Genomic DNA, 57671 nt, shown 5'->3' with positions numbered 1-57671 from the left:
TTCGGTCACCGCAATCCGGAGATCACCGCCGTGGCCCACGCACAGCTGGACAGCCTGACACTGGTGAGCCGCGCGTTCCACTCCGACCGGCTCGGCCCCTTCTGCCAGGCGCTCGCCGAACTCTGCGGCAAGGACATGGTCCTGCCGATGAACAGCGGCGCGGAAGCGGTGGAGAGCGGTATCAAGGTCGCCCGAAAGTGGGGCACTGACGTCAAAGGCGTACCCGCGGGTCAGAGCAATATCGTAGTGGCGCACAACAACTTCCATGGCCGCACCACCACGATCATCAGCTTCTCCGACGACGAGACCGCCCGACGCGGATTCGGACCGTACACCCCCGGATTCCGCTCGGTGGCCTTCGGCGACGCCGACGCACTGGCGGCCGCGATCGACGAGAACACCGTTGCCGTGCTGCTCGAGCCGATCCAAGGTGAGGCAGGGATCGTCGTTCCGCCCCGCGACTTCCTGCCCCGGGTCCGTGCACTGTGCACCGAACGCAACGTGCTCATGATCGCCGACGAGATTCAGTCAGGCCTGGCGCGCACCGGTCGCACCTTCGCATGCGACCACTTCGGGGTGGTCCCCGACATCTATCTGCTCGGCAAAGCCCTCGGCGGCGGTGTGGTGCCGTTGTCCGCCGTGGTGGCCGACCGCGATGTGCTCGGGGTGCTGCATCCCGGCGAGCACGGCTCCACGTTCGGCGGCAATCCACTTGCGGCGGCCATCGGGACGACGGTTGTGGCAATGCTGCAACGCGGTGAATTCCAATCGCGCTCAGCAGAACTCGGAGATCGTCTGCATGCGCGGCTACGCGCGCTCATCGGGTCCGGGGTGGTCGCGGTTCGGGGAATGGGGCTGTGGGCCGGCGTGGACATCGATCCGGCGCTCGGCACGGGAAAGCAGATCACCCTGAAGCTCGCCGAACGTGGTGTCCTGGTTAAGGACACGCACAGTTCGACATTCCGCTTTGCGCCACCGCTGGTGATCACCGCTACGGAGATCGACTGGGCGATTGACCAATTCGCCCAAGTTTTGGCCGATTCGGGTTCACACTTGTCCGATACTGCGTTATAGCTCATAGGAGGCACAATGACCGCCCCTTCGCCAAGCCTCTCCGCCCAGATGTTGCGACGCCGGCCGGTGATCGGCGCCCCGGTCGCACATGGCGCCTCCGACCATCTCAAACGAAGTATCGGCACGTTCCAGCTGACCATGTTCGGCGTCGGCGCGACCGTCGGCACCGGTATCTTCATCGTGCTGCAGCAGGCCGTGCCGAAGGCCGGTCCGGCGGTGCTCGTCTCCTTTGTGATCGCAGGTATCGCCGCAGGCCTGTCGGCAATCTGTTACGCCGAAATGGCCTCCGCGGTACCAGTTTCCGGATCAACGTATTCATACGCCTACACGACCATGGGCGAAGTGGTGGCAATGGGAGTGGCCGCGTGTCTGCTGCTCGAGTACGGCGTCTCCATGTCCGCTACCGCGATCGGCTGGAGTGGCTATCTGAACAAACTCCTGGACAACCTGTTCGGGGTTCAGATACCGCATGCGCTCACCGCAGCGCCGTGGGGTGAGACCCCGGGCATCGTCAACCTGCCCGCGATGTTGCTCATCACGATGTGTGCGCTGCTGCTGATCCGTGGCGCCAGCGAGTCCGCCACGGTCAACACCATCATGGTGATCATCAAGTTGGGTGTGCTGGCGCTGTTCGTCGCGATCGCGTTCACCGCGTTCACCACCGACCACTTCGCCGGATTCTGGAATGCCGGTTTCGCCGGAATCACCGCCGGAGCGGCCACCATCTTCTTCACGTTCATCGGACTCGACGCCGTCTCCACCGCGGGTGACGAGGTCAAGAATCCACAGCGGACCATGCCGCGCGCGATCATCGCCGCACTGATCGCCGTCACCACCATCTACATCCTGGTGGCGTTCGCCGGTCTCGGCACGCAGTCAGCCGAGGCGTTCGGCTCCGAGGAACAGGCCGAGGCGGGGCTATCGGTCATCCTCGAGAACGTTCTGAGCGGTTCGACATGGGCCAGCACCGTTCTCGCTGTCGGCGCGGTGATCTCGATCTTCTCGGTCACGCTCGTGGTGATGTACGGCCAGACCCGCATCCTGTTCGCGATGGGTCGCGACGGACTGCTCCCGTCGCTGTTCGCCAAGGTCAACCCGCGCAGCATGACACCCGTGAACAACACGATCATCGTGGCCGCCGTCACGGGGATTCTTGCCGGCTTCGTGCCACTCGACTACCTGTGGGACCTGGTGTCGATCGGCACTCTCGTCGCGTTCATCACGGTCGCGGTCGGCGTGATCATCCTGCGGCGCCGCGAACCGGATCTGCCTCGTGGCTTCAAGGTTCCGGGCTATCCCGTGACACCTATCCTGTCCATCGCCGCCTGCCTGTGGGTGCTGTGGGGGCTGCCCCCGAACACCTGGCTGTGGTTCGGCATCTGGGTGGCGGTGGTTCTGTCCTTCTACTTCCTGTGGAGTCGCCGCCACAGCGCGCTGAACGACGGCGGTGACGGTCTCATCCCCGCCGCCGCGGCGCAGGAGGACGAGGTGTTACTTCCGCCGAAGGATCCTCAATGAGCGTCGCAGTCGGCTACCTGGCCGGTAAGAGCGGCCGGTCGCCGCTCTACCTTGCGGCAGAAGCCGCGAGAACGCTGCAGACATCGCTGACCGTGGTGACCGTGGTGCCACGGCCGTGGATGACGCCCTCGATAGCCCGCATCGATGCCGAATACGCCCAGTACGCCGACCAGTTGGCCGCGGACTCGGCGAAAGAGGCGCAGGAGTGCCTGGCGTCGATCGGCAAAGGAATCAAGGTGGACTTCCACAAGGTCGCGCATCGGTCGGCTTCCGGTGGCCTACTCGAAGCCGTCGACGAGCTCGAATCCGAAGCGCTGGTGCTGGGTTCGGCGGCCGATGGAAAGCTCGGGCAGGTCGTCATCGGTTCGACGGCGGATCGGCTGCTGCACTCGTCATCGGTGCCGCTGTCCATCAGCCCGCGCGGCTACCGCGGCACGAAGGCCGGCGGATTGACCCGCATCACGTGCGCCTATCCGGGCACACCGGAGTGTGTGTTCGTGGTCGAACGCGTTGCGGCGCTTGCACAACGACTGGGTGTCCCGATGCGGGTCATCACCTTCGCCGTCAGGGGTCGCACCATGTATCCGCCCGAGGTCGGGTTGCACGCCGAGGACTCGTTGCTCGAGGCGTGGGCAGCTCAGGCCCGAGAGACGTTGGCCGAGTTGCACTCCAAGGGCGTGGTCGGCGACGACGTCGAGCTGCAGGTCGCCACCGGCAACGGCTGGGATCAGGCGATCGATGCCGTTGACTGGCAAGACGGCGATCTGCTCGCCATCGGCACGAAACCGTCGGGCGGAATCGCCCGGGTGTTTCTCGGCTCCCGAGGGTCAAAGATCCTGCGGCACAGCCCGGTACCGGTCCTGGTATTGCCGGGCTAGTGTGCAGTCAGATCGCAAATCCAGCCCAACTGGGGCGTTTTCGCGATCTGCGTGCACACCAGACGGCTGGTAGCTAGTACTTCATCGTGCCGCGGTCGACGTTGATCTGGCTGCCCGAGATCGTCATCGACCCGTCGCCGGCCAACCACGCCACCACGTCGGAAACCTCTTCAGCGCTCATGAAGTCCTGCAGACTCGATGCGCCTTCCTGACTCACAGCGCGGTACGGGAAGGGCTTGAAGCTGTGGATGAAGCTCGGGAACTTTCCGAAGAGCTCCATCATCGCTTCCTTCTCCACCATCGGCGTGTCGATGGAGTACGGATGGATCGAGTTGACCCGAATCCCGTACTCGCCCAACTCCAATGCCAGTGAGTTGGTCAAGGACGTCAGACCGTGCTTGGACGCCGCGTAGTGGCCGTTGCCCGGGGTGGCCTTCAGTCCCGCCGACGAGCTCACGATGATGATCGAGCCGCCGTTGCCCGCCTCGATCATTGCCGGAACGGCGGCACGGATCGTCTTCCACGTGCCGCTCAGGTTCACGTCGATGACGGCGTTCCACTGCTCCTCGGACATCTCGAAGAGACGCCCCCAGCTCAGCACGCCCGCGTTGGCCACCAGGATGTCCAGCCGACCGAACTGCTCGATCCCGTCGGCGACCACCTGCTGCAGTGCAGCCAGATCTCGGATGTCGACCTCACGGGACAGCACCTTGCGGCCGGTGGCCTCCACCGCCCGTACGGTCTCGGCGAGTTCCTCCGAGCTACCCAGCGGGTAGGTGATGGTGTCGGAGATCGGTCCGCAGACGTCGATGGCGATGATGTCGGCGCCCTCGCCGGCCAACCGGATCGCGTGCGCCCGACCCTGGCCGCGCGCGGCCCCCGTTACGAATGCCACTCGCCCTTCCAGGGGCCCGTCAGTCGCCGTCACCGCTGCTCCTTTCGTGAAGCTGCGGACCAGGCTAACAGCCGAACTGGAACGTGTTCTAGTAACCGGTCAGTCGAGGCCGTCGCGGATGATCGGACAGGTCATACAGTGCCCGCCGCCGCGGCCGCGGCCCAGCTCGGCGCCGACGATGGTGATCACCTCGATACCCGCCCTGCGCAGCAGGGTGTTGGTGTGGGTATTGCGGTCGTAGGCGAACACCACCCCGGGCTCGACGGCGACCAGGTTGTTGCCGCTGTCCCACTGCTGGCGTTCCGAGTCGTACTTCGTGCCACCGGTTTCCACGACCCGCAGGGCGCCGAGTCCGAGCGCGTCGGCGACCACTTCGACGAATGGCTTGTGCGCCTCCTCCACCTCGACGCCCGGGTCGGCGTCGCTGGGATGCAGGATGAATGTCTGTATCGAGTCGACGATGTCGGGATACAAGGTCACGACATCGCGGTCGGCGAACGTGAACACCGTGTCCAGGTGCATGGCCGCCCGTAGCTTCGGCATGCCGGCGACGATCACCTTGGTGGCCGCCTTCTCGGCGAACAGCTTGGCAGCCACCTGCGTGATCGCCTGACGTGAGGTGCGCTCGCTCATCCCGATGATGACGACACCGTTGCCGGGCACCAGGACGTCGCCACCCTCGATCGTCGACATCCCCCACGACTCCTCCGGATCGCCCCACCACACCGTGGAGCCGACGAAGTCGGGATGGAACTCGTAAATGGCCTTCATCAACAATGTTTCGTCATGTCGCGCGGGCCAGAACAACGGATTGAGCGTCAGGCCTTGGTAGATCCAACAGGTCGTGTCGCGCGTGTAGAGCGTGTTCGGCAGTGGCGGCATCAGGTACTCGGTCACGCCGGCCGCCTCACGGGCCAGGGAGCGGTACCCGGATTGGATCTCAGACGGCAGGTCGCGGGTCGACATGCCGCCGATCAGCAACTCCGTCAGTCGCTGCGGTTTCAACGAATCCAGGAAGCCACGCGTGTCGTCGACGAGTCCCAGGCCGACTTCGTTCGGCACGATCTTGCGGTCCAGCAGCCAGTCTTTGGCCTCGGGGATTTCCATCGTCTCGGCGAGGAGGTCGTGCAGTTCGACCACCTCGACATCGCGGTCGCGCATTTTGTCGATGAAGTCGAAGTGGTCGCGACGAGCGTTCTGCACCCACAGCACGTCGTCGAACAGCAGGTCGTCGCAGTTGGTCGGCGTGAGGCGCTCGTGGGCCAGACCAGGCGAGCACACCAGCACCTTGCGCAGCTTGCCGACCTCGGAGTGAACGCCGTAGTTCGCAGAAGGATTCGTCACTTCAGTTCCTCTCAAACGCCTGCCCGCTAGATTTCGATCGCTCCAGTTGCCAAGGACACCACAGCTGCGACGGCGCCGAGGAGAATCACCCCGAACAGCACCGCCTCGGCAGGCTGGAAGACGCGAAGACCTCGCTCGCGTCGCGCTTTGAAGTACAGCGCCGCCGCTGGTGCGTACAGGATGCAAGACAGCAGGAGCTTGTCGACGCCCGCCGCGTAGATCAGGAACAGGGTGTAGACCGTCGCCAGGCCGGCGACCACCATGTCCGGAACCAACGATTTGCCGTCCCCGTACGTCTCGCGGGTCGCCGTGAGTTTCAGTGCGTAGGCCGCCGCGAGGAGATAGGGAATCAGAGATAGCGCGGCAGTCAGATCCAGCATGAAATCGAGTGCGTCGGCGGCGAACAGCAGCGCCACCAGAAGCAGCGAGATCAACCCGGCGGCCATGAGCAGCGCGGTGACGGGTGCACCGTGACTGTTGGTGCGCGCCAGGAATTTCGGCATGTCCTCGGACTTGGCCGGAATGTAGAGGACTTCCGCGGCCATCAACGTCCACGCCAGATACGCACCCAGCACCGAGATGATCACGCCGACACGGATGAAGATCGATCCCCAGTGTCCGACAACCGATTCCAGCACCGCCGCCATGGAAGGCTGAGTGACGCCGGCGAGCTCTTCCTGGGGCATCACGCCGTACGAGACCAGCGTGACCAAGGCGAAAACGCTCAGCACACCGAGGAACCCGACGACCGTGGCGCGACCCACGTCCTCACGTTTGCGCGCCATCCGCGAATAGACGCTTGCGCCCTCGATACCCAGGAACACGAACACGGTGATCAGCATGGTGCCGGTGGCTTGGTCCCAGATCGCCGAGAACGAATATCCCTCCTCGCCGCCCCAGAAGTTGTCGGCGAACACATCGGCCTGGAACGCGATACCCACGATCACGATGAACATCAGAATCGGCACCACTTTGGCGATGGTCACGATGTAGTTGATGACGGCCGCGTCCTTGACTCCGCGCATCACCAGGGCCGCGAACAACCACACACAGATCGCGGACACCACCACCGCGAGCACCGTGTCCCCCGCGCCGAACGCGGGTACCAGCGCGCTCAACGTCGCCGTGATCAGCACCCAGTACGACGTGTTGCCCGCGCAGGCCGATGCCCAGTAGCCAATTGCCGAGTTGAACCCGACGTAGTCGCCGAAACCTGCCTTGGCATAGGCGAAGATGCCTGCGTCGAGGTCCGGCTTGCGCATCGCGAGGCGTTGAAAAACGAACGCCAGCATCAGCATTCCGAAGCCGGCGATCGTCCACGCGATGAGGGCCCCGAGCACTCCGGTCTCAGTGCCGAACCGACGTGGCAGCAGGAAGACCCCGGCCCCGATCATCGAGCCGACCACCATCGCGGTCAGCGTCGGGAGGCTGACCTTCGGATCTCTCTGCGTTGTGGCCGTCTCGATATCGGTCATCGCGATCCGCTCCTGACGGTTGACTACAAGTCGGCCAAGATCTGCTGACGCTTGGCCGTGTATTCGTCGTCTGAGATCGCACCGGTCGCGCGCAGGGTTTCCAACTCCTGCAGCCGCTGCGCGGTCGAGGGTTCGGGTGGCGCGGAGGCGAACTGGGCCGCTGCAGGGGGCGCGGCCGCCTGCGCAGGAGCTGCGGGGGCTTGTGTCGCCGCAGCCCGCCGTACCACCGCCTGCACCTGTTGGCGGGCAGCCGGATTCGTGCGTAGATCGATCATGTTGTTCAGGCCGATGTTGTTGGCCTTGAGAATCTGCAGGATCTCCATCAGCGGCCCGACCTGTCCGGACAGATCGTAAGTTCTGTTGTCCTCGGCGATGGTGAAAGTGGCAGGCATCATGCCGCTGACCAAACTGCTTCTCTCCCAGTCGATTTGGTACTCGTTCGTGATGGGGTCCACGAGTGCGACGAGTTTGCGGCTGGTGATCATCGGCAGTCGCGAAATCGACGCGATCACCCGATCCTGGCTGGCGAACGGCGCGATACCGGGTCCAGAGATCTGCAGGTCGATCTTCACCAGGGGCTGCTCGTTGATCCGCGTCCCGGTCTCGTGAATCCCGACGACCTGCGCCAGCGCCAGCACACCGGCCTGTTCCAGCGCCTGCGTCTTGGCGGCCTTGTTAGCGCCCATGCTGGTGATACCCAGGGCGATCAGGACGTCGAGCACGGTGATCGCCAGGCCCGCCCAGAACATCCACTTCATGATCGGCTGTGCCCCGGAAGCGAAATATATCGCCAGGAAGATCGGGCCGACGATGCCGCACAGCAACACGAAGGCCTGAATCTTGACGTACCGCCAGAAAGTGGACATAAGGCCAAGCTCCTATGGAAAGTGGTCGTCGCGTCGCGTGTCAGATTAGCCCGAATTCTGCGGATGCGAGTCGTATCGTCGGGCGGTGGTCTCGGGGTCGGAGTCGGCGGAACCGGTGAAAGGCCGGTGGGTCCTGGCGGCCGTCTCGATGGCACTGTTCTGCGTGCAAATCGACTACTTCGCGGCCAATCTCGCGCTGCCGCGGATGGCGTCCGACCTCAACAGCACACCGTCGGACCTGCAATGGGTGATCAGCGTCTACATGCTCACGTTGGGCGCCTTCATGGTTCCGGCGGGACGGATCGGCGATATCTTCGGGCGCCGCAAGGCCTTGATGGCCGGCATCGCCTTGTTCGGTCTGGCGTCGGCCCTGTGCGCGGTCGCCCCGTCCGTGCCGCTGATCGTGGCCTTCCGCGCGCTACAGGGACTCGGTGCCGCACTGATCTTCCCGGTTTCGGTGAGCGTGCTCACCAACGCCTTTCCCGCGGTCAAGGCCAGCCATGCCATCGGGTTGGCTTACGGCATAGCGGGTTTGGGCAATGCCGCGGGCCCGCTGATCGGCGGCCTGCTGACCGACACCGTTGGCTGGCGGTGGATCTTCTGGCTCAACGTTCCGCTGACGGTGGTCTCACTCGCGCTCGGCGCGTGGAGCATCGGTGAGTCCTCTGATGAAACCGCCCCGCGTCGTCTCGACATCACCGGGCTGGCGCTGATCACCGTCGGAATCGGCTTGTTCACGTTGACATTTGACCGAGCACCACACTGGGGGTGGGTCTCGGTGCCCACCGTCGTCGCATTCGCGGGATCGCTGGCCGCGCTCTCACTTTTCGTCGTCGTCGAGAACCGGGCGCCATGGCCGTTGGTCAATCTGTCGCTGGTGCGCGACGCCCGCTTCGCGGTGCTCGTGATCGTCGGCGCCACCGCGAACATCGCCTACGCGGTGGCGATCTTCCTGTCGACGCTGAACCTGCAGCAGGTACGGGCCCTGGACCCCCTGATGGCGGGTCTCGTCTTCCTCGGCCCTTCGGCCGGCGCCGCGCTGGGCGGCGTGCTGTCGGGACGCCTCACCGCCGACCGGTCGCCATTGCTCGTGATGGGGCTGACAAGTGGAGCGGCCGCAATCTCGCTGGCTGCCCTGGCGGCGTCGGGCGAATGGATTGTCTATCTGCCCGCGTTGTCGGCGTGCGGGTTCACATTGGGGTTGTTGTACGCGTTCACCACCGTCGCCACCCAGGCCGTCGTACGTCCCGAACGGGCCGGCGAGGCGGCGGGCGTCACGCTGACGGCGTTGGTGACACTCGCCGGAGTCGGTGTCGCCGTGTCGGGAACGGTGCTGGAGATGCTCGAGCGCGGCGGTCAGTCGACGGCGAGCGCGATCGACACCATCCTCGGGGTGCTGGCGGCGCAGCTGTTGATCGCCAGTGCGCTGGTCCTGTGGATCGCCCGCACGCCTATGGCGTCGGTGCGCTCGCGCTGAGCGGGACGATCGGCTGGGCCTCGGGCGTCTGCGGCGCGGGGGCCTGAGCGTCGGGACCGCCGAGCAGGAAGTACAGCGGCGCCGTCCAGTCCAGGCCCGCCGTCGTGGCGTAACTGGTGTGAATCGCCACACCGCGTGCGTATGACACCGAGGTCTCTTCGTCGTCGGGGTTGTAATCGCAGACGGCATCGCCGAGATCACAAACACTGATCGTGCGCGCGCCGATGGCCGGCGACATCGGGCCGGGTGCATGCGCCAGGATCGGCCAATCCTGTGCGGCCCCCTTACCGCGCTCGGGAATGCCGCTGGCCGTCCCCAGGTTCAGGGTCGGATCCTCGGGCAGGCGGTCACCGTCGGCGACCAGCAGCACCGCGGCGAGATTCGGGCTGGCTTCGAGCGCCTGCAGATTGCGGTGCACGACCATCGCACCCTGCGAATAACCGGCGAGCACCACCTTGGTTGCCGGACAGCGCTGGACAAACCCCTCGTATTGCTTTCCCAGCGCCGCTGCTCCGGCATCCACACTTCCGATGAAACCCAGCCACTCACCGGCACCGCCGTCTTCACCCGGTGCCTCGACGGCGGGGTACTCGACTGCTTCGGCGGTCATGGTGCGACCGTCCTGCTGCACCTGGGCCGACAACTCCTGCAGGGACTGGTAGACCACGCGGCCCATCCCGTCGTTCTGCGCCACCTCGGCGGGCGTGCGCTCGCCTGAGCCTGCGGCGCCGATCCAGTGCACATCGGGGCAGACGGTCTGCGCTGAGGCGGTACCTAGGGAGAGCCCTGACAGACCGACGAGTGCGGCACCGGCGAAGGCGGCACACGCGAGTGTGGCGACGCGACGGAACATGAAATCCATACCCTTCTTGAGCCCCGACCAGGGCATACGCGAAGTACATCGCCTCGTCCGCCGCGGGTGTTACAGGGTTTCCATCCGAGAGGTACAACCGCATCGCCCGAGGTAATGTCCGCGACGTGGCCACGATGAAGATCGCCCGCATCCCCGCGGCGAATGCGAAGTTCGAAATCACCGACGTCGAGATCCCAGAACCAGGTCCGCGGCAAGTCCGCGTGAAGGTCCACGCCTGCGGCGTCTGCCACTCCGACGTGCTGACCGTGATCGGCATGATGGGCAATTCGTTCCCGCGCGCGCCGGGGCACGAGGTCGCAGGCGTCGTCGATGCGGTCGGGGACGACGTCACGTCCTGGGCGGTCGGAGACCGCGTCGGCGTCGGCTGGTTCGGCGGGTGCGATTTCACCTGCGAGGCCTGTCGGCGCGGCGACTTCATCTCATGCGATAACGCGGAGATCCCCGGCATCTCCTACGACGGCGGTTACGCCGAGTACATGGTGGCGCCCGCCGAAGCCCTGGCTCGCGTCCCCGACGACCTCGCCGACGTGGATGCCGCGCCGCTGCTGTGCGCGGGCATCACCACGTTCAACGCGCTGCGCGAATCGGTGGCGCGACCGGGCGACCTAGTCGCGGTGCTCGGCGTCGGCGGTCTCGGGCACCTCGGTATCCAGTTCGCGGCGAAGATGGGCTTCGAGGTGGCTGCCATTGCGCGCGGTACCGACAAGGAGCCGCTGGCCAAAGAGCTTGGCGCACATCATTACATCGACTCCAAAGCCGTCGATGTCGCCGAGGAACTGAACAAACTCGGTGGCGCGCAGGTCATCCTCGCCACGGTCACCGTGGCCGACGCGATGGCGGCGACGATCGGCGGCCTCAAGGCCCGCGGTCAGCTGGTCGTCGTCGGCGCACCGTCCGAACCGATGGAGACGCCCTTGGCGCCGTTGATCTTCAAATCCGCGGCAGTGCAGGGCCATGCCTCCGGGACATCGCAGGATTCAGAAGACACGCTGCGCTTTTCGGCGATCACCGGCGTGCGACCGATGATCGAGACCATGCCGCTGTCCGATGCTCAGGCTGCCTTCGACAAGATGATGAGCGGCGATGCCCGGTTCCGCATGGTGCTCACCATGACCTGACGCGGCCGAACAGACGCGAAAACCCCCCAAATCCTTGGGATTTAGGGGGTTTTGCGTCTTCTCGCGAAGGACTACTTGTGGATCTTGGTGACCCGGCCGGCGCCGACGGTGCGGCCACCCTCACGGATCGCGAATCGCAGGCCCTCGTCCATGGCGACGGGCTGGATCAGCTTGACGGAGATGTCGGTGTTGTCACCGGGCATCACCATCTCGGTGCCCTCGGGGAGGGTCACCACGCCGGTCACGTCCGTGGTCCGGAAGTAGAACTGCGGCCGGTAGTTGTTGAAGAACGGCGTGTGACGGCCGCCCTCGTCCTTCGACAGGATGTAGACGCTGCCGTCGAACTCGGTGTGCGGGGTGGTCGTGCCGGGCTTGACCACAACCTGGCCACGCTCGACGTCCTCGCGCTTGATGCCACGGACCAGCAGACCGACGTTGTCGCCCGCCATACCCTGATCCAGCAGCTTGCGGAACATCTCGACACCGGTGACGGTGGTCTTGGTGACGTTCGGGCGGATGCCGACGATCTCGACTTCCTCGTTCACGTTGATCACGCCACGCTCGACGCGACCGGTGACGACGGTGCCACGACCGGTGATCGTGAAGACGTCCTCAACGGGCATCAGGAACGGCTTGTCGGTCTCGCGGACCGGGTCCGGGATCGACTCGTCAACGGCGTCCATCAGGTCCTCAACGGACTTGACCCACTCGGGGTCGCCCTCGAGTGCCTTGAGCGCCGACACCTTGATGACCGGGGCATCCTCGTCGAACTCCTGGGCGGCCAGCAGTTCGCGGACCTCCATCTCGACGAGCTCGATGAGCTCCTCGTCGTCGACCATGTCGGCCTTGTTCAGCGCGACCAGGATGTAGGGCACGCCGACCTGACGGGCGAGCAGCACGTGCTCACGCGTCTGCGGCATCGGGCCGTCGGTCGCTGCGACCACCAGAATCGCGCCGTCCATCTGGGCGGCACCGGTGATCATGTTCTTGATGTAGTCCGCGTGGCCGGGTGCGTCGACGTGCGCGTAGTGACGCTTCTCGGTCTGGTACTCCACGTGGGAGATGTTGATCGTGATGCCGCGCTGACGCTCTTCAGGCGCATTGTCGATCTGGTCGAATGCGCGCGACTCGTTCAACTCGGGATACTTGTCGTGCAGAACCTTGGTGATTGCTGCGGTAAGCGTGGTTTTGCCGTGGTCAACGTGACCGATGGTCCCGATGTTGACGTGCGGCTTCGTCCGCTCGAACTTCGCCTTCGCCACTTCTGTGTCCTCCTGGACTTGTTGGTGCTTGTTTAAAGCAGTGTTGATCTTTGCAGTTGTGTGGTCCCGCGAAACCAACGGGTCGAGTTACTGACCCGTCGCCTTCGCGATGATCTCCTTCGACACGTTCGCCGGAACTTCAGCGTACGAGTCGAAAACCATGGAGTAGTTCGCCCGGCCCTGAGTCTTCGACCGGAGGTCTCCGACGTAACCGAACATCTCCGACAGCGGCACGTGCGCCTTGACGACGCGTGCACCTGCCCGCTCCTCCATGGCCTGAATCTGGCCACGGCGGGAGTTCAGGTCGCCGATCACTTCACCCATGTAGTCCTCGGGTGTGGTGACCTCGACGGCCATGATCGGCTCCAGGATCACCGGTTGTGCTTGGCCTGCAGCCTTTTTCAGCACCTGTGATCCTGCGACCTTGAACGCCATCTCCGAGGAGTCGACCTCGTGGTAGGCGCCGTCGAGCAGGGTGACCTTCACGTTCACCAGCGGGTAGCCGGCCAGCACGCCGTACTGCATGGCGTCCTGCGCTCCGGCATCCACCGACGGAATGTACTCGCGGGGGATGCGGCCACCGGTGACCTTGTTCTCGAACTCGTAGGTCGCCCCGTCCTCGCCGCTGAACGGCTCCAGGTCGATGAGCACCTTCGCGAACTGGCCCGAGCCACCCGTCTGCTTCTTGTGGGTGAACTCGACCTTCTCGACCTTGCGGCGGATGGTCTCCTTGTACGCCACCTGCGGCTTGCCGACGTTGGCCTCGACCTTGAACTCGCGCTTCATCCGGTCCACCAGGATGTCCAGGTGCAGCTCGCCCATACCGCCAATGACGGTCTGGCCGGTCTCCTGGTCCAGGTGCACCTTGAAGGTCGGATCCTCTTCGGCCAGCTTCTGGATCGCCGTGCCGAGCTTCTCCTGGTCGCTCTTGGTCTTGGGCTCGATGGCCACCTCGATCACCGGATCGGGGAACGTCATCGACTCCAGCACGACCTGCTGGTTGGGATCCGACAGCGTGTCACCGGTGGTGGTGTCCTTGAGCCCGATGACGGCGTAGATGTGCCCCGCGGAGGCCCGTTCGACCGGGTTCTCCTTGTTGGAGTGCATCTGGAACAGCTTGCCCAGCCGCTCCTTCTTGCCCTTGGTGGCGTTGATGACCTGGCTGCCGGACTCGACAGTGCCCGAGTACACGCGGACGTAGGTCAGCTTGCCGAAGAACGGGTGCGTGGCGACCTTGAACGCCAGCGCCGAGAACGGCTCGTCGGTCGACGGCTTGCGGCTGATCAGCTCGTCTTCCTTGCCGGGCACGTGGCCTTCGGCAGGCGGCACGTCCAACGGCGACGGCAGGTAGTCGATCACCGCGTCGAGCATGGGCTGCACACCCTTGTTCTTGAACGCGCTGCCGCACAGCACCAGATAGGCATCGGAGTTGATGGTGAGCTTGCGCAGCGCACCCTTGATCTCCTCGATCGACAGCTCCTCGCCGCCGAAGTACTTCTCGAGCAGGGCCTCGTCGGTCTCGGCGACCGCTTCGAGCAGCTTGGTGCGATACTCGTCGGCCTTCTCAGCCAAATCAGCTGGGATGTCGACGGTTTCGTAGGTCTCACCGAGCTTGGTCTCGCCGCGCCACACCTTGGCCTTCATCTCGACCAGGTCGACGATGCCCTCGAAGTCACCTTCGGAACCGACCGGCAGCTGGATCGGGATGACGTTGGCGCCCAGGCGCTCTTCCATCGTGCGCACCGAGAAGTAGAAGTCCGCGCCGACCTTGTCCATCTTGTTGACGAAACAGATGCGGGGAACGTCGTACTTGTCGGCCTGGCGCCAAACCTGCTCGGACTGCGGCTCGACACCTTCCTTGCCGTCGAACACGGCAACGGCACCATCGAGAACGCGCAGGCTGCGCTCCACCTCGACGGTGAAGTCGACGTGCCCGGGGGTGTCGATGATGTTGATCTGGTTGTCGTTCCAGAAGCAGGTGGTGGCGGCGGAGGTGATGGTGATACCCCGCTCTTGCTCCTGCTCCATCCAGTCCATGGTGGCGGCGCCGTCGTGCACCTCACCGATCTTGTAGCTGATACCGGTGTAGTAGAGGATGCGCTCGGTCGTCGTCGTCTTACCGGCATCGATGTGGGCCATGATGCCGATGTTGCGGACCTTGGTCAGGTCGGTCAGCACGTCCTTCTGTGCCACAGAAGTCTTCTCTCTCGCTTGTTAGTTGCTGTTTTCACGCCTGCCGCAGCGCTGCCGCGGGCGTCCCGGGATTTGTACTCGGGGTCACCAGCGGTAGTGCGCGAAGGCGCGGTTGGCCTCAGCCATCTTGTGGGTGTCCTCACGTCGCTTGACGGCGGCACCCAGACCATTGCTGGCATCGAGGATCTCGTTCGCCAGGCGCTCGATCATGGTCTTTTCGCGGCGGGCCTTGGAGAAGCTGACCAGCCAGCGCAGAGCCAGCGTGACCGAACGATCCGGTCGGACCTCGACGGGAACCTGGTAGGTGGCGCCACCGACGCGTCGGCTGCGGACCTCGAGGGCCGGCTTGACGTTGTCGAGAGCGCGCTTCAGGGTGACCACCGGATCGGTGCCCGTCTTGTCGCGGGCCTGCTCGAGCGCACCATAAACAATGCGTTCGGCCAGCGATTTCTTCCCGTCCAGCAGAACCTTGTTGACCAACTGGGTGACCAGCTGCGACCCGTAGACCGGATCGTTGACCAACGGACGCTTGGGTGCAGGCCCCTTGCGCGGCATTAGCTCTTCTCCTTCTTGGCGCCGTAGCGGCTGCGCGCTTGCTTGCGGTTCTTCACGCCCTGGGTGTCGAGCGAGCCGCGGATGATCTTGTAGCGCACACCCGGCAGGTCCTTCACACGACCGCCACGCACGAGCACCATCGAGTGCTCCTGCAGGTTGTGGCCTTCACCGGGGATGTAGGCGGTGACCTCAACCGCGCTCGTCAGCTTGACGCGCGCCACCTTCCGAAGCGCCGAGTTCGGCTTCTTCGGGGTGGTGGTGTACACGCGGGTGCACACGCCGCGGCGCTGCGGGCTGCCCTTAAGGGCCGCGGTCTTGACCTTGGCGATCTTGTCGCGGCGACCCTTGCGGACCAGCTGCTGAATGGTTGGCATCTACCGGCTTTCTGTGTTGCTTGTGTATCTCTGGGTCGAGCTCTAAGTCTTGCAAAGTCCCTGTACTGCAGTTATGTCCCGTTCACGTACCCCGCGATCGGGTGTGTCGCATGCGCCCGCCGCGAGGATTTCCTCTAGGCTTCGTGGACACGCGAATTGGCCCGGCGTGCAGGCATGCTTGCTGACTTTTCCCGAAGGCCCGGTCCGCAATGCGCCTTATCTGCCAGGCACGATCGTCCACAATACCAGGGCGGCGCGTACCGTCCAAACCTGCTCCGAGCCGCCTAACCGCAGGTCAGCGCTAGCGGTCACGCATATGCGGTCAGCGCCGCTCCATTCCGGACGCCAGGCGCACGACCATGTCGCTGTACACCGCGTCCGCGTCGATGCCGTTCATCGCGCCCGTCATCTCCAGGAGCACGAAACCGTGCATTGCCGACCAGAATTCCAGCGCGGCGTAGAACGCGTTCTCACCGTCGAGTCCGTAGGAGCCCAGAACCGAGATCACCGGCGCGGCGGCGGCGCGGGTCGCCTCGGTGAACTCCGGGTCGTCACCGCCGAGCGGCATCCGCGTGAACGCCGAATACCGCCCCGGATGATGGTGGGCATAGCTGCGGTAAGCCGACGCCATCGCCGTCACCGCGTCGTCTCGGGTGCGCCCCTGGCCGACGGTGTTGAGCATCCCGATGATGTCCCCCACCACCCGCATTCGCACTGTTCGGCGCAGGTCTTCGAGGCTGTGCACGTGGTTGTAGAGCGACGGCCCCTTGGTGCCGAGCTGGGTCGCCAACGCGTTGATCGTGAGTGCGTCCCAGCCCTCGCGGTCCAGGAACGTCAGGGCGGCGTTGACGATGGAGTCGCGACTCAACCTCGCCGGGCGCCGGCCGGAGGTACTCGTCGGCTGGGCTGCCATGTGCGTCGCCTCCTCCGGTGTGAATTTTCGCGCTTCGGACCGGGCAAAACTAACACCTCTAGTTTGTCCTGGTCAGTTCCCTGTCCGTGGGAGCCCGTTGACGTCAGTTGACCCGATCCTGACTCAGCTGAGCGAGCTGTTCGGTGACGGCACACAGATCGGGCAGCATCGCTGGGTTCAACGTCTGGATCGACCAAGTGATGACATCGCCACCTTTGGCCACGTAGATGCTGCAGGCGTTGCCGTCGTAGGCCTTGAAGCCCTTGTTGCCGTCCAGCGACAGTTCGGTCAGCGTGCGTCCGGCCGTTTGTTCCAGCGACCGCTCGGTGTCCATATCGCTGCCGCGGTACCACCACGTCGAGATCCCCATGCCCGCGCCGACGGTGCCGAAGACCGAATTCTCCTGCCAGAAGCAGCCGGCGTCACTGACGACGGACTTGGTGAACTTGCCCTGCCCGACGGCGGCTGTGATGTCGGCGTCGGTGACGCCGTTGCAGTCGCCGCTGCGAAAGCCCGCGCCGGGGGCGCCCGCGGCCGGGGCCGACGGCGCCGCACTCCGCTCCGACGAGTCCGACGGGCCGCAGCCGGACAATGCCATCGCCACCGCGATCGCCGCCACCGCCCACCGAACCGCTTGCCTCGCAGTCATCACATATCCGATCGCAGGGTCGCCGAGAGCAACTTCTCGGCATCCGGGCACGGATCGGACCCACGGGTGTCGCCGCGGAACTGCACCCACCAGCTCAACACCCCGGTGCCTGCCGCGGCCGTGGCCGAGCACGCCGCACCGGTGGTGTTGCGCGTTGCCAGGAAGGCCTCGTGCCGTTCGATGTCTGCATCGGTGATCGTCGCGCCCCGTTCCGTGGCCAGCTCCCGCTCACGCTCGAGGCTGCCGGATTCGAACCAGGAAAACGTCACGTCGATCGTCATGTCGCCGCGCGCCAGCACGTACTGACACACCGCACCGCTGTAGGGACGAACCACATGATCCGCGGCCAGCGCTTCTTGAACGGTGCCGTCGAGCAACAGTCCGCAGCGGTCGTCGGCATAGCCATAGCTACGGGTGGGATCGGGTACGGCGGGATACGCCCGTAGCGCGGTACCGCCGACGGTCGAAGAACATCCCACAACGATCGCCGCCACTGTGACCGCCGTGACAGCAACCTGATTGACACGCCAACGCATCGCACATGACACGCTACCCAGCGACGTCGCGGTTGGCGACTTGGACGAACCTTGCCTGGACCTGGACTCCAGCCCGTAGTCTCTCCACATGATCTGGAGTCTTGTGGTCCGGGCCGTGCCGGCATGTCTCATTGCCCTGCCCGTAGCGATGACTGTCGGAGTTCCCGGCGCGAACGCTCAACCGCCCGGCGTCTGCAATCCATACCTGCGTCAGTGCGCAGGCAACGTCGTCGTAGGTGACGACGTCCAGGGCGACACCCACATCATTGGTAGCGGCAACAAACAGACGATCGACTGCAACAACCGCACCCTGCTGGTGAACGGCGGCGGCAACGAGATCACCGCGCTGGGCACCTGCTGGGCGGTGACCGTGCAGGGCAACGGGAACCTCATCGTCGCTGACAACATCATCAACGACGTGACGGTCTACGGCTGGGATCAGACCGTTCTGTACAAGAACGGCGCACCGAAAATCTGGGATCGCGGCCGCGAATTGGGCATGACGAACAACGTGAACAGGTTGGTCGGATGAGGCGCGCATCGGCCCTGGCCGTCGCCGTTGTTGCGACCGCCGTGGTGCTCGCGGGCTGCGGCTCGGAGAGCTCGGACACCACGACACCGTCGGCGACCGCCGGCAGTTCCGGTGCACAGGTCGAGGTCGGCAACACCATCAACTACGGGTCGTTCGGCACCACCGCCGACATCGACTGCGCAGATGGCAAGTCGCTCAACATCGGTGGTTCGAACAACACATTGACCGTCAAGGGCACTTGCGCCAACGTGAACATCGGCGGCGCCGACAACAAGGTCACCTTCGACCGCATCGACAAAGAGATCAGCGTCGTCGGCCTGAACAACACCGTGACCTACAAGGACGGTGAGCCGAAGATCAACGACACCGGGTCGAACAACAAGATCGGCAAGGGGTAGCGCTCTCCCGCTAGGCGCTCGCGCCGTGCCTGCCCGCTCCCGCCGCGAATCGTGCGGCGCCCTCCAGTGATTCGGCGGCCACCTTCGACATGCTGCCGAACTCGAAGTCCATCGCGTCGGCTTCCGCCTCGCCCCACTGATGGAGCATCGACAGGCGATCCGCGCGCATGCACTGCTGAGGTAGTGCGGCGAGTTCGGCCGCGAGCTCCTCGGCCCGTTGGCGCGCTTCGCCTTTCGGCACGACGCGGTTCGCCAGGCCAATGGCGAAGGCCTCGTCGGCGGCGACCGCGCGTCCGGTGAGTATGAGATCCATGGCCCGGCTGTGACCGACAATCCGCGGCAGTCGCACGGTGCCGCCGTCGATCAGTGGCACACCCCAGCGGCGGCAGAAGACACCCATGATGGCGTCCTGTTCGACCACTCGCATGTCGCACCACAGCGCCAGTTCCAGACCACCCGCGACGGCGTGGCCACTGACCGCGGCAATCACGGGCTTCGAAAGCACCATCCGGCTCGGCCCCATCGGCCCGGGGCCGCTGCGGTGCACGGGGTTGGCGTCCGGGGTTCCGAACGCCTTGAGATCGGCTCCGGCACAGAAGGTTCCGTTGTCACCCCAGAGCACGGCGACGGCGGCCGAGTCGTCCTTGTCGAATTCGTCGAATGCAGCATACAGTCCGGCGGCCGCAGGCCCGTTGACCGCGTTGCGCGCCTCCGGCCGATTCATGATCACCGTCGTCACCGGACCGTTCTTCTCGACCCGCACGCCACCTGTCATGTCGCCTCCATCAATTCGTTGTCGCGCCGCGAAATCAGCTCCGCGGCGAATTCGTGGTACGCGTCACGCAAGGCCGCGCCCGGCCACCCATCGGGCAGCAGCTCGGGCGGCAGCACCGGATCGGTGAGCAAGTGCCGGACCATGGCCGCCGCGGCGACGAAACGGCCGGGAACATCAGCGGCCGCGCCCATTTCGTCAAGCAACTCGTGGCCAACCCGTGCCCACCCGGGCAGATCCCACAGCCGGGTGGCGAGTTCGACGGGGTGGTCGTCGCGGCAGCGTAGCTCCCTCCCCTTTTGTCGGACCTCGCCCGGAAGGACGGTGTCGAGGTTGTCGGGTCGCAACCACACTCCCTCGCGAAGCTCTCCGAACCTGTTGTGCTGCAGGGTGGTTCGCAGCGCAGCCCGAGTCCGGGCATCGGTGCCGACACTGGTGATCACCAGGGTCGTCCAGGTGCCGTCCCACGTTCGCAGCGCTGGGTTGATCGCGTCGTCTTGGCGACGCTGCCTGACCAGCAGCCGGTCGGACAGCCGGTAACCGTCTTCGGATCGCACCAGGTCACCGGCGCTCACCATCCTGGTCAGCGCCACCCGCACGGTGGGTTCTTTGATGTCGAAATCGGCGGTGAGCCTGATGAGTTCACTCGCGGTGGCCCACGCCGGATGCGCCCCGAGAAGCACGCTCAGCACGACCGAGCGGGCCGTCATCCGCGAGGGCAGTGGCATCGTCAGACCCCGGACGCCTTCCGACCATGATCGCCGAACGGCTCGTCGCGCTGGCGCACCGCCTCCCGGAAACCGTGTTCGCGGGACTGAGCGACGAACGCATGTCCCTCCGGGGTGTGCCGCGCGATGCCGTCGAAGATCGTCGAAACCATCGCGCTGTTGGCGGTGCCCTGGTTGAGCAACGCGGAGTTCATCGCGAGCTTCACCATGATCAGCTGGTTGATCGGGACTGCGGCGATACGTTCGACCAGCCGTTCCGTGCGTTCGTCGAGATCCTCCGGTGCGGGTGCCTCGACCGCGAGTCCCCATTCGGCGGCTTGGGCTCCGGTGATGGAATCACCGGTCAGCAGAAGGCGTTTGGCGCGCTGATCGCCGAGGCGGTGGGCCCACATGCCGGCGGCGGGGACACCCCAGACCCGGGTGGGCGGATAACCGATCTTGGCATCCGCGGCTGCGATCACCTGATCGGCGTGCAGCGCGATGTCGGTGCCGCCCGCGACGCAGTAACCGTGGATCTTGGCGACCGTCGGCTTGTCCGCGTGCAGCAGGCTGGAGAAGCCGCGAACGAAGCGGCTCATCATCTGGTAGTCGATCATCGGATCCCACGGCTGATCGGGCAGATGATTGACGGCCTGCGTCTTACCCGACAGCACGGTGTCTTTGTAGGGACTGCCGCCGCCCGCCGACGAGGAGCCCTCGGCGTATGCGGACAGGTCGAAACCTGCGCAAAACCCTTCGCCGCGACCGGAAACCAGGATCACGTGCACGTTGGGGTCGAGATCCGCGCGCTCGACGAGGGCGGACAGCTCCAGCGGTGTGTCCGCAACGATCGCGTTGCCCTTCTCGGGCCGGTTGAACGTGATGCGGGCAACCCGATCGGTGACCTCATAGGTCATCGTCTTCAGGTTGTCGAAATCCACCGGCCGAATCGCGTGTGTCATCCCTTCACCAAAGCACGCTCGAGGATCGGCGCGAGATCCAGTCCGGTGGGCATGGTCCCGAAGGCGCCGCCCCACTGCCCGCCGAGCCGCGTCGCCAGGAATGCTTCGGCGACGGCGGGATGGCCGTGGCGCACCAGCAGCGCTCCCTGCAGCGCCAGGCTGATGTCCTCGGCGACCTTGCGGGCGCGGTACTGGATTGTCTCGAGATCCCCCAGCTCGGGCCGTAGCCGGTCGACGTGGGCATCCAGGCGTCGATCCTGGCCCGCCGTGCGGGACAGCTCGTCGAACAGCACGTCGACGCACTCCGGTCGGGTTGCCATGGCGCGCAACGTGTCCAGCGCGCTGACGTTGCCCGACCCCTCCCAGATTCCCATCAGCGGGGCCTCGCGGTACAGCCTGGGCATCCCGGACTCCTCGACGTAGCCGTTGCCGCCAAGGCATTCCATCGCTTCGGCGGCGTGCGGGGTGGCCCGCTTGCACACCCAGTACTTGCCCGCCGCCAGGCCGATGCGGCGCAGCAGCGTCTCCCGCTCGTCACCGCGCACCGCGGCATCGGTGGCACCGGCCATGCGCATCGCAAGGATGGTCGCCGCCTCGGCCTCGACCGCAAGGTCGGCCAGCACGTTGCGCATCAGCGGCTGGTCGATCAGGTACTCGCCGAACGCCTTTCGGTGCTGAGCATGGTGTATTGCGCGGGCCAGGCCACTGCGCATACTCGTCGCGCTGCCCAGTGTGCAGTCCAGCCGGGTGAGGTTCACCATCTCGATGATGGTGGGCACGCCGCGGCCTTCCTCGCCGACAAGCCATGCGGTGGCGCCGTCGTATTCGACTTCACTCGAGGCGTTTGCGTGGTTGCCGAGCTTGTCCTTGAGGCGCTGCAGCAACATCCGGTTGCGGCTGCCGTCGGGCAGAATGCGCGGCAGGAAGAAGCAGGACAGACCCTTCGGCGCTTGCGCGAGAACGAGGAAGACGTCGCACATCGGCGCCGAGGTGAACCACTTGTGGCCCGTCAGGCTGTAGCTTCCGTCGGCGTTCCGGGTTGCCTGCGTCGTGCCCGCGCGCACATCGGAACCGCCCTGCTTCTCGGTCATCGACATGCCTGCGGTGATACCGGCTTTCGTCGTCGGCACCTTCAGCTCGGGGTCGTAATGGCGGCTGGTCAGCAGCGGCTCGTAGAGCTTGGCGAGTTCGGCGTTGTTGCGCAGCGCGGGCACGACGGCGTACGTCATCGAGATCGGGCAGATGTGGCCGGGTTCGGGCGTCCACACCGACGTCTTGGCGGCGCGCACGACGTGGGCACCGGCGCGCTCGTCGGCCCAGGGCGCGGCATGCAGACCGTGGCCGATCGCCGTCGTCATCAGCTCGTGGTAGGCGGGGTCGTACTCGACCTCGTCGATCCGGTGGCCGAACCGGTCGTGCGTGCGCAGGATCGGCTGGTTGCGGTCCGCGAGCTCACCGGCGCGCTGCGCCTGCTTCGAACCCGAGAGCGCACCGAGATCGGTCACCTCGTCGAGGCCCCACTCGCCCCCCTCGCGGATCAGCGCCTCGGTGAGCACCGGGGAGGTGGCCGGGTTGTAGTCCTCCAGCGGCGGAACCTGATTGGTGACGACGTGCGTGTCTGACATGCCGCCGATATTACACTTTTCCGACAGTCGAACAAGAGTCGTAATATCTACTGTTCAGCGATTGAGGCGCGATGCGACAACCTTGAGCGCCTGCTCGGCGGACGAGAAGAACGACCCGAGGTGCCCCTGACCGGCGATCACGTCGACGCTCGCATGAAGAGCCTCTGCGTCAGCACGCACGTGCGGCACGATCCAGTCCTCGGATCCCACGTAATACGTGGCAGGGCAGCCAACCGTCACGGGGTTGATGTACCGCGTGGGACGCAGAGAGCCCTCGATCGCGGCCGCCACCGCGTACGGGTCGTTGCCTGCCTCGAACATCTTCTGGAGGCCGAGATCGGTGACACCGAGCGCGCGCCACAAGGCCGACCAATCGCCGCGCCGCAAGAAATTCGCCAGCGGGCGCAACAGCCTGTCGGCTTCCTCTTCGTGGGCATGCATCGCGTAGGCGGCGACCACAACGTGGTTCACCCGGTCGGGGTGGCGGCTGGCGAGGTTGCAGGCCAGCCATCCGCCGCGCGAATACCCCCAGGCGGTGACGCGGTCGATCCCCTCGGCATCGAGAACCGCGACAAGGTCGGCCGTCACCCCCGCGGCGTCGTAGGCGTCCGCGTCGCGCGGGGTGTCGCTGGCCCCATGCCCGAGCGGATCGACATTGATGACACGCCATTCCCGCGCGAGAGCCGCGGCGTATCCGAAGTCGCGCCAGTGCCGTGCCGCGCACAACGTCCCGGCGATCAGCAGCAGAGGGGGTCCGTCGCCGTCCACGGTGTAGTCGATCCGGAAGCCGCGCGACTCGACAGCCATGCACGGATCAGATCACGGATCGGGCACCGGGCTCGAAAGATTCTCCTCAGCCGGCCGTCGGCGCGCCCGCCGCGCCTCGTGGCGGTTGAGCAGAAGGATCATCACCACGGCCAGCACCCAGCCCAGCAGGATGTCGATCACGTAGTGCTCGGCGGTGTACACCAGCGTGAACGCCATGATCAGCGGATAGATCACCAGCACCGGCCGCCACCCGCGGTGCACCCGGTTCCACAGGAACATCGCCACCGCCGCGGTCATGCCCGCGTGCAGGGACGGAATGGCCGCGACGAGGTTGACGCTGGCCTGACCTTGGTCGAGCAGCGCCGTCGCCGAGTGCAGGTTCAGGTTGCCCCACCCGCGCCCGACGATCCTTTCGATCCAGTTGTTCGCGCCATCCTGCGTGGACTGCATTGCCCCGAGCACACCACCGTCGGGCACACCGCGCGCCGATCTGAACATGCACCGCGGGTTGGCGGGGCCGCCGGTGACGTCGGCCGCGGTGCAGCGGGCGGCTGCCCACGGCGGTGCGGCCGGCAGCGTCGCGTAAATCGCCAGCCCAACGACATTGAGCCCGACGAACAGCTTGACGAATGACTTCCATTCCTCGCGATCCCGCAGCCAGAGCACCGCGGCGACCACGTAGGGAAGGATGAAGAAGGACATGTAGACGCTGCTGATTACCACTTCCCACCAGGGCGGCTCGGGGAGCTTCAGCTGCTCCTGCAGCCACACCGTCGGCATCGTCCCGGCGAACAGCCAGCGGTCGACGTCGGCGGGCCATTCCCATAGCGTCGGCCGGCCGATCATGTCGGCCGCTCCCCTGCTCAGGTCGTAGGCGATGAGCACCAAGGCGAACGGCAGCCAGTCCCGGATGATGTAGAGCATGCGGCGGCCCTGACCGATGCTGGCGGCCGCCAGGCCCGTGCACACGTAAAGCAGCACCAGTTCGCGGTTGAACGCGAAGCCGTCGGTTGCGGTGCGATAGATGACGGCCGCCGCCCAGATCGCGACGGCGACCCAGCGCGTGATCCGCAGCCATCGGGATCGATCCGGCCCCGGAGTGGGCTCGATCGTGTCCAAGGCGCGCGGCGGCGCAATTGACGACTCGTCAATGGCGGACACAAACAGCCCCTCGCATGCCGGTCGGCGATCGGTACCGCCTGTTTCGTCGAGAGCCTAGTTAACCGGCCGTCCACCCGAAATTTGAATCACGTTTTCGTTATGCCACCGTGGCGCCCGGACCACTCCCGTTGGGCCTTACGGCGCTGGTCAGCCCAGGTGTTCGCGCAGGAACGCGATGTCGTCCTTGCGCCCCGCGTCGGCAGTCTCACAGATGACCGGGGCGTCGGCGGCGCCGACCACCGCGACAAGCAACTGCGGGTCGATCTGACCGGTGCCGAAATTGGCGTGCCGGTCGGCGCCCGACCCTGCGGCGTCACGGGAGTCGTTGCAATGCACCAGGTCGATGCGGCCGGTGAGCGCCTTGATGCGGGCGACGGCGTCGATCAGCTCTTCACCCGCCGCCCAGGCGTGGCAGGTGTCCAGACAGAACCCGATGCCGGTATCGCCGATGCGGTCCCACAGCCGCCCGATGACGTCGAAGTGCCGGGCCATCGCGTGCTCACCCCCCGCGGTGTTCTCCAGGTAGACCGGCACATCGGTCTCGAGGTAGTCCAGCGCCTTGACCCAGCGTTCGAAGCCGGCCTCGTAGTCTTTGTCGTCGGCGTGGCCACCGTGCACGATCACCGCCGTCGCATTGATCTCCGATGCGGCATCGCAGGTGTCCTGCAGGATCTTGCGCGACGGGATGCGCACCCGATTGTTGGCCGAAGCCACGTTGATCAAGTACGGCGCGTGGACGTACAGCGGCATGCTGGCCGCCTTGAGCACGTCGGCGTCCTCACGGGGTTTGGGCTTCTTCCAGCTCTGCGGATTGCCGAGGAAGAACTGCACCACGTCGGCACCGTCGGCCGCCGCGTCGGCCAGGGGGTCGTCTCCGTGAACATGCGAACCAATAAGCACGCCACGAGTTTAGGCGCGTGGGCCGACAGCGCGACTCACCCCCACGTCTGGCGGATCGCTTGCCGATCGACCGCCTGCGCCAACCGCCTGAGCCGCTCGCGCGCACCCCACCAATTGATCAACAACCAGATCGCCAAGAGCTCGCACAGCGAGGCGATCACCCAGTGATATCCATTTCGGCCGGTCACGATCGCCGCGATCCCGAGCACGATGAGGAAGGCGGCGAGTACCGCCCTGACCCAGTTCTCCCTGCGTGAACTCGTGAGCCGCCTGCGCCACAATTCAGGCTCGATCGCGGCGGGCATCTCGCTGGTCCTCAGCGTCCGGTGGTATTCGACGTACTGGTCGTACGACGCGAAGTTGCGGCGCAGGTCGCGGTCCTCGCCGAGCAGTGCCCACGCCAGGCCGACCAGCGCCGCGACACCGGCGGCGATCGGAAGGGGCATGATCCACGGCCCGCCGAAGACGAGGGTGCCGAGGTCGACGATCAGCATCACCAGAAACGCCCCGGCGAACCACATGAGAAAGCCCGAGGTCAGTCGGCCGGCCGGCGAGGACTCGAACACGCCCTCCGTCATCAACGTCCTGGGGGCGGCGGCGGCCGGTGGGGTGGTCGGCTCGCCGCGGCGTTCGATGGCGGCGCTCAGTTGTTTGATCCCCGCGCCCCGACGCACCACCACGACGACGCCCCATCCCAAAGTCAGGGCGAACAGCGCGACGGGAAGCCAGCGGTACGGCGACTCGCTGCCCATGCCGGTGAACAAGCCGAGCACCACGAATGGCAGGACGCACAGCGCCGCCGCGCCGTTGGCCATCTCGCTGCCGTGCAGCCAGCGCGCCCACTCGTCGACGTCGGCGCCCTTGGGGAGCTTGCCGGTCCGAAGCGCGCGGCGGTACTCCGTGATGCATTCGACGGTGCCGAACTTGCTGTGGATGCGGTGATCCGCGACCGCGGTGACGACCGATCCCAAGACGCACGCCACACCGACGGGCACGGACATCCGAACGCTGTCAGCCGGGAGGAGACGCAGGATGAGGCCGAAGTAAGCGAGCCAGCCGACGCCGATGGCCGCGGCGCGCGCAATCAGCGGCAGCCGGAACCAAGTCGTCATCCATCGAGTGTGGCCGATGAGTTCCGTCCGCGCCCCTGGTCTACCCGGTTATGCGCAATGACGTCTGGCCGCTGGTGCATGCCGAGCGTGCGGCCATGATCGACGATCTCGCTCGCCTCGACGACACCGCGTGGGAGCAGCCCTCCCTCTGCGCCGGGTGGACGGTGCACGACGTGGCGGCCCATCTGGTTGACGTCGCGCGCTCGACCCGGCTCGGCTTCGCCGTCGACATGGTTCGCGCGGGGTTCGACTTCGACCGGCAGAACACCCGCGGCATCCAGCGCGCACGCGGCGGTACACCCGCGGAGACATTGCAGCGGTTGCGCGCGGTGGCGACGCGGACGTCGATCCCGATCGCGCCGCTGGACACCCGGCTCGTCGAAGAGGTCGTGCACGGCGAGGACATCCGTCGGCCGCTGGGCATCACCCACACCTATGCGCAGGACGCGGTTGTCCGGTCGCTGCGCCAACAGGTCCGTACCTCAACGGCTTTCGGTGGCGCCAAAGAACTCGTCGCCGGTGTGCGGCTGGTCGCGACAGATGCGGACGTCATCATCGGCGACGGTCCCGAGGTGGCCGGATCCGCGCTGGCGCTCCTGCTGACGGTCTCCGGCAGACGGGTGGCTGCGCGCGAGCTCGACGGTCCGGGTATCGCGACGCTCACTTCAGCGTCATAGGAACACCGCGTCGAGTGTGGGCTTGTGTCACGCGAAATGGGCGCAAACCGTGCGGGTAACCCACGTTCGCGCGGAGGAGTCGCACGAAAAAGCCCCCGCACATGGCGGGGGCTTTTCCGTAGTGACTTAGCGGTAGTCGCTGTACCCGTAGTCGTCCAACGGCACTGCGGCACCGGTCGCCTGACCGAAGTCCGGGCTGTAGTACTGATCCTCGTAGGACGGGATCGTGTACGCCGCGGCCCGAGCTTCCTCGGTCGGCTGCACCTGGATGTTGCGGTACCGGTTGATGCCGGTACCGGCCGGGATCAGCTTGCCGATGATCACGTTTTCCTTCAGACCCTGCAGCTTGTCGCTGCGGCAGTTGATCGCCGCATCGGTGAGCACGCGAGTGGTCTCCTGGAACGACGCCGCCGACAGCCACGAATCCGTGGCCAGCGATGCCTTCGTGATACCCATCAGCACCGGACGACCCGCCGCGGGCTCGCCGCCCTCGGCGACCACCCGACGGTTCTCGGTCTCGAACTCGCCACGCTCGGTCAGCGAGCCGGGCAGGAACTCCGTCGCACCCGAATCGATGATCGTGACGCGACGCAGCATCTGCCGGACGATGACCTCGATGTGCTTGTCGTGGATCGACACGCCCTGAGCGCGGTAGACCTCCTGGACCTCCTTGACGAGGTGGATCTGCACCTCGCGGGGGCCCTGGACACGAAGCACCTCGTGCGGGTCAGCGGAGCCTTCCATCAGCTGCTGGCCCACCTCGACGTGGTCGCCGTCGGACAGCAACCGCTCGGTGCCGTCGTCGTGCTTGAAGACCTTCAGGCGCTGACGACGAGACAGCTTGTCGTACACCACTTCTTCGCCACCGTCATCCGGGATGATGGTGATCTTGTAGAAGCGCTCGCCCTCTTCGAGTTGCACGCGCCCGGTGACGTCGGCAATAGGCGCCTTGTCACGCGGGATGCGGGCCTCGAACAGCTCCTGCACACGAGGCAGACCACCGACGATGTCGCTGCCGCCGGAGACGCCGCCCTGGTGGAACGTACGCATGGTCAGCTGCGTTCCGGGCTCACCGATGGACTGAGCGGCCACGATGCCGACCGCCTCGCCGATGTCGACCAGCTTGCCCGTCGCCATCGAGCGGCCGTAGCACATCGCACACACGCCGGTGCCCGTCGCACAGGTCAGCACGGAGCGGACCTTCACCTCGGTGACACCCGCGGCCAGCAGAGCCTCGATCGCCGGGTCGCCCAGGTCGTGACCGCGCTCGACGATCACGTTGCCCTTGGCGTCGACGGCGTCGGTGGCCAGCGTCCGCGCGTAGGCGGACGTCTCGATGTGCTGATCACGGACCAGCGTCTTGTCCTGCATCTCGGCCAGCGTGATGTTGACGCCACGCTCGGTCTCGCAGTCCGTCTCGCGAACGATGACGTCCTGCGACACGTCGACCAGACGACGGGTCAGGTAACCCGAGTCGGCGGTACGAAGAGCGGTGTCCGCCAGACCCTTTCGGGCGCCGTGGGTGTTGATGAAGTACTCCAGCACCGTCAGGCCCTCACGGAACGAGGACTTGATCGGCCGCGGGATGAACTCACCCTTCGGGTTGGTCACCAGACCCTTCATGCCCGCAAGCGTGCGGGTCTGGGTCAGGTTGCCCGTGGCGCCGGACTTCACGATCGTGATGATCGGGTTGTCCTCGGGGTAGTAGGCCTCCAGAGCCTTACCGACCTCTTCGGTGGCGTCCTGCCAGATCTTCACCAACGCTTCGTTGCGCTCGTCGTGGTTGAGCGCGCCGCGCTGGTACTGCTTCTCGATCCGGTCGGCCTCGAGCTCGTGACGCTCCAGGATCTCCTGCTTCTGCGGCGGCACCAGCACGTCGGCCATTGACACGGTGACACCCGAACGGGTGGCCCAGTAGAAGCCGGCGTCCTTGAGCTTGTCCACCGTCTGCGCGACGACGATCATCGGGTAGCGCTCGGCCAGATCGTTGACGATCCGCGCCTGCACCTTCTTGTGCATCTGCTCGTTGACGAACGGATACGCAGTCGGGAGCAATTCGTTGAACAGCACCCGGCCCAGCGTGGTGTCGGCCGTCCAGGCGTCGCCCGGCTTCCAGCCGTCCTCGAAGAGTTCGGCTTCGATATCGGCCGGCGGACGCAGCTGGGTCAGCCGCACGCGGATGTTGGCGCGGACCGACAGTGAGCCGCGGTCCATCGCCATGATGGCCTCGGCCGGTGAGCTGTACACACCGAACTCGGCCTTGTCCTTTGCCGACGACTGATGCTCGCCGGTGTCGCCCTCGATCATGGTGGTCAGGAAGTACAGACCCGTCACCATGTCCAGTCGCGGCATGGCCAGGGGGCGGCCCGACGCCGGCGACAGGATGTTGTTCGACGACAGCATCAGGATGCGCGCCTCGGCCTGCGCCTCCGCGGACAGCGGAAGGTGCACGGCCATCTGGTCACCGTCGAAGTCTGCGTTGAACGCCTCACACACCAGCGGGTGCAGCTGAATTGCCTTGCCCTCCACCAGCTGCGGCTCGAAAGCCTGGATGCCGAGACGGTGCAGCGTCGGTGCGCGGTTCAGCAGCACCGGGTGCTCACCGATGACCTCTTCGAGGACATCCCACACCTGGGGACGCTGACGCTCGACCATGCGCTTGGCGCTCTTGATGTTCTGCGCGTGGTTCAGGTCGACCAGACGCTTCATCACGAACGGCTTGAACAGCTCGAGTGCCATCAGCTTCGGCAGACCACACTGGTGCAGCTTCAGCTGCGGGCCCACCACGATGACCGAACGGCCCGAGTAGTCGACGCGCTTGCCGAGCAGGTTCTGACGGAACCGGCCCTGCTTGCCCTTGAGCAGATCGGACAGCGACTTGAGCGGACGGTTGCCCGGTCCGGTGACCGGACGGCCGCGGCGGCCGTTGTCGAACAGCGCGTCCACCGACTCCTGAAGCATGCGCTTCTCGTTGTTGACGATGATCTCGGGTGCGCCGAGATCGATGAGTCGCTTCAACCGGTTGTTGCGGTTGATGACGCGGCGGTACAGGTCATTGAGGTCCGACGTCGCGAAGCGGCCACCGTCGAGCTGCACCATGGGGCGCAGCTCCGGCGGGATCACCGGAACCGCGTCGAGCACCATGCCCAGCGGCGAGTTGCTGTTGGACTGGAACGCCGCGACGACCTTGAGACGCTTCAGCGCGCGAAGCTTCTTCTGGCCCTTGCCACTACGGATGACCTCGCGCAGCTCCTCGGCCTCGGCGTCGATGTCGAAGGTCTCGATGAGCTTCTTGATCGCCTCCGCGCCCATGGCGCCGGTGAAGTACTCGCCGTAGCGATCGATGAGCTCGCGGTAGAGCACCTCGTCGACGATGAGCTGCTTGGGAGCCAGCTTGGTGAAGGTGGTCCAGATCTCGTCGAGCCGGTCCAGCTCACGCTGGGCGCGGTCACGGAGCTGACGCATTTCGCGCTCGCCACCGTCACGCACCTTGCGCTTGACGTCGGACTTGGCGCCCTCGTCCTCGAGCTCCTTCATGTCGGCCTCGAGCTTCTGCGCCCGGGCCTCCAGGTCGGCGTCGCGCTGATCCTCGACGGCCTTCTTCTCGACGACCATCTCGGCCTCGAGCGTGGACAGCTCGTTGTGCCGCATCTCGTCGTCGACGGCCGTGATCACGTAGGCCGCGAAGTAGATGATCTTCTCGAGATCCTTGGGCGCCAGGTCGAGCAGGTACCCGAGCCGGCTCGGCACACCCTTGAAGTACCAGATGTGCGTGACGGGCGCGGCCAGCTCGATGTGGCCCATCCGCTCACGGCGCACCTTGGCGCGAGTGACCTCGACGCCGCAGCGCTCGCAGATGATGCCCTTGAAGCGGACACGCTTGTACTTGCCGCAGTAGCACTCCCAGTCGCGAGTCGGTCCGAAGATCTTCTCGCAGAACAGGCCGTCCTTCTCTGGCTTGAGCGTGCGGTAGTTGATGGTCTCCGGCTTCTTGACCTCGCCGAAGGACCAGTTACGGATGTCGTCCGCGGTGGCAAGACCGATGCGGAGTTCATCGAAGAAGTTGACGTCTAGCACGTAACTCCCTTTCCCCTTGCGGGATTTGTAGCCAATAACACTTAGTGCCCGCGGCGGTGCCGCGAATCAGGCTAGATCTTCTACGGACGCGGATTCGTTGCGCGACAGGTTGATTCCCAGGTTCGCAGCTGCGCGCTCCAGGTCCTCGTCGTCACCGTCACGCATCTCGATCGCCGCACCGTCAGAAGACAACACCTCGACGTTGAGGCACAGCGACTGCAGTTCCTTGAGAAGCACCTTGAACGACTCGGGGATGCCCGGCTCGGGGATGTTCTCGCCCTTGACGATCGCCTCGTAGACCTTGACGCGGCCGACGGTGTCGTCGGACTTGATCGTCAAGAGCTCCTGAAGCGTGTACGCCGCGCCGTAGGCCTGCATGGCCCAGCACTCCATCTCGCCGAACCGCTGACCACCGAACTGCGCCTTACCGCCCAGCGGCTGCTGGGTGATCATCGAGTACGGACCGGTGGAGCGGGCGTGGATCTTGTCGTCCACCAAGTGGTGCAGCTTCAGGATGTACATGTAGCCGACCGTCACCGGGTACGGGAACGGTTCACCACTGCGGCCGTCGAACAACTCGGCCTTGCCGTCCTGATCGACGAGCGTGACGCCGTCGCGGTTGGGCAGCGTCGAGCTCAGCAGACCCTGCAGCTCGCCTTCCTGAGCGCCGTCGAACACCGGCGTCGAGACGATGCTGCCCGGCTCGGCCTCCAACAGCTCCTTGGGCAGGCTGGCCGCCCAGTCCGGTGACCCGTTGATCTTCCAGCCGGCCTTGGCCACCCACCCGAGGTGGGTTTCCAGGATCTGGCCGATGTTCATCCGTCGCGGCACACCGTGTGTGTTCAGGATGATGTCGACGGGAGTGCCGTCGGGCAGGAAGGGCATGTCCTCGACGGCCAGGATCTTGCCGATGACGCCCTTGTTGCCGTGGCGTCCGGCCAGCTTGTCGCCGTCGGAGATCTTGCGCTTCTGCGCGACGTACACGCGGACCAACTCGTTGACGCCGGCGGGCAGCTCGTCGTCATCCTCGCGGGAGAACACGCGGATGCCGATGACCTTGCCGGACTCACCGTGCGGCACCTTGAGCGACGTGTCGCGGACCTCGCGCGCCTTCTCACCGAAGATCGCGCGAAGCAGTCGCTCTTCCGGGGTCAGCTCGGTCTCGCCCTTCGGCGTGACCTTGCCGACCAGGATGTCGCCGTCGCGGACCTCGGCGCCGATGCGGACGATCCCGCGCTCGTCGAGGTCGGCCAGCACCTCATCGGAGACGTTCGGGATGTCCCGGGTGATCTCCTCGGCGCCCAGCTTGGTGTCGCGGGCATCGATCTCGTGCTCCTCGATGTGGATCGAGGTGAGCACGTCCTCTTCGACCAGGCGGTTGGAGAGGATGATCGCGTCCTCGTAGTTGTGGCCTTCCCACGGCATGACCGCAACGAGCAGGTTCTTGCCGAGTGCCATCTCGCCGTTCTCGGTGCAGGGACCGTCGGCGATCACCTGGCCGCTCTCGACCCGGTCGCCGGCATCGACGATCGGGCGCTGGTTGGCGCAGGTGCCGTGGTTGGACCGCGCGAACTTGCGCATCCGGTAGGTGTGCCGGGTGCCGTCGTCGGCCATCACGGTGATGTAGTCGGCGGAGACCTCCTCGATGAGGCCCGCCTTGTCGGCGACGACGACGTCACCGGCGTCGATCGCGGCACGCAACTCCATGCCGGTACCGACCAGCGGCGCCTCGCTGCGCACCAGCGGAACCGCCTGGCGCTGCATGTTGGCACCCATCAGGGCGCGGTTGGCGTCGTCGTGCTCGAGGAACGGGATCATGGCCGTCGCGACCGACACCATCTGGCGCGGCGAGACGTCCATGTAGTCGACCTCGCTGGCCGACACGAACTCGACCTCGCCGCCCTTCCGGCGAACCAGGACGCGATCCTCCTCGAAGCGGCCCTTCGCGTCGGTCGGCGAGTTGGCCTGCGCCACGACGTGGCGGTCCTCTTCGTCGGCGGTCAGGTACTCGATGTCGTCGCTGACCACACCGTCGTTGACCTTGCGGTACGGCGTCTCGATGAAGCCGAACGGGTTCACCCGCGCGTACACCGACAGCGAACCGATCAGGCCGATGTTCGGGCCTTCCGGTGTCTCGATCGGGCACATGCGGCCGTAGTGGCTCGAGTGCACGTCGCGAACCTCGAGGCCGGCGCGCTCACGGGACAGACCGCCGGGGCCCAGCGCCGACAGGCGGCGCTTGTGGGTCAGACCCGACAACGGGTTGTTCTGGTCCATGAACTGGGAGAGCTGGCTGGTGCCGAAGAACTCCTTGATGGCCGCCACGACGGGACGGATGTTGATCAGGGTCTGCGGCGTGATCGCCTCGACGTCCTGAGTCGTCATCCGCTCGCGAACGACACGCTCCATGCGGGACAGGCCCACCCGGATCTGGTTCTGGATCAGCTCGCCGACGGTGCGCAGGCGACGGTTGCCGAAGTGGTCGATGTCGTCGACCTCGACCGGCACCTCGGAGCCGCCGGGCGCCGTCATCGTCTGGTCACCCTGATGCAGGCGGACCAGGTACTCGATGGTGGCGACGACGTCCTCTTCGGTCAGCGTCGAGCTGGTGATCGGCTGGCCGACATTGAGGCCCAGCTTCTTGTTCACCTTGTAGCGGCCGACGCGGGCCAGGTCGTAGCGCTTCTCCTTGAAGAACAGGTTCTCCAGCAGGGTCTGCGCGGACTCCTTGGTCGGCGGCTCGCCCGGGCGCAGCTTGCGGTAGATGTCCAACAGGGCCTCGTCGGTGCCCGCGGTGTTGTCCTTCTCCAGCGTGCCCATCATGATCTCGGAGAAGCCGAAGCGCTCCACGATCTGCTCGTTGGTCCAGCCGAGCGCCTTGAGCAGCACGGTGACCGGCTGACGGCGCTTGCGGTCGATGCGCACACCGACGGTGTCGCGCTTGTCGACATCGAACTCGAGCCAGGCGCCACGGCCCGGGATCACCTTGACGCTGTGCAGCGTCTTCTCGGTGGACTTGTCGATGCTCTCGTCGAAGTACACACCCGGCGACCGGACGAGCTGGGACACCACGACACGCTCGGTGCCGTTGATGATGAAGGTGCCCTTTTCGGTCATCATCGGGAAGTCACCCATGAAGACCGTCTGGCTCTTGATCTCACCGGTGTTGTTGTTGATGAACTCGGCCGTGACGAACAGCGGGGCCGCGTACGTCATGTCCTTGTCTTTGCACTCGTCGACCGGCGCCTTGACTTCGTCGAAGCGCGGGTCCGAGAAGGACAGCGACATGGAGCCCGAGAAGTCCTCGATCGGCGAGAGCTCGGTGAGCACCTCTTCGAGGCCACCGACCGGATCGACGGCGTCGCCGCGGAGCTTGGCGTTTTCCTTCCAACGCTCCGAGCCGATCAGCCACTCGAAAGAATCGGTCTGTACGTCAAGTAGCCCCGGAACCTCGAGCGGTTCACGGAGCTTTGCAAAGGAAATTCTGTTTGGTGCTCCTGGTACGGAGTTGGTTTCTACTGCTGACTTGGATTGGCGGGACCCTGCCAAGATGCATCCTTCCAGCACCTCATGCGACTGTCCGGAGGGCCTCAAAGGGGCTTGAGCGCCGCTTCCTTCGTAATCGCGATATCTGCGTCGGTTCGGCTGGCTTTCTCAAGCCCAAAGCCACCGGACGCACGACACACGACTAGGTCACTGAGCGGACTCAGGCTAGGAGGCGTCAAGAGCCAGGTTTAGGAGGGCAGGATGCAGCCAGCGCAACGTCCAACAGTACCGCAGGACGGCGTATTCCTCAACATCTGCATGCAAAAGCCACTGGGCGCTGGCTGGCGTCCTGAACCCTCACACACATTCTGCCCAACAGATTGACCCCTCGGAGCGTTTCCGTCAAGAGATAACGCGGTGTTTGGTGTGGAGTTTTGCGTTGAGACGCAGTTTGCGGCGCATCGAAATCAACCTCAGGCGGCGACGGATCCCGCGCAGCCGGCGGCCGTCGAGGTCGGCTCGCGCAGGCATCCCGGCTGGAGAGTGAAGAGACCACCGCTCATCGCCATCAACGGCTCGAGGAAGTTGAGCAGGTACGGCCTACGCAGCGAATTCGGCAGGTCGACGAGGGTGGCCTGGCCCGCCGGCGTGTCGATCGTACGGGTTTCACCGCTGTCGAGGTAGATGCCTTCGGCCCGATCGCCGTCGAACATGTCGTTGACCCACCCGACCATCAAAATCTCGGCCGCCGAGACGTTCTGCGGCGTCGAGAAGCCCGCCACGAGTTGCTGCGAGAATTGGATGAGGAAGTTGCCGCCCCGCATCGTGTCCACGTGGGAGCCGCCGGCCAACGTCACGCCGTAGAACGGGGCGTCGGGTCGCGCCGCAATCAACGCATCGGTGCCGCTGCCGAACATGTTCCACATGTACTTCGGCGCAGCCAGCTGATAGATCGGGATGCCCGAGTCGACCTTCTGGAGGTCGCTGACCATCTGGCCGTTCAACCCCACGCCGTCCAACAACACCACGCCGGCCAATCGATCATCGATTTCGGCATCGGTCATGTAGCCGGCGATACCGGACACCGCGCCGCCGCCGAGCGAATGGCCCATCAGGACCACCTTCTTCCACTTGAGCTCCCCCTCGTAAGGGGTCGCCCCAAGACTCTCCTCGAGCGCCGTGTTGTTCGGATCGAACAGGCCGGCCATGGCCTGGTGCATGGGCGCCCCGCCGAGCCAGCACTGGTCGTACGCCAGGAAGTTCGACGTGATCGACGGTGCGACGACGATGCTGTTCGTCTGTTCTGCCAGCGTCGCGGCGGTGTAGCTGTACCACGGACCGGCGGCCAGGAACCCGTGCTGCAGGTAGATGATTCGGTCCGGATCGGGGTTCTCCGGGATGTACCAGTCGACGGGGACTTCCTCCCCTTCGCCGGGTGCGCATCCGCAGTCGATCCGCAGCCTCGAGCTGTACACCGTCACGGTGCTGTTGGGCGGAAGAACCGGCGGGCCGCCGATCAACCGGGTGACGAACCCGTACAGACCGAAGACGATCGTGCCGATCACGTCCAACACGATGTTCAACGGTCTCGCGGCGGCGATGGAGTTGATCTCCGCGGCGGCAGGGGCCGAGAACGCCACCGGAGCGAACTCGGGGATCTCCGTCTGCTTGGTCAGTTCTTCGAACTCGGTTGTCAACGGGACAAGTGCGTGTTCCTCGCCCGACTGGGATTTGGTACCGAACAGGGCGTTTCTCTCGACATCGTCGAGTTCGGAGTTCAACGAGACGTCAAGATCGTCGACCAACGTCTGGTCCAGGTTCGCCGATTGTGATTCGTCTTGGCCGTCGTTCGAACGCCCGGCGTCGCCGAGATCGGGCTGCTCGACGGTGTCGACGATTTCGCCGGCGTCTCCGTCTGCGTCAGGGATGCTCTCGTCGATCAGCTCGTCCTTGACGTCCTCGTCCTTGACGTCCTCGTCTTTGAGTTCCTCGTCCTTGAGGTCATCCGTGAGCTCGTCCGTGATGTTGTCGTCGGTCTCAACGTCGCCGACGTTCGGCTGCTGGCCCGCAGGGACGTCGCCTTTCTGGTCCCCGTCGTCCTTCAGACCGATCCCCGGGGTCACTCCCGCGCCCGGGTCGTTCTTGTTTCCGCCAGGATCCGATGATTCTGAAGTTTTCGTGCCGCCGCCGTCTGCGGAGTCGCCTTCGGTTGCCGTTGCCACACCCGCCCCAGCCAGCAACGCCGCTGAGATACCTGCGGTGACGACACCCGTGCCCAACCACACCCAGAACCGGTCGACCATGACTTCTCCTGTTCGCTGATCGCGTGAAAGATAGCGCGCATAGTCAGCTTGCACGGCAGATTCCACGATCCCGTCAATATATAGGTGTTTGCTCTGCTCCTGAAAATCGTGCTACGAGGAGGCCCGCTCGACGCGGATCGGCACGCCGGTCAGGCGTGCCATTCCGGCCAGCGCCTCGATGTCCTCGGGGTTGCTGGACATCAGTTCGTTGACGTTCGCTCCGCCGGCACGGTTGGCCAACCGCCAACCGGCGGTGCCCTTGTGTCCCCACCCGTGCGGCACCGCCACGACCCCGGCGACGATGTCCTTGGTGACGATGACGGGCACCTCGATCTCGCCGTGCTGCGACGCGATGCGCACGACGTCGCCGTCGGCGATGTCGGCCGCCGCCGCGTCGTCGACGTGAATGCGGGCATGCTGGATTCGTTCGCCGCGCATCAGCAGCGGGGCGTTGTGCAGCCACGAGTTCTCGGAGCGGGCCTCACGCATGCCGATCAGCCGCATCGGATAAGCCTCGGGGGCTTCGCGGCGCGCGAGCTTGGCGACCTCGGCGGCGATCTCGTCGTGCCGCAGCCTCACCCGTCTGCCGCGGTACACGACGGTGTCCCCGAGCACGCCCTCACGCAGGTTCGGCGCCAGCACGAAGCCGTGGGGATGTTCTGCGGTCAGCCGGGCGAAGGACAGTCCACCGCGTCGCAGCCCGAACCGGTCACCGGCCTCCCCCAGCCGGATGACGGCGTCGACCAGCGCGCGCGGAGTCAGTCGAACCCCGAACAGCGACAACATCTTTCGAGTAGCGGCCAGCATCGCAAACCCGGCCGTTCGGCGCCCTAGCCGCGAAGAGAGATCGTCGATGATCTCCCACTCTGGGCGCGCCTGGCCCATCGGGGCGATCACGGGCTCGGTGGCCTGACGGAACGGTGTCGGCTGCAACGTCTGGAACGGCAGCGGAAAGTCGTCGCGCTCGTACATCGACGCGGCGGGCAGCACGTAGTCGCAGTGCGCGAGCGTCTCGTTGACGTACAGATCGATGCCCACCATCAGGTCCAGGGACTCCAGCGCTGCTTCCAACTCGTCGCCGTTGGGCACCGATAGCACCGGGTTGCCCGCGCTGACGAGCAACGCCTTCACCTGACCGCGTCCCGGCGTGGTGATCTCCTTGGCCATCACGCCGGCGGGCTCTGATCCGAGCACCGAGGGGAATCCGCCGATGCGCGAGCGCCTGCGGGAGTAGACCGTGCGCAACAGCGCACCGCCCGCCATGCCCAGCCACCGCTCGCCGGGCAGCCCGATGCGGCCGAACATGCTACCGCCCGCGACGTCGAGATTGCCCGCCACCAAGTTGACCGCATCGAGCAAATACGTTGTGAGCGTGCCGTTTTCGCCGATGCTTGTGCCGACCCGTCCGTACACCGCAGCGCGTTCGGTGCGGACCAGGTCGCGGGCCAGCGTCCGCACGGTATCGGGGTCGATGCCGGTGCGCACCGCGGTCGCCTCCGGGCTGAACGGCCGGGCGAGCTGCTCGAGCCAGCCGTCGCCGTCGGCTTGGCGGGCCAGCCGGGTCCGGTCTACGAGGTTCTCGCCGAACATCACCTGCAGCAGTGACAGGAGCAGGTACGCGTCGCCGTCGGGAATGATGCCCAGCCATTCGAACTGTGCGGCGGTTTCGGTCTTGCGTGGGTCGACGACGACGACGCGGCCGCCGCGCTTGACGATGTCGTGCATGCGGTCCTTGATCCGCGGCAGGGTGAGCACACTGCCGTGCGACACAACGGGATTGGCGCCGATCACGACGAGCAGATCGGCGCGAAGGACGTCGGGCACCGGCAGCGCCAGCGGCGTGCCGTACAGCAGCTGGCTCGCCACGAACCGGTTGTTGACGTCCTGGCTGCCCGCGGTGAACACGTGCATTTTCGGACCGAATCCGAACATGAGGCTGGCCAGGCTCAACGTGTGGCTGTAGCTGAACGCGCCCGGGTTGCCGTAGTACCAGCCGACGGCGCCGGATCCGTGCCTGCGATGAATGTCGGTCAGCCGGGAGGCGATGTCGGACATCGCCTCGTCCCAGCTGACGGGTTCCCATCCGCCGCTGCCCGTGCGACGCAGCGGTTCGGTGACTCGGTCGGGATCGTTGACGATCTCGGTGAACGCGACACCCTTCTGGCACGCGAAACCCGCCGAAACCGGATGGTCCTTGTCGGGACGCAACGCGGTGAGGCGGCCATCCTCGACGGTCGCGATCATGCCGCACAGCGGCTCGCAGATCCGGCAGAACGTGACTTTTTGAACGTGAGCCTTTCGCTCGGTGGTCATGCTCCCCCTAACCTTCGGCTGGGGGGACCCCCACTTCGCGCAAGCGCTCATCGACGGCCACCGGCTTGCTACCTCTCGACGGTCCTGGTCTCGACCGTCGGGCTGTCGACGGTCGGGATGACACCCGTCGGAGCGTCGTCATCGTGGCGACCCCGCGGCGAGGCTTCCTGAGTCGCGAACTCGTGCGCCTGGTACTTGTGGGTGCCTTCGAGATCGTCGCGGATGGCCTCCTGCGCTGCCGGTGGCAGCGTGTGCAGGATTTCGCGGACGCGGGCCTGGCGACGGGCCACGGCCTGACGTTCCGGCATACCCGGGGTTGCCTGGATCTGCGGCGGCACACCCTCGATCTCCTCGACGCCACCGTCGTGGTGGCCGGCGTCGAACATGGCCTGCTCCTCGGCCATCGTCGACTCGTCCTTCTCCTCCGACATACCGATCGGCCCGATACGGCGGCCGTTGAGGAACTGGCGCACCACCGGCTCGTCGGAGGTCAGCAGCACCTCGCGCGGACCAAACATCACCAGCTTCTTGCGGAAGAGCATGCCCATGTTGTCCGGCACGGTCCGCGCGATGTTGATGTTGTGCGTCACGATCAGGATCGTGCAGTCGATCTGCGCGTTGATGTCGATGAGCAGCTGGGACAGGTACGCGGTACGAACGGGGTCCAGACCGGAGTCCGGCTCGTCGCAGAGGATGATCTGCGGGTCGAGCACCAGCGAGCGCGCCAGGCCGGCACGCTTGCGCATACCACCGGAGATCTCACCGGGGAACTTGTTCTCGTCACCGCCCAGACCGACGAGGTCGAGCTTCTCCATGACGATGTTGCGGATTTCGCTTTCCTTCTTCTTGGTGTGCTCACGCAAGGGGAAAGCGGTGTTGTCGTACAGGCTCATCGAGCCGAAGAGGGCACCGTCCTGGAACATGACACCGAACAGGGTGCGGATCTCGTAGAGCTCCTTGGCCGTGCACTCGATGATGTTCGTGCCGTCGACGATGATCTTGCCGCGCTCGGGTCGCAGCAGCCCGATCAGCGACTTCAGGAACACCGACTTGCCGGTACCGGACGGGCCCAGCAGAACGCTGACCTCGCCTGCCGGAACCTCTAGCGTGACGTCTTCCCAGATTCGCTGGGGCCCGAAGGACTTGGTAAGCCCCTCGACCTGAATTCCAATGCCCACGCGGGGATCCTTCCGCCAATGTCGCAGGCCACAGGGCTCCCGCCTGTGGCTTGAGTCACTGTAGCGTACGCCGTTAGCGAGCACTGGCGATGTGTCACGTCCGATACCGCGGATGCTCCCGATTGGAATTAACTTGCACGTCAAACTGGGTGCGGCCGGGGGGCGCGACGGACCCCTCCGAAGGCGCGGGCAACCATCTTCGCGACGTTTGCGGAATCGGTGTCATCTTGCTTGTTTCCTGGCGCGGCGTGGCGATGGCGAATAGCTCGGCGCCGGGTCGAGGGAGTCACCCGCCTAGTCGATGATCCGCCAGTTGTCCTTGCCGATTTCGACTGCCGTCACTTCGACGGTCTTTTCGACGGAATTCTCGTCGACCGCCGTACAGGTGAAACTGTCGCCGATGGGGACGATTTTGACACCGCTACCGCATTGCACCGTGACCGGGAAGCCCATCTTCGATTCGATGTCCTCGCCAAGCAGCCGCCCTGTGCGAGCCATGTCGTAGACCACGTCCAGCGTGGTGAAGTCGACGTTTCCGTCGTCGTCGGCCACCTTGACCTCGACCCGGACCGGTTCGCCTTCCACTTCTGCGGTGCAGATGAAGGTGTCACCCTTCTCGGGGTCCGGCTGGTCTCGTGGGCATGTCACTTTCGGAGCATTCGGAGTGATCTCCGAATAGGTGCCCTTGAGCTCGTCGGAGATGGACTTCTCCAGCTTGTCGTAATCGGGACCGCCGGCGGAAAAAGAGAAATTGCACGCCGTCAGGAACAACATCGGTGCTGCGATGGCGGCAACTGCGACACGTGGCACGGCGACAATCACGAATTCACGATAGGCGTAACTGACGCGTGCGACAGGCGTACGACCGGGTTCGCGCACGTGTCCGGCAACTCCACATACGACAAACCGCCCGGGATCGTGCTGATCCCGGGCGGCTCGTACGGTTCGAACTACTTGACGGTGACCGTCGCGCCGGCAGCCTCGAGCTTGGTCTTGGCTTCCTCGGCGGCCTCCTTGGCGACCTTCTCGAGCAGCGGCTTGGGAGCGCTGTCGACGAGGTCCTTGGCCTCCTTGAGGCCCAGGCCCGAGACGATCTCGCGGACGACCTTGATGACGCCGATCTTCTTGTCGCCGGCACCCTCGAGGATGACGTCGAACTCCGACTGCTCCTCGGCGGCCTCGGCCGGTGCACCACCGGCGGCGGGGCCGGCAGCCGCGACGGCGACCGGAGCGGCGGCGGTGACCTCGAAGGTCTCCTCGAACTTCTTGACGAACTCAGAGAGCTCGAGCAGCGTCAGTTCCTTGAACGCGTCGAGCAGGTCGTCGGTGGACAGCTTGGCCATGATGGTCCCTTTCTTACTTACCTAGGTACTGGATTGGTGGTGGGTTATTCAGCGGCGTCGTCGGACGCTGCCGGGCTTTCGGATGGCGCCTCGGCGGGCGCCTCGGCGGCCTTCTTCTCTTGCAGCGCCGCGAACAACCGGGCTGCCTGCGACTGCTGTGCGGTGAACAGGCCAGCGGCCTTGGACAGATTCGCCTTCATCGCGCCGGCCAGCTTGGCCAGCAGAATCTCGCGCGATTCCAGGTCGGCGATCTTCTCGACCTCGGAAACGCTCAGGGCGCGGCCGTCCATGTAGCCGCCCTTGATCACGAGCGCCTTGTTGTCCTTGGCGAACTTCTTGATCGCCTTGGCAGCGTCGACGGCTTCACCCTTGACGAACGCGATCGCGGTGGGTCCGACGAAAAGCTCGTCGAGGCCCTCGATGCCCGCTTCCGCCGCGGCACGCTTGACCAGCGTGTTCTTGGCGACTGTGTAGGTAGCGGATTCACCGAGCGAACGGCGCAGGTCTTTGAGGTTGGCAACCGTCAGCCCGCGGTACTCGGTGACGAGCGTCGCCGTCGAGTCCTTGAACTGCTCAGCGATGTCGGCAACCGCGGTGGCCTTTTCAGCCTTGGCCATGCATGCCTCCTCGTAGATGGGGACCGCAGCAGCCGAGAAGGAATCATGTCCGGAAATGACGAACGCCCCGACGCAGACAGGTCGGGGCGCACAGAAACTGCACTAGCCTCGTCCTCCTGCGTGGGCCGCCGGGCAAAGCCGGACCTTCAACCGATTTCTCGGTGACCAACGGTCTTCGGTAGAACGCCGCCAAGAATAGCCGACAACCCGCCGATCAGCCAAAACGGCCCGCAGCCCCGCCGCGCGGCCAACCCCTTCCGGCGAGCGCCCGTGTCTGCACAGCGACACGCCGCATTCTGCGTACATTTTGCGGTCGCTCACCGGCTACGAGCGCGCAGCAGTCACCTCGGCGAGGGCCGCCAGAGTGGCCAGGTGGTCGTCGACGGTCGCCAGCCCATGGCCCATCGTGCTGACGGCCACGTGGGTCGCGCCGGCATCGGCCCACGCGGCCAGTTCGGCAGCCACCGCGTCCGGCTCGATCGAGCTCCTCACCTGACCTTGCAGCCCCAGCGCAGCGGGATCGCGTCCCGCGGCGACCGCCGCGTCCCGAACCGCCGCGCGGGCCTCGTCGAGCTGTGGCCCCGGACCCGTCATCGGAAACCAACCGTCGGCCAAACGCCCGATCCGGTCGTAGCCCCTCGCCGACGCGGCGCCGATCCATACGGGGATCGGCCGCTGCACCGGAAGCGGTGACAAGCCGGCACCGGTGACCGTGTCGAATCTGCCCTCGAACGTGACGCTGCGCTCGGTCCACAGCCGTCGCATGAGTTCAATCTGCTCCTCGGAGCGCGCCCCGCGGACCCTGAAGTCCTCACCCAGTGCGTCGTATTCGACGGCGTTCCAACCGATTCCGACACCGAGTCGGAACCTGCCCTGCGACAGCAGGTCGACTTCGGCGGCCTGCTTGGCGACCAGTGCGGTCTGGCGCTGCGGGAGAATGATGACGCCGGTGACGAATTCGAGAGTTGTCGTGGCCGCCGCGAGGTATCCGAACATCACGAACGGCTCGTGGAATGTGGTGTCGACGTCGTAGTACCCGCTCCACCCTTTGTGCACGGCCGGGTCGGCCCCTAAGACGTGGTCGTAGGCGAGCAGATGGTCATACCCCAGCGCTTCGACTCCCTGCCCGAACGCGCGCACCGCACCGACGTCGCCGCCCAGCTCGGTTTGGGGGAACACCACTCCGACACGCATCTGCACACCTTCCCACGCAAATCTCACGAATCCGGCGCGCAAACCGACCGCGGTGGTGCGTCAGCGCGCCGAAATCACCAGCGCCGCGGCGCCGACCAGTCCGGCGTCGCCGCCGAGTTCGGCGGGCACCACGCGCAGATCGCGGATGAAGTCCAGTCCTGCGTAGGTGTCGAGCACCGCGCGCAACGGGTCGAACAGCAGTGCGCCCGCTTTGGCGACGCCGCCGCCGATGACGACGAGGTCGAGGTCGCAGACCGCGCCGACGGACGCGATCATCGCGGCGACGGCCGTCGCACCCCGGGTGAACGCTTGCAACGCCACCGCATCGCCCGCGGCCGCGGCGTCGGCCAGTTCCTTGGCGTCGGCGTCGACGGGCGCATTCCATCCCTGCTCCCTGGCCCATTGCGCCATCCGTGGGCCGCCGGCGATCGTCTCGACGCACCCGCGACCGCCGCACGCGCACGGTCGACCTTCGGGGTCGACGACGACATGGCCGACGTGTCCGGCGTTGCCGGTGCGACCGTCGTAGGGCGCGCCGTCGAGTACCAACCCGCCGCCGACACCGGTGGACACCACCATGCCGAGCAAGAACTCGGCGTCGCGGCCCGCGCCGCGCCAGCGTTCCCCCATCGCCATGCACAGTCCGTCGCCGCCCAGCCGCACGGGTGCGTCGACCATCGCGGCCACCCGGTCGACGATCGGAAAGTGTTGCCACTCGGTGATGTTGATCGGGCTGACGGTGCCGGCGGGCACATCGATCGGGCCGGCGGATGCGATGCCGACGCCACCCACCGCGCCGCCGGCCGTCGACAGTGACTCGGCGACAAGCGATTCCACCACTGCCCAGATCGCCTCGGCATCGCCGTCGGGCGTCGGGCGCTTCGCCTGGTGGACCAGAGCGCCGTCAGCGTCGACCAGTCCGGCGGCGATCTTCGTTCCGCCGATGTCGATTGCAAGTGTCGGTAGGGTCATCAGTGCCGGTGGGTGTTGTCGGGCTGGCGGGGATCACCGGGATGTTCGTAGCCGGGCGCCAACTCGACGAGTTCGGCGCACCGGGCATCCAGCCACAGCCGGAACGCGCGACGCCGAGCCACCGCGCGCAGGTGTTCGGCGACGTGTGCGGTGTCGGGGAAACGTGACGGGTTCCGCGCGTCATACGCCGCGACGGCCTCGTCGGTCACGTCGACGGATTCGGTGACCCTCACGAACAGCGCTCGCGCCAGGGGGTCGCCGAGGATGGCCGCCGCCACGCTGCCGATCTCGAGTCGCGCGGTCATGTCCGGCAGCAGATCGTCCTCGGTCGGCGCGCCGTCGGCGCCGAGCCCGCGAGCGTCGGCCTCAGCAGCAACCACGCGTTCGGTCACGAGAAGCTGTGTCAGCCAACGCCTTAGCTGCCGTCCCTCGCTGGTGCCGGGCCGCGGAAGCGCCGACGCCAAACGTGACGACCGCAGCCGCGCCTCGCGTGCGTCCACGTCGTGCACCGGCACGGGCACCCCACCGACGATCGCGGCGGTCATCGGACCGCCACCTTCACCGCCGGCGTGTACAGCAGCTGACCGGCGCCTGCGACACGGATCAGCGCCCACCATTCGCCGGGCTCCAGCCACGCCGGCGGCGTCACGTCGAAGCTGAGTTCGACCGTGCCTCTGGCCGCCAGTTCGACGCCGGTCGCGCCGGGCCCGATCCACTCCCACGTTCCCCACGGGCTGATCAGGTGCGCTTCGACGGCGAGGTCTGCGTATGCGTCGGTGGCGACGCCGACGGTCAGCGTGGCGCGTTCGCCGGCCTTGATGTCGACGGGCTGCGGGTCGGCCACGATCCGCAGCAGTCTGTCCTCGGTCGGTGCAGCCACGGATACGACGCACACGTCCTCGACCACCTGGCGCCACGACGGTGGCATCGCGACATGGTTGCCGGTCAGTGCGAGTTCCGCCCTGATCGGATACAGGCCCGGTGGCACGGTGGGCGGCGCGCTCACGACCACATCGGTCGCGAGGTGCTCACCCGGTGGCAGCATGAACGGCAGCTCGTGCGGATCGGTTGTCCAGCCGTCCGGGCACAATAGCCGCACGTGGCCGTGCAGCACCGTGTCGCTGCAGTCGCTGGCGATCGTAAGCCGCAGCTGCCCATCAGAATTCGGCTCGACGGCAATGTGCTGCGGATGCAGGTGTGCGACGGCGGGCAGGCCGCCGAGCGGCGCGGGCCCACGGTTGTGCAGCCAGTACCGTGCGTACAGCGGTTGCGCGGCCTCCGCATCGGGCCCCAGGACCGTGTGGTCTGCGTCCAGAACCTTTGGCAGGTTCAGCCGGGTCAGGATGGTGGCGATCTCGAATCCATGCAGGGCGAGTTGCTCCGAAGACAGCTGCTGGACCCTGGGCTGTTCGAGTAGATCGACACGGGCGGCCGCCGAGACGCGGCGCAGGCCCGACCGCACTTCCACCTGGGTTGCCGCACCGGAGGTTTCGATCAGGCGTACCGCGACACCGTCGGTGGGATGGACGTGCCTGCCGCTGCCCGCCGCCACCGGGTTGCCCGCCGCCTTCAATGCACCGAGCTGCACGACGCCCGCCGGCTCGATCTCCAACAGCGAGCCCCACGGCGGCAAACCGCCTGCGGCGCTGGTGTTCTCGGTTACCGCCAGGGGTGGGCGGGAGAACTCCGCACTGCGGGCCGGGATCGCGGCGTCGCGCCAGTCGCCGTCGCCGGAGACCACCGCGTATTCGAACGTGTGCGTCCAGTGCTGGAGCTGGAAGTTGGACCCGTCGGGTGCGGTGCGCCTCGGCGGGTCGATCCAGGTTCCCGACGGCCAACCGGAGCACGAGCGCATCAGCGACGTGTGTAGCGTGCCGTCCGAATCGACGGCGAATCCCGGCATTCCGCGATTGAGCACCGCGACGGTACGCGCCTCGAACGGTTGCAGGCCGGCGGGCGCGTTCTGGTCGACGGCGATCTCGAAGTCGGCGAGGTCCTCGACGAGCGACTCCACGGCGACCTCGAGTTCCGATCCGGCGACGAGGAGTACCGGCAGCGCCCGCACCGGTCGGAGATCCGCGCCCGGCACCCAATGGTCGGCAAGCGGCGCGGTGGCGGGCACCCAGACCCTGGCCCGGCCGTTCGCCTGCAACTGACGCTCAAGCTCTTCGCGGTAGGCCGCGTCGGCATCAGCCAAAACCGCTGCGGTGAAGGCATTCTCGTCAGGCCCGCCGAGTGCGATGCGGGCATCCGGCAGGTTGGAGTCCACGCCGAGGTCGCCGTAGCGCGGGCGGTCGGCGCCGCTGCACGTCGCGGTGACGCCCGCGCGTGCGAGCGCGACCATCAGCGGGCGCGCCAGCGGTGCCGACGCGGACTCCCTCGGGGAGATGACCTCGGCCACCGATATCGCGCGCACACCGTCGCCGACCCGGATCCGCACGGCAGACGACAGGCCGAACCAGCCGTACGCCGGGTTGTCCAGAGTCCACGGATGCACAGCGGCGTCGACGGCCGACTCCTCGCCCCTGTCGTGCAGCAGGCCGAACCCGCGCCCTATCACCGCATCTCCGACCTCGCTGACCGGTAGCGCACCCGGCACCGGACACGGCCAGCGCAACCGCAGCAGGCGGTCTTCACCGGTGAACTCGTCTACCGTGGTGCTGCACTCGACCCGCGCAACATCTCGCCACAACGTCAGAGTCTGCTTGTAGCGCAGCAGCACTCCGATGCGGCCGGTGACGACCAGCCGCTCACCGAGAGGGCCGCGGTAGGCCTGAACCTCGGCTCGGCCCGCCGACGAGCAGACGACGGGCCCCTTCGGCAGCAGATGCCATGGGCCTTCGCCGGCCTCGGGATGCGCGGGGTATTCGTCGTAGACCGCCAGTTCGTTGCCGACCTTCCCGGCGGCGATCAGTTCACGGTCGGAGGCGGTCTCGATTAGCGAGATCACCCCACCGCCGCGGTCGGGGTCGACACGAAGACGATAGTGGCCGTTGCCGATCTCGTTCCCGTCCAGCGGCTTCCAGTCGTCGGAGCCCAATCCCGGTGTCAGTCGGTAGGACTGCCACCCCAGCGACGGCACGTCACGCGCGAGCCAGCGGACCACCCGTCCCCCGTGTTCGACGTGGACGGGGACCTCGGCGCCGTCGGAGTCGAGCACCTGCACACCGGGGCCGACGGGCTCGTCGAACCGGGCCGTCACGATGTCACTGCGTTTGTGCGCCAACGCGTTCCAGACGACGACGCTTCCGTCTACGGCACGCGACAGCAGCGCCAGGGCGTTGTCGCGGATCGTCGTACCGAGTTCCCACGCGTCGCGCCACCCCGTCAGCAGGTCGAGGTAGACCTGATCGGATTCCGAGCCTGTGATCGCATCGTGGTGTGCGCCGTAGACGAGCTGCACCCACGCCTTGGCCAGGGTCGCCTCGGGGTACGTCGCACCGCCGAGCAGACCGGCGAACACCGCGAACTTCTCGGCGTCGAGTACCGCGTCCTCAGTCGCCCGGTTGGCCTGTTTGGTGTCGATGTACGAGACGTGGCAGCCGGTGTAGATCGGGTTCATGTCGCGCGTCTGCGGTGAGGCGTCGACCCCGCGCTCCGTGAGCTCGTCGCGCACCGCGGCGAAGAACTCGTTGGGCAACGCGCACACGAACTTCGGCCACGTGTAGCGCGCATTCCAGTCCCGGTGGATCTCGGTGACCCACTTGTTCGGCGGCGTGTAGTCGGTGCCGACGGGCAGCAGCACGTTGCGCGTGAGCGCCACCTTCTTCAGTCCCGTGAACAATTCGTACGTTGCGGCCTCAGCCTCCTCGAGCGTCGCCGCCGAATCCATCCACCACCCCGCGGCGTAGTGCGCTGGCATGTAGTGGGTGAGCAGTCCGCGCCCCGACGGAGCGATCCACTCGAACTCGCTGTTGAACTGCATGCGTTCGGGGTCGCCGCCGCCTGCCATCGGGCCCCACTGGTGGTGCGGGCCGCGCGCCCACGAGCTGGAGGTCAGCCCGGCGTCGGCGGCCATGCCCGGGAACTGGGGGTCGTGTCCGAAGGCGTCGAGCTGCCATGCGGTGGCCGGGTCGGCGCCCAGGATGTCGCGCTGAAAACCGATGCCGTGAACGAAGTTCCGGATCGTGGTTTCGGGACTGGTCAGATTCGTGTTGGGTTCGTTGTAGGTGCCACCCATGATCTCGACCCGGCCGTCGGCGATGAACCTGCGCAGGTCGGCACGCTCCTCGGGGTGGGTGTCCCAGAACGGCTTGAGGTAGTCGACCTCGGCGAGCACGAACTTGTATTCGGGTTCGCGGCGTGCCATTTCGAGATGGGCGCGTACGAGGTCGAAGCCGTTGGTCTGCCGGCAGCGCCCGGGCGGGTCTTCGGTCCACACGCTGGTATAGGCCGCCTGGGTGTTCCACCACACCGGGTCGTAGTGGAAGTGGCTGATCATGTGCATCGTCCAGCCGGGCTCGGCGACGGTGAACGCGAACCCGGTGATGCTGTCCCCCGCGATCACCCGCGCGTCGCGCTGCTCGCCGACTTTCGGATCGGTCACCACGACGGGCACCTCGCTGATGCCGTCGCCGGGACCGGCCTGCGCGCGCCCGGTCAGACCGTCGCCTTCGATGCGCACGTTCCCGCCGCCGTCGGTGTAGGCGACGCGCACCAGTTGCTGCGGCGCATGCGACGGCCCTGTGAAGAGCTCCGTCGACTCCGCGGAGATCACGTGCACCCCAGAACCCTACGGCGTCAGCGCCTCGATATGTCGATGACGAGCGCACGGTGATCCGAGATCGACAACCTCGGCGCAACGCAGCGCTCCACGCGCAACCCGTCGTCGTCGGTCAGGATGTGGTCGAGTTGTGTCTCGGGCGCGTCGGCCGGGAACGTCGGCGCTTCGCCGAGCGCACGCAGCCCGCTCAACCGCCCGGCTTTGGCCGGCGCCATGTTCAAATCGCCCATCAGCACGTGCGGGCCAGGGAAGCCGTGCAGGTCGCGCATGAGCAGGCGCAGCTGCCGCCGGTTCCAGCCGGGCACGAACGACAGGTGGGTGTTGGCGACGGTGAGCGGGCCGACGGGGGTGTCCAGCCGGGCGAGAACCGCCGCCCTGGGCTCCTCTTTGACGACCTGCACACGGTTGGGTCCCCGCAGGTACATCGGGAACTTCATCGGAATTCGCGGCAGTCGAACCACCTGCCACGCGTCGGCGGGATACCGCGACAGCAGGGCGATGCCGTAGGCGGCGGTGCCGGGTTGCTCGCCACCCGTCGCGGCCATCCACGTCGCGCCGGGCGTACCCGCGATCGCGGCGACGAACCGATGGTTCGTCGCCTCCATGGCCATGGCGGCGACGGCGGTCAGATCGGCCATTCCGGAGCGGGGCTGGTCGAGGTCGACCTCCTGCAGGGCCAGGATGTCGGGATCGATTTCCCGGATCGCGTCGACGAGCCGGTCACGGTGCACCAGCCCGTCGTGAACGCTGCGTCCGTGCAGGATGTTGAAGGTGGCCATCCGCATGGGTACTCCCATACCCGTAATGGTCCCCCGCCGATCAGGAGAAACGTGCCCGCACGAAATGACGACCTGCGCGACGCACTGAAACGTGCCGCATCGGCCCTGCGCGCCCAGGGCCCGGATTTCGCGCTGGCCGGCAGCTACGCGCTGTGGGTGTTCGGCGGTCCCGAACCCGTGCACGACGTGGACTTCGTCGTCGCCGAGCTGGACACCGAGAAGGCGGCCGCCACGCTGGAGGACGTTGGATTCAACATCGAGCGAACGCCTGAGGACTGGCTGTTCAAGGCATGCGTCGGCGATGACTTCGTCATCGACGTGCTGCACCGTCTCAACGGTGTGCCTGTCGAGGCGCAGGCGATCGAGGACGCAGCGGAGCACGACGTGTTGGCGGTCAGGATGCGGGTGCTCGCGCCGACCAGCGTCGTCACCGAGAAACTCAACGCCCTCAACGAACACAACTGTGATTTCGCGGCCTTACTGCCCGGCGTGCGCGCGGTCCGCGAACAGCTCGACTGGGACCACTTGCGAATCGCGACGAAGGACAACGACTTCGCGATGGCGTTCCTGTTCCTCGCCGATCGCCTCGACCTGACGGCTTGACGGTGGTCGAGGCTAAGTTCACTCACATGCGCTCTGGTCTGACCATCGGCGAATTCGCGACGCTGACGCGGCTGAGCGTGCGCACGTTGCGGCGCTACCACGCAGCCAAACTCCTCGAGCCGGACACCGTCGACCCGTTTACCGGTTACCGGTACTACGCGCCCGAGCAGATCCCGACCGCTCAGGTCATCCACCAGTTGCGACAGCTTGACGTGCCGCTGGCCGAGGTGGAGTCCATTCTCGCCGCCGACGATCCGCAGCGGCGAGCCGGCGTGATCGCGGGTCATCTGCAGCGCCTCGAAGCCGAGCTGGACCGCACCCAGGCGGCCGTGACCTCGTTGCGCCGGCTACTGAGTCCCGATCCCGACGAGTTCGGTATTGAGTTGAGAGCCGAACCAGCACGCACTGTCGTGGCCATCAAAGATCATGTGCAGCTCGATGATTCACTCGAGTGGTACGACTCCGCGATGGCCGAGTTGGACGCGGCGTTTCCGTCGGCGGAGCGGACGGGTCCGCCCGGCGGGCATTTCGCCAACGAATTGTTCACCGAGGGCGCCGGGACGATGGCCGTCTACCGGCCGGTTCGAGCACCCCGCCCTTCCGGCCGAATCGAGGTCGTCAAGCTGCCCGCCGCCGAACTCGCCGTGACGGTCCATCCTGGGCCGCACGATGACATCAATGTCACCTACGGTCGCCTCGGGACCTGGGTGGTTACGCACGCGCTGGCGGTGGACGGTCCCATCCACGAGGTCTACACGGTGGGGCCACGCGACACCGCCGACCCGGCACAGTGGCGCACCGAGATCGGCTGGCCGGTGTTCCGGCTCGCCCAGGCGTGACGTCCTAGCGGGGGAAATCAGCTCCGCGCGAGAGTGTTTCGCTCGATCGGATATCAGCCAGGTTCTGCTCGATGGCGGCGACCGCGGCGTCGAACCCGCCGCTGCCGAGAACAAGTCGTCGGGGCGGCGAGTCTTGGGTCATGGCCGCTATCACCGCGCGTGCGCCGCGTCGCGGATCGCCGGGCTGCACGCCGTTCTGGTCGATGAACTCTTGACGCACCTGCTCCAACATGGGTCTGTACTCGGTGATGGTCTCGGTGATCGGCTCGTCGGCGAAGCCGGCATAGGCCCGCGTGCGAAACGCTCCCGGTTCGACCGCCATCACGCGGATGCCCTGTGGTGCAACCTCTTCCCGGAGCACCTCGGTGACGGCCTCGACGGCGAACTTGGAGGCGCTGTAGTAGCCGAATCCAGTCGCGCCAAGCAGACCCGCGACCGACGATATGTTGACGATCCAGCCGCTGCCGCGGGCTCGCATACCCGGCAGAACCGCCCGGATGACCGCGAGCATGCCGAAGAAGTTCAGGTCGAACATCGCGCGCACGGCGGCCTCGTCCATGCCCTCGATCGACCCGTACCAGCCGCGGCCGGCGTTGTTGACCAGCACGTCGATCCCGCCGAAATGCTCCTCGGCCGCGCGTATCGCCTCCTGAACCTGCCCGGCATCGGTGACGTCGAGTGGGACGACGAATGCGCGTTCCCCGTAAGCCTCTGTCCACGAACGCAATTCGTCGGGACGGCGTGCGGTGAGCACGACTTGGTCGCCGATCTCGAGCGCAGCTTCGGCGAAGGCCATGCCGAACCCGCCAGGCGTGCCACCGGTGATGAACCATGTCTTCGACATCAGGGCTCGATCACCAGTCGGCTGATCAGTGCACCGTCCGTGGTGAACCGGAAATGCAGGTCGGCGACGCCACCCGGGAAGTCACCTTCCAGGTGTTGGACGACGTCGATGCGCGCCGGATCCAGCGTGGTGGCGCCGACGAAATCGGTGGTGAAGGTGTACTCGGTTCCGGCACTGTTGAGCCAGCCGCGGATCTCGTCGATGCCGCGGTAGGTGTGGCCCTCGTCGGTCACGACCGCGTCGGCGGCGAACGTCTTGATGGCCGTGGCGGCGTCTTTGGCCTCGTGCGCGGTCAGGTAGGTCGTGATGGTCGCGGGCAATTCGTCCCACGACGTCGTCATCTGTTGTTCGTCGATTCTCATGCCTCAACGGTGGGGTCTCCCGCAGGGAGAGAGTCAAGCCCTGCGGCACGGCGCAGTCGTTGCGCGACGACATCGACCGCGCGGACCACCTCGGGCGGTTCGAGAACTTCGAAGTCGTGGCCGACGGTGGCGAAGTAGAAGATCATCCGTTCGGGGTCGTCGGCGCCGGTGGTGACGATGCAGGTGTTGGGACCGTCGGGTTCGATGGTCACCGATGCCGGTGAGAAGTGTTGCGCCAAGGCCTCTTGGGCCGCGTGGAAGCGAACCCTCGCCACATAGCGGTACGGCGAGCTGCTGATCGACTTCTGGACGTATGCCGCGGCATCAGGTGCGTCGCGGGCGGTGAACGTGCTGCCGAGCGCGCGGACGTCGGCCATGCGGTCGAGTCGCAGGCTGCGCCAGTCCTGCTTGTCGCGGTCGTAGGCCAGCAGGTACCAGCGTCTGCCGGTGGTCACCAGTTGGTACGGCTCCAGGCGTCGTTGTGTCGCATTGCCGCGAATGTCGACGTAGCCGCAGCTCACGTGCTCTCGGTCGCGGCACGCGCGCGCCATCGTCATCAGGACGTCGGGTTCGACGGCTTCGGTGGAGGACGGCGAGGTCAGGGTGACGGTGGCGTCGTGCACCGCGGCGACCTGAGACCGCAGCCGCGACGGCATCACCTGATCGAGCTTGCTCAGCGCCCGCAGGGCGGACTCGCCGACGCCGGCGACCGTGCCGCCCGCCGCGAGCCGGAGGCATACGGCCATCGCGACGGCCTCGTCGGGATCGAGCAGCAACGGAGGCAATGCGGCGCCGGCGCCCAGCTGATAGCCCCCGCCGTGGCCCTTGCTGGCGTGCACCGGATAGCCCAGGTCGCGCAGTCGGTCGACGTCGCGGCGGACACTGCGGGTCGTCACGCCGAGTCGCTCGGCGAGTTCTTCGCCGGTCCATACCCGGCGCGACTGCAGCAACCCCAGAAGCTGCAGCACCCTGCTGGTCGTTTCCGCCATGTCGTCGACTCTGTCGTAGTTATAGGACCGAAACTGTCCTATATGTGATTCAGGGTAATCGTATGAACATGACGACGAACATGACCACGGAGTTGGCGTTCCAGCTCGACTTCCACTGGACGCAGGCACTGCGTCCGCGGTTGGAAGGGCTGACCGATGACGAGTACTTCTGGCAGCCGGTGCCGGACTGCTGGACCGTGCACCCGGACGGCGGGGTGGACTTCGCGTATCCCGAACCGGAGCCGGCGCCGTTCACGACGATCGCGTGGCGGCTCGCGCACGTGATCGTCGGCGTCTTCGCCGTGCGCAATCACAGCCATTTCGGCGCGCCCGAGGCGAGCTACGAGACCTGGTCGTACGCCACTGACGCCGCGACGGCGCTTGGTCAGCTCGACGAGCAGTATCGAGTGTGGGCCGAGGGTGTGCGCGGGCTGTCCGAGGATGACCTGTGGCGGCCGTGTGGTCCGGCGGAGGGGCCGTACGCCGACTATCCGATGGCCACGCTTATTCTGCACATCAACCGCGAGGTCATCCACCACGGCGCCGAAATTGCTTGTATCCGAGATCTTTACGCCCACACCACCACGAAGGGAAAGTAGCGATGCCAGGAATGCCTCCACCTGCTGCCGACGAGCGACAGACGTTGATCGAGTTCCTGCGGTTCAACCAAAACGCGTTCGTCTCGGCGGCCTACGGCTTGACCGACGAGCAGGCGCGATCGACGCCGTCTGTCAGCGCGCTGTCGGTCGGCGGACTGATCAAGCACGCCACCAACGTCCAGAAGGGTTGGGTGGGACGAGCGTCCGCGGCGCCGGACATGCCACCGCGCGACGATCGCCCGATGGAAGAGATCATGGCGGAGTATGCCGATCAGTACGTGATGCGCGACGACGAAACTCTTGCCGACCTCCTCAGCGAGCTGGCCAGGCAAAACGCCGAGACGTTACGCGTCTTCGCCGAAGCCGACCTCGATGCACCGGTTCCCGTCCCGCATGAGGTGCCGTGGTTTCCGCACGACATCGACAACTGGTCGGTGCGCTGGGTGGCCATGCATCTCATCGAGGAGCTGGCACGCCACGCCGGGCACGCCGACATCATTCGCGAAAGCATCGACAAGGCAACGATGTACGAGCTGATGGCTGCCAACGAGGGATGGCCGGAGACCGACTTCATCAAGCGGTGGAGGCCGCGCCAGGACGCCGCGACCTAGTCTCGAGGGATGCACACGCGCAGTGGGACGGCGGTCTGCGGGGAAGTCGAGCTCTATTACGAGGATCTCGGCGACTCCGCGGCTCCGCCTGTTCTGCTGATCATGGGAGTGGGCGCGCAGCTGCCGATGTGGCCGGACGGCTTTTGCGAGCAGTTGGTCAGGCGCGGCTATCGGGTCATCCGGTACGACCACCGCGACATCGGGTTGTCCACCAAGATGACCGGCCACCGCGCCGCGGGATCGGTGTATCGGCGCGTGGCGCGTTATGCGGTCGGTCGGGGTAGTGCGGTCCCGTACACGCTGGTCGATATGGCCGACGACGCGAAGGCGCTGCTGGACTTTCTGCAGATCGAGCGCGCTCACGTGGTCGGTGCGTCGATGGGCGGGATGATCGCGCAGGTGCTCGCGGGCAATCACCCCGACCGGGTGGGCTCGCTGGGCATCGTCATGTCGAGTTCGGGCAGGGCGTTCTCGGCGCTGCCGCGGTGGCGGGTCATCAAGCTGGCGTTTGGCGGACCGGGCAAGGACGCGCCGTGGGAGGACAGGCTGGCGTCGGAGGTACGCAACATCTCGATCATCAACGGCCCGAATTTCCTTCCGCCCGTTGAACAGCTGCGGCGACGGGTCGAGGATCTGCGGGCGCGCAGCGATTACCCGCAGGGCATGTTGCGGCAGTTCGACGCGATCCTGGGCACGGGGAGCTTGATTCGGTACACGCGCAGCATCGTGGCGCCGACGGTCGTGATCCACGGCTCGGAAGATCCGATGGTGCGGCCACGCAATGGGCGCAACCTGGCGCGCATCATCGACGGTGCTCGTTATGTCGTCGTCGACGGCATGGGACACGATCTGCCCGAGCCGGTTTGGCGTCCGGTCGCCGAAGCGTTGACGGAGAACTTCGCGGCCGCGGCGCCTCAGGAATAGTCGGGCGTGTCGGCCCAGAAGGCGTCGTCGTCACGACCCATGCTTCGATCGGCTTCGTCACGGAGCGCGCCGGCTCGTTTGTGGATGTGGTGCTCGGTGGAGCGCGGCATCAGCCCGGGGCCGTAGACGCCGCGCCGGAGCCGACGGACCCGGCCGCGGCGCATTTCCCATCGCAGTGCATCTGACACGGATTTCGATGCCCGTCCAGGGATCGCAAAGCCCTGGTACTCGAGGAGCTCGATCATCTCGAAGATCGACGCTGGACCGTGTATGTCGAGGTTCACCGTGAGCATGTAGCGAAGCTCGATGCCCTGCAGCACCTTTCGACGTCGCGAATCTTGGGTCTCCACGATGCGACGTTGTCAGTCGAGTCAGACACCTGCGGCGTTGCGGCAGGCACACAGGCGACGTCTGTGGATCGACTTTTCGTTGGGGATACCCCGGCTCCGGGTCTCGCGGCCTCACGGCTTGCCGGTCTCCTGGACCAATGTGCCCGTGTGCCAACCTCACAGCGACTTTCTCGCTCAACTACTACAGCCACCAGCAACGTCAGCGACTCTGTCGCTCAGAGCTTGGCACCACGACATACTCCCCAGAGGGACCTCACGTTTCCCGGCGGTATCTCACCGCGCTGGAGCGCGAGAGCCGTGCACGCCAGCCCCCTGGCACGCTGGCCCTCCCGGATCGCCAGCCGGCACCTCAGACGCGCCCTCTCCCGGACCAATGTGCCTGTGTGCCAACCTCACAGCGACTTTGTCGCTCAACTACTACAGCCACCATCAACGTCAGCGACTCTGTCGCTCTGAGCTTGGCACCACGACATACTCCCCCAGAGCGACCTCACTCCAGCTCGGCGAGGGCCTTGCGGGCCGCCTCCAGTTCGGCTTCGAGGGCGGCGACCTTGGCAGCCTGCTGGGTGCGCGCCTCCTCGATCAGCTCGTCAATCGGGGCCGAGAGATCCTCGTGCAATTCCTTCGCGGCGCGTGAGACGGCTGCGGCCGCGACCGCGAGATTCCGCGCTCGATAGGTGGTCCCCTGCTTCAGCTCGGCCCGCCATTCTCCGTCGGCAGTACCGGTAACGGTCAACGTCAGCTCCAGCGTCTTCGGCTTCTTCGCAGCCGGCTTCTTGGCGGGGGCCTTCTTCGGCTTCTCCTCGACGGGCTCTTCGACGACGGGCGGAACCACCGGCGCCGGCGTGTCGAAGTTGGTGGGCTGCGCTTCGGGTGCCAGAGTATCTAGGGACATGTGTCTTGAGTCAAGAAGGTGGCAGGGTTTTGCTGTCGAGGTAGGCCTGTTTTGG

At 66.0% G+C, this 57671-nt stretch carries 51 protein-coding genes (1 of these 51 running past the window's edge); 13 read left to right on the top strand and 38 right to left on the bottom strand.

The window, feature by feature from the left end; genetic code table 11:
- The 3 genes in view from rocD to M1248_RS22090 are tightly spaced (at most 15 nt apart) and all read left to right on the top strand, a layout consistent with a single transcriptional unit that may run on beyond the window.
- Positions 1 to 1074, top strand: partial view of an ornithine--oxo-acid transaminase gene (gene rocD / locus M1248_RS22100; protein WP_410506717.1) — the 3' portion only. It extends 201 nt beyond the left edge of the window; the window shows 1074 of its 1275 coding nt (coding positions 202-1275); its start codon lies off the left edge, out of view; its stop codon occupies positions 1072 to 1074.
- Between the two features lie 15 nt (positions 1075 to 1089).
- The gene (locus M1248_RS22095) at positions 1090 to 2592 is read left to right on the top strand and encodes an amino acid permease (RefSeq protein WP_163735387.1); all 1503 of its coding nucleotides are present in this window, start codon (positions 1090 to 1092) and stop codon (positions 2590 to 2592) included.
- Complete coding sequence (locus M1248_RS22090) at positions 2589 to 3470, top strand: universal stress protein (protein WP_163735384.1); 882 nt, start codon at positions 2589 to 2591, stop codon at positions 3468 to 3470. Before M1248_RS22095 ends, M1248_RS22090 begins: the two co-directional genes overlap by 4 nt.
- Before the next feature lie 73 nt (positions 3471 to 3543).
- Here the strand turns inward: M1248_RS22090 and M1248_RS22085 are convergent, their stop codons facing one another.
- The 4 genes from M1248_RS22085 to M1248_RS22070 form a co-directional block, all read right to left on the bottom strand.
- The gene (locus tag M1248_RS22085; RefSeq protein WP_317149732.1) at positions 3544 to 4398 is read right to left on the bottom strand and encodes a mycofactocin-coupled SDR family oxidoreductase; all 855 of its coding nucleotides are present in this window, start codon (positions 4396 to 4398) and stop codon (positions 3544 to 3546) included.
- A 66-nt stretch (positions 4399 to 4464) separates the two neighbouring features.
- Positions 4465 to 5709, bottom strand: a complete 1245-nt coding sequence (gene arcA / locus M1248_RS22080; RefSeq protein WP_163735378.1) for an arginine deiminase — start codon at positions 5707 to 5709, stop codon at positions 4465 to 4467.
- A gap of 26 nt (positions 5710 to 5735) precedes the next feature.
- Entirely contained in the window at positions 5736 to 7184 is a 1449-nt protein-coding gene (locus tag M1248_RS22075) for a basic amino acid/polyamine antiporter (RefSeq protein WP_317149731.1), read from the bottom strand.
- Positions 7185 to 7207: 23 nt separating this feature from the next.
- A complete protein-coding gene (locus tag M1248_RS22070) occupies positions 7208 to 8050 on the bottom strand; it encodes an SHOCT domain-containing protein (RefSeq protein WP_317149730.1) in 843 nt (280 codons plus the stop codon).
- Between the two features lie 85 nt (positions 8051 to 8135).
- Here M1248_RS22070 and M1248_RS22065 point away from each other — a divergent pair, with 85 nt between their 5' ends.
- Positions 8136 to 9527 (top strand): MFS transporter, encoded by a 1392-nt coding sequence (locus M1248_RS22065; RefSeq protein WP_317149729.1) that lies wholly within the window; start codon positions 8136 to 8138, stop codon positions 9525 to 9527.
- On the opposite strand, the gene M1248_RS22060 is transcribed toward M1248_RS22065, so the two are convergent.
- Positions 9502 to 10380, bottom strand: coding sequence for a cutinase family protein (locus M1248_RS22060; RefSeq protein WP_317149762.1), 879 nt, complete (start codon positions 10378 to 10380; stop codon positions 9502 to 9504). The two genes, M1248_RS22065 and M1248_RS22060, sit on opposite strands and share 26 nt — an antisense overlap.
- A gap of 134 nt (positions 10381 to 10514) precedes the next feature.
- On the opposite strand from M1248_RS22060, the gene M1248_RS22055 reads away from it, so the two are divergent.
- On the top strand, positions 10515 to 11519 hold the full coding sequence (locus M1248_RS22055; RefSeq protein WP_317149761.1) for an alcohol dehydrogenase: 1005 nt from the start codon (positions 10515 to 10517) through the stop codon (positions 11517 to 11519).
- A gap of 71 nt (positions 11520 to 11590) precedes the next feature.
- Here the strand turns inward: M1248_RS22055 and tuf are convergent, their stop codons facing one another.
- The 7 genes from tuf to M1248_RS22020 form a co-directional block, all read right to left on the bottom strand.
- Complete coding sequence (gene tuf, locus M1248_RS22050) at positions 11591 to 12781, bottom strand: elongation factor Tu (protein ID WP_163735367.1); 1191 nt, start codon at positions 12779 to 12781, stop codon at positions 11591 to 11593.
- An 87-nt stretch (positions 12782 to 12868) separates the two neighbouring features.
- Entirely contained in the window at positions 12869 to 14974 is a 2106-nt protein-coding gene (fusA, locus tag M1248_RS22045; RefSeq protein ID WP_163735365.1) for an elongation factor G, read from the bottom strand.
- Positions 14975 to 15058: 84 nt separating this feature from the next.
- Positions 15059 to 15529 (bottom strand): 30S ribosomal protein S7, encoded by a 471-nt coding sequence (gene rpsG, locus M1248_RS22040; RefSeq protein ID WP_014209180.1) that lies wholly within the window; start codon positions 15527 to 15529, stop codon positions 15059 to 15061.
- Positions 15529 to 15903 carry a 30S ribosomal protein S12 gene (rpsL, locus tag M1248_RS22035; RefSeq protein WP_014209181.1) on the bottom strand — a complete coding sequence of 125 codons (375 nt, stop codon included), beginning with the start codon at positions 15901 to 15903 and terminating at the stop codon, positions 15529 to 15531. Before rpsL ends, rpsG begins: the two co-directional genes overlap by 1 nt.
- Positions 15904 to 16225: 322 nt before the next feature.
- Positions 16226 to 16816, bottom strand: coding sequence for a TetR/AcrR family transcriptional regulator (locus M1248_RS22030; RefSeq protein ID WP_163735362.1), 591 nt, complete (start codon positions 16814 to 16816; stop codon positions 16226 to 16228).
- Positions 16817 to 16919: 103 nt separating this feature from the next.
- Complete coding sequence (locus M1248_RS22025) at positions 16920 to 17465, bottom strand: DUF3558 domain-containing protein (RefSeq protein WP_163735360.1); 546 nt, start codon at positions 17463 to 17465, stop codon at positions 16920 to 16922.
- On the bottom strand, positions 17465 to 18001 hold the full coding sequence (locus M1248_RS22020; RefSeq protein ID WP_163735355.1) for a DUF3558 domain-containing protein: 537 nt from the start codon (positions 17999 to 18001) through the stop codon (positions 17465 to 17467). Before M1248_RS22020 ends, M1248_RS22025 begins: the two co-directional genes overlap by 1 nt.
- 88 nt (positions 18002 to 18089) lie before the next feature.
- On the opposite strand from M1248_RS22020, the gene M1248_RS22015 reads away from it, so the two are divergent.
- Together M1248_RS22015 and M1248_RS22010 are read left to right on the top strand one after the other, a co-directional pair.
- Entirely contained in the window at positions 18090 to 18533 is a 444-nt protein-coding gene (locus M1248_RS22015; RefSeq protein WP_163735348.1) for a DUF3060 domain-containing protein, read from the top strand.
- Positions 18530 to 18931, top strand: a complete 402-nt coding sequence (locus tag M1248_RS22010) for a DUF3060 domain-containing protein (RefSeq protein WP_163735345.1) — start codon at positions 18530 to 18532, stop codon at positions 18929 to 18931. Before M1248_RS22015 ends, M1248_RS22010 begins: the two co-directional genes overlap by 4 nt.
- A gap of 10 nt (positions 18932 to 18941) precedes the next feature.
- Here M1248_RS22010 and M1248_RS22005 read toward each other — a convergent pair whose 3' ends face one another.
- The 8 genes from M1248_RS22005 to M1248_RS21970 all read right to left on the bottom strand — a co-directional run bounded on the left by M1248_RS22005 (position 18942) and on the right by M1248_RS21970 (position 26938).
- Complete coding sequence (locus M1248_RS22005; RefSeq protein ID WP_317149728.1) at positions 18942 to 19706, bottom strand: crotonase/enoyl-CoA hydratase family protein; 765 nt, start codon at positions 19704 to 19706, stop codon at positions 18942 to 18944.
- Positions 19703 to 20431 (bottom strand): PaaX family transcriptional regulator C-terminal domain-containing protein, encoded by a 729-nt coding sequence (locus M1248_RS22000; RefSeq protein WP_317149727.1) that lies wholly within the window; start codon positions 20429 to 20431, stop codon positions 19703 to 19705. The genes M1248_RS22005 and M1248_RS22000 overlap by 4 nt, the downstream gene beginning before the upstream one ends.
- A gap of 2 nt (positions 20432 to 20433) precedes the next feature.
- Positions 20434 to 21372 (bottom strand): crotonase/enoyl-CoA hydratase family protein, encoded by a 939-nt coding sequence (locus M1248_RS21995; protein WP_163735339.1) that lies wholly within the window; start codon positions 21370 to 21372, stop codon positions 20434 to 20436.
- Positions 21369 to 22997 (bottom strand): acyl-CoA dehydrogenase family protein, encoded by a 1629-nt coding sequence (locus M1248_RS21990; RefSeq protein WP_317149726.1) that lies wholly within the window; start codon positions 22995 to 22997, stop codon positions 21369 to 21371. The genes M1248_RS21995 and M1248_RS21990 overlap by 4 nt, the downstream gene beginning before the upstream one ends.
- A 54-nt stretch (positions 22998 to 23051) precedes the next feature.
- Entirely contained in the window at positions 23052 to 23804 is a 753-nt protein-coding gene (locus M1248_RS21985; protein WP_317149725.1) for an alpha/beta fold hydrolase, read from the bottom strand.
- A 12-nt stretch (positions 23805 to 23816) separates the two neighbouring features.
- A complete protein-coding gene (locus M1248_RS21980; protein WP_410506716.1) occupies positions 23817 to 24926 on the bottom strand; it encodes a phosphatase PAP2 family protein in 1110 nt (369 codons plus the stop codon).
- Positions 24927 to 25073: 147 nt separating this feature from the next.
- A complete protein-coding gene (locus tag M1248_RS21975; RefSeq protein WP_163735326.1) occupies positions 25074 to 25826 on the bottom strand; it encodes a deoxyribonuclease IV in 753 nt (250 codons plus the stop codon).
- 35 nt (positions 25827 to 25861) lie between these two features.
- Positions 25862 to 26938 (bottom strand): hypothetical protein, encoded by a 1077-nt coding sequence (locus M1248_RS21970; protein WP_317149724.1) that lies wholly within the window; start codon positions 26936 to 26938, stop codon positions 25862 to 25864.
- Between the two features lie 50 nt (positions 26939 to 26988).
- On the opposite strand from M1248_RS21970, the gene M1248_RS21965 reads away from it, so the two are divergent.
- The gene (locus tag M1248_RS21965; protein ID WP_317149723.1) at positions 26989 to 27615 is read left to right on the top strand and encodes a maleylpyruvate isomerase family mycothiol-dependent enzyme; all 627 of its coding nucleotides are present in this window, start codon (positions 26989 to 26991) and stop codon (positions 27613 to 27615) included.
- A gap of 126 nt (positions 27616 to 27741) precedes the next feature.
- Here the strand turns inward: M1248_RS21965 and M1248_RS21960 are convergent, their stop codons facing one another.
- The 13 genes from M1248_RS21960 to M1248_RS21900 form a co-directional block, all read right to left on the bottom strand.
- Positions 27742 to 31692: a DNA-directed RNA polymerase subunit beta' gene (locus M1248_RS21960; RefSeq protein WP_163735315.1), complete on the bottom strand. Its 3951-nt coding sequence runs from the start codon at positions 31690 to 31692 to the stop codon at positions 27742 to 27744.
- 66 nt (positions 31693 to 31758) lie between these two features.
- Positions 31759 to 35241 carry a DNA-directed RNA polymerase subunit beta gene (locus M1248_RS21955; RefSeq protein WP_410506715.1) on the bottom strand — a complete coding sequence of 1161 codons (3483 nt, stop codon included), beginning with the start codon at positions 35239 to 35241 and terminating at the stop codon, positions 31759 to 31761.
- Between the two features lie 410 nt (positions 35242 to 35651).
- The gene (locus M1248_RS21950) at positions 35652 to 37481 is read right to left on the bottom strand and encodes an alpha/beta hydrolase (RefSeq protein ID WP_317149721.1); all 1830 of its coding nucleotides are present in this window, start codon (positions 37479 to 37481) and stop codon (positions 35652 to 35654) included.
- Between the two features lie 111 nt (positions 37482 to 37592).
- Positions 37593 to 39794, bottom strand: a complete 2202-nt coding sequence (locus M1248_RS21945; RefSeq protein ID WP_317149720.1) for a molybdopterin-dependent oxidoreductase — start codon at positions 39792 to 39794, stop codon at positions 37593 to 37595.
- A 68-nt stretch (positions 39795 to 39862) separates the two neighbouring features.
- Positions 39863 to 40972 (bottom strand): ABC transporter ATP-binding protein, encoded by a 1110-nt coding sequence (locus M1248_RS21940; protein ID WP_163735301.1) that lies wholly within the window; start codon positions 40970 to 40972, stop codon positions 39863 to 39865.
- Positions 40973 to 41266: 294 nt separating this feature from the next.
- The gene (locus M1248_RS21935; protein ID WP_317149719.1) at positions 41267 to 41794 is read right to left on the bottom strand and encodes a DUF4333 domain-containing protein; all 528 of its coding nucleotides are present in this window, start codon (positions 41792 to 41794) and stop codon (positions 41267 to 41269) included.
- Positions 41795 to 41922: 128 nt separating this feature from the next.
- Positions 41923 to 42315, bottom strand: a complete 393-nt coding sequence (gene rplL, locus M1248_RS21930; protein WP_163735298.1) for a 50S ribosomal protein L7/L12 — start codon at positions 42313 to 42315, stop codon at positions 41923 to 41925.
- A 44-nt stretch (positions 42316 to 42359) separates the two neighbouring features.
- Positions 42360 to 42932 carry a 50S ribosomal protein L10 gene (rplJ, locus tag M1248_RS21925; RefSeq protein WP_317149718.1) on the bottom strand — a complete coding sequence of 191 codons (573 nt, stop codon included), beginning with the start codon at positions 42930 to 42932 and terminating at the stop codon, positions 42360 to 42362.
- 324 nt (positions 42933 to 43256) lie between these two features.
- A complete protein-coding gene (locus tag M1248_RS21920; RefSeq protein WP_317149717.1) occupies positions 43257 to 44126 on the bottom strand; it encodes an LLM class F420-dependent oxidoreductase in 870 nt (289 codons plus the stop codon).
- Between the two features lie 60 nt (positions 44127 to 44186).
- On the bottom strand, positions 44187 to 45098 hold the full coding sequence (locus tag M1248_RS21915) for an ROK family protein (RefSeq protein WP_317149716.1): 912 nt from the start codon (positions 45096 to 45098) through the stop codon (positions 44187 to 44189).
- Positions 45098 to 45733, bottom strand: coding sequence for a malonyl CoA-ACP transacylase (locus M1248_RS21910; protein WP_410506714.1), 636 nt, complete (start codon positions 45731 to 45733; stop codon positions 45098 to 45100). The genes M1248_RS21915 and M1248_RS21910 overlap by 1 nt, the downstream gene beginning before the upstream one ends.
- Positions 45640 to 49821, bottom strand: a complete 4182-nt coding sequence (locus tag M1248_RS21905; RefSeq protein WP_317149714.1) for an NEW3 domain-containing protein — start codon at positions 49819 to 49821, stop codon at positions 45640 to 45642. The genes M1248_RS21910 and M1248_RS21905 overlap by 94 nt, the downstream gene beginning before the upstream one ends.
- Positions 49822 to 49838: 17 nt before the next feature.
- Positions 49839 to 50606: an endonuclease/exonuclease/phosphatase family protein gene (locus M1248_RS21900; RefSeq protein WP_317149759.1), complete on the bottom strand. Its 768-nt coding sequence runs from the start codon at positions 50604 to 50606 to the stop codon at positions 49839 to 49841.
- A gap of 45 nt (positions 50607 to 50651) precedes the next feature.
- Here M1248_RS21900 and M1248_RS21895 point away from each other — a divergent pair, with 45 nt between their 5' ends.
- Together M1248_RS21895 and M1248_RS21890 are read left to right on the top strand one after the other, a co-directional pair.
- Positions 50652 to 51203, top strand: a complete 552-nt coding sequence (locus M1248_RS21895; RefSeq protein WP_317149713.1) for a hypothetical protein — start codon at positions 50652 to 50654, stop codon at positions 51201 to 51203.
- Between the two features lie 26 nt (positions 51204 to 51229).
- Entirely contained in the window at positions 51230 to 52042 is an 813-nt protein-coding gene (locus tag M1248_RS21890; protein WP_317149712.1) for a MerR family transcriptional regulator, read from the top strand.
- 4 nt (positions 52043 to 52046) lie between these two features.
- Here M1248_RS21890 and M1248_RS21885 read toward each other — a convergent pair whose 3' ends face one another.
- From M1248_RS21885 to M1248_RS21875, 3 genes are read right to left on the bottom strand one after another with little or no spacing between them, the layout of a single operon-like run.
- Positions 52047 to 52886: an oxidoreductase gene (locus M1248_RS21885; RefSeq protein ID WP_317149711.1), complete on the bottom strand. Its 840-nt coding sequence runs from the start codon at positions 52884 to 52886 to the stop codon at positions 52047 to 52049.
- Positions 52886 to 53248 (bottom strand): nuclear transport factor 2 family protein, encoded by a 363-nt coding sequence (locus M1248_RS21880; protein WP_232076368.1) that lies wholly within the window; start codon positions 53246 to 53248, stop codon positions 52886 to 52888. Before M1248_RS21880 ends, M1248_RS21885 begins: the two co-directional genes overlap by 1 nt.
- On the bottom strand, positions 53245 to 54237 hold the full coding sequence (locus M1248_RS21875; protein WP_317149710.1) for a YafY family protein: 993 nt from the start codon (positions 54235 to 54237) through the stop codon (positions 53245 to 53247). The genes M1248_RS21880 and M1248_RS21875 overlap by 4 nt, the downstream gene beginning before the upstream one ends.
- A 62-nt stretch (positions 54238 to 54299) precedes the next feature.
- Here M1248_RS21875 and M1248_RS21870 point away from each other — a divergent pair, with 62 nt between their 5' ends.
- From M1248_RS21870 to M1248_RS21860, 3 genes are read left to right on the top strand one after another with little or no spacing between them, the layout of a single operon-like run.
- The gene (locus M1248_RS21870; protein ID WP_317149709.1) at positions 54300 to 54836 is read left to right on the top strand and encodes a DinB family protein; all 537 of its coding nucleotides are present in this window, start codon (positions 54300 to 54302) and stop codon (positions 54834 to 54836) included.
- 2 nt (positions 54837 to 54838) lie between these two features.
- Entirely contained in the window at positions 54839 to 55447 is a 609-nt protein-coding gene (locus tag M1248_RS21865) for a DinB family protein (protein ID WP_317149708.1), read from the top strand.
- A 9-nt stretch (positions 55448 to 55456) separates the two neighbouring features.
- On the top strand, positions 55457 to 56371 hold the full coding sequence (locus M1248_RS21860; protein WP_317149707.1) for an alpha/beta fold hydrolase: 915 nt from the start codon (positions 55457 to 55459) through the stop codon (positions 56369 to 56371).
- Here M1248_RS21860 and M1248_RS21855 read toward each other — a convergent pair.
- On the bottom strand, positions 56362 to 56664 hold the full coding sequence (locus tag M1248_RS21855) for a hypothetical protein (RefSeq protein WP_317149758.1): 303 nt from the start codon (positions 56662 to 56664) through the stop codon (positions 56362 to 56364). The two genes, M1248_RS21860 and M1248_RS21855, sit on opposite strands and share 10 nt — an antisense overlap.
- 547 nt (positions 56665 to 57211) lie before the next feature.
- Positions 57212 to 57616, bottom strand: coding sequence for a DUF6319 family protein (locus tag M1248_RS21850; protein WP_317149706.1), 405 nt, complete (start codon positions 57614 to 57616; stop codon positions 57212 to 57214).
- Between the last annotated feature and the right edge of the window lie 55 nt (positions 57617 to 57671).

The sequence above is a fragment of the Mycobacterium sp. 29Ha genome (genome assembly GCF_032883055.1).
Lineage (GTDB): Bacteria > Actinomycetota > Actinomycetes > Mycobacteriales > Mycobacteriaceae > Mycobacterium > Mycobacterium gallinarum.
Note: the sequence above shows the minus strand (reverse complement) of the source record. Positions and strands in the feature narration are given on the sequence as shown.

Bases quoted from the DNA above. Each gene is read 5' to 3' on its own strand.
- M1248_RS22095 (WP_163735387.1), top strand. From the start codon at position 1,090: ATGACCGCCCCTTCGCCAAGCCTCTCCGCCCAGATGTTGCGACGCCGG.
- M1248_RS22090 (WP_163735384.1), top strand. From the start codon at position 2,589: ATGAGCGTCGCAGTCGGCTACCTGGCCGGTAAGAGCGGCCGGTCGCCG.
- M1248_RS22075 (WP_317149731.1), bottom strand. From the start codon at position 7,184: ATGACCGATATCGAGACGGCCACAACGCAGAGAGATCCGAAGGTCAGC.
- M1248_RS22070 (WP_317149730.1), bottom strand. From the start codon at position 8,050: ATGTCCACTTTCTGGCGGTACGTCAAGATTCAGGCCTTCGTGTTGCTG.
- M1248_RS22060 (WP_317149762.1), bottom strand. From the start codon at position 10,380: ATGTTCCGTCGCGTCGCCACACTCGCGTGTGCCGCCTTCGCCGGTGCC.
- M1248_RS22055 (WP_317149761.1), top strand. From the start codon at position 10,515: ATGAAGATCGCCCGCATCCCCGCGGCGAATGCGAAGTTCGAAATCACC.
- rpsG (WP_014209180.1), bottom strand. From the start codon at position 15,529: ATGCCGCGCAAGGGGCCTGCACCCAAGCGTCCGTTGGTCAACGATCCG.
- rpsL (WP_014209181.1), bottom strand. From the start codon at position 15,903: ATGCCAACCATTCAGCAGCTGGTCCGCAAGGGTCGCCGCGACAAGATC.
- M1248_RS22030 (WP_163735362.1), bottom strand. From the start codon at position 16,816: ATGGCAGCCCAGCCGACGAGTACCTCCGGCCGGCGCCCGGCGAGGTTG.
- M1248_RS22025 (WP_163735360.1), bottom strand. From the start codon at position 17,465: ATGACTGCGAGGCAAGCGGTTCGGTGGGCGGTGGCGGCGATCGCGGTG.
- M1248_RS22020 (WP_163735355.1), bottom strand. From the start codon at position 18,001: ATGCGTTGGCGTGTCAATCAGGTTGCTGTCACGGCGGTCACAGTGGCG.
- M1248_RS22015 (WP_163735348.1), top strand. From the start codon at position 18,090: ATGATCTGGAGTCTTGTGGTCCGGGCCGTGCCGGCATGTCTCATTGCC.
- M1248_RS22010 (WP_163735345.1), top strand. From the start codon at position 18,530: ATGAGGCGCGCATCGGCCCTGGCCGTCGCCGTTGTTGCGACCGCCGTG.
- M1248_RS22005 (WP_317149728.1), bottom strand. From the start codon at position 19,706: ATGACAGGTGGCGTGCGGGTCGAGAAGAACGGTCCGGTGACGACGGTG.
- M1248_RS22000 (WP_317149727.1), bottom strand. From the start codon at position 20,431: ATGCCACTGCCCTCGCGGATGACGGCCCGCTCGGTCGTGCTGAGCGTG.
- M1248_RS21995 (WP_163735339.1), bottom strand. From the start codon at position 21,372: ATGACACACGCGATTCGGCCGGTGGATTTCGACAACCTGAAGACGATG.
- M1248_RS21990 (WP_317149726.1), bottom strand. From the start codon at position 22,997: ATGTCAGACACGCACGTCGTCACCAATCAGGTTCCGCCGCTGGAGGAC.
- M1248_RS21985 (WP_317149725.1), bottom strand. From the start codon at position 23,804: ATGGCTGTCGAGTCGCGCGGCTTCCGGATCGACTACACCGTGGACGGC.
- M1248_RS21970 (WP_317149724.1), bottom strand. From the start codon at position 26,938: ATGACGACTTGGTTCCGGCTGCCGCTGATTGCGCGCGCCGCGGCCATC.
- M1248_RS21965 (WP_317149723.1), top strand. From the start codon at position 26,989: ATGCGCAATGACGTCTGGCCGCTGGTGCATGCCGAGCGTGCGGCCATG.
- M1248_RS21950 (WP_317149721.1), bottom strand. From the start codon at position 37,481: ATGGTCGACCGGTTCTGGGTGTGGTTGGGCACGGGTGTCGTCACCGCA.
- M1248_RS21945 (WP_317149720.1), bottom strand. From the start codon at position 39,794: ATGACCACCGAGCGAAAGGCTCACGTTCAAAAAGTCACGTTCTGCCGG.
- rplL (WP_163735298.1), bottom strand. From the start codon at position 42,315: ATGGCCAAGCTGTCCACCGACGACCTGCTCGACGCGTTCAAGGAACTG.
- rplJ (WP_317149718.1), bottom strand. From the start codon at position 42,932: ATGGCCAAGGCTGAAAAGGCCACCGCGGTTGCCGACATCGCTGAGCAG.
- M1248_RS21920 (WP_317149717.1), bottom strand. From the start codon at position 44,126: ATGCGTGTCGGAGTGGTGTTCCCCCAAACCGAGCTGGGCGGCGACGTC.
- M1248_RS21915 (WP_317149716.1), bottom strand. From the start codon at position 45,098: ATGACCCTACCGACACTTGCAATCGACATCGGCGGAACGAAGATCGCC.
- M1248_RS21900 (WP_317149759.1), bottom strand. From the start codon at position 50,606: ATGCGGATGGCCACCTTCAACATCCTGCACGGACGCAGCGTTCACGAC.
- M1248_RS21890 (WP_317149712.1), top strand. From the start codon at position 51,230: ATGCGCTCTGGTCTGACCATCGGCGAATTCGCGACGCTGACGCGGCTG.
- M1248_RS21885 (WP_317149711.1), bottom strand. From the start codon at position 52,886: ATGTCGAAGACATGGTTCATCACCGGTGGCACGCCTGGCGGGTTCGGC.
- M1248_RS21880 (WP_232076368.1), bottom strand. From the start codon at position 53,248: ATGAGAATCGACGAACAACAGATGACGACGTCGTGGGACGAATTGCCC.
- M1248_RS21875 (WP_317149710.1), bottom strand. From the start codon at position 54,237: ATGGCGGAAACGACCAGCAGGGTGCTGCAGCTTCTGGGGTTGCTGCAG.
- M1248_RS21870 (WP_317149709.1), top strand. From the start codon at position 54,300: ATGAACATGACGACGAACATGACCACGGAGTTGGCGTTCCAGCTCGAC.
- M1248_RS21865 (WP_317149708.1), top strand. From the start codon at position 54,839: ATGCCAGGAATGCCTCCACCTGCTGCCGACGAGCGACAGACGTTGATC.
- M1248_RS21860 (WP_317149707.1), top strand. From the start codon at position 55,457: ATGCACACGCGCAGTGGGACGGCGGTCTGCGGGGAAGTCGAGCTCTAT.
- M1248_RS21855 (WP_317149758.1), bottom strand. From the start codon at position 56,664: ATGCTCACGGTGAACCTCGACATACACGGTCCAGCGTCGATCTTCGAG.
- M1248_RS21850 (WP_317149706.1), bottom strand. From the start codon at position 57,616: ATGTCCCTAGATACTCTGGCACCCGAAGCGCAGCCCACCAACTTCGAC.